This window comes from Bacteriovorax sp. HI3, from assembly GCF_059738875.1.
Genome location: NZ_AP026946.1, coordinates 3,814,306 through 3,858,964, shown reverse-complemented (window position 1 = coordinate 3,858,964; position 44,659 = coordinate 3,814,306). Strand labels below are relative to the sequence as shown.

Genomic DNA, 44,659 nt, shown 5'->3' with positions numbered 1-44,659 from the left:
TATTAACTCCGAAATACCGTGTGTGTGAAATGCGAGTCGATTTTGTAGCATGGCCCCAAAGTTGTCAGCAATAAAACATAATTTTACATTTTCTTACACGTGACGCGCGTTGTTTATTATTGACCTTTTGATAAAGAACATATATTCCTATCTCTCCATTTATTTATCAAGCATAGAAGAAGGATAGCTGTATGAGCAAAAGAACTTGGCAACCAAAGAAGTTAAAAAGATTAAGAGTACACGGGTTTCTTAAAAGAATGGCAAGCCCAGGTGGAAGAAGCGTACTAAATGCTCGTAGAGCAAAAGGTAGAGCTCGCCTAACGGTATCTTCAAGCACTAAGTAATATCTTGTGGCCGATAATAAGTTCGAAAAAAAATTTCGACTGCTATCGGCCAGTGATTTCGAAGAATTAAAGGTCGGCTCTTCTTCTTATAAAAAAGCCTCACTTATCATTTACTACAAAAAGAATTCTTTCAATTTATCAAGAATCGGTCTCTCTATTCCTAAAAAAATCGGCAAGTCTCACGATCGCAATCGCTTGAAGCGTTTGATTCGAGAATTTTATCGAACATCTCCTTATAAATTTTTAGGTTATGACATTTTATTTGTTGTTTCCTGGTCGAGAAATCTTCTTCCTGAATCTACCGAGACAAAAGAAGAAGTTTTACACAAGAATTTGCGCGAATTTTTTAGCTTTTTAGAAGATGAAAAACTAAGGAGCAACTGATGAAGTCTATTGCTATTGGTTTGATTCGTTTTTACCGCTATTTTATTTCACCACTACTTGGCCCTAAATGTCGCTTCTATCCAAGCTGTTCGGAATATTCAAAAGAATGTTTCGAGAAGTTTCCAATAGAGCGTGCAGTATGGTATTCAGTACGTCGAATTAGTAGATGTCATCCCTTCTGTGATGGCGGGCATGATCCCGTACCAGAGAAGTAGTACGTCTATCATTATTTTGGAGTTAATTTCATGTTCAACCAAGACCAAAAACGTGCGTTTATCGCTGTCCTTCTTTCGGGGATCGTCCTCTTTGGATGGCAGTATTATTTCGCTCAAAAAGCACCTGCTCCTGCAGCAGTAACGACTCAACCAGTAGCAACGACAACTGATTTAAAAGAGCAACCGAAGACAGAAAATCCGGCAACTCTATCAGCTGGAACAGCAGCGGCTACAACACCAGCTGCACCAATTACAATTCAACCATTCACTCTTAAGCGCGACCAATATGAGTTCACACTTACGAATGATTTAACAGTGACTGATATGAAAAACCCTAATTCGGTTTTTGATTTCAAATCACTTACAGATTCTCCAGCTCCTCTGAAACTTCAAGTGGTAACAGACTACGGAGCAACAGATCTTCTTTTTCAAATGGAACAGCAAGGTCCTAATAAAATCGTAGGAACAAACCAAAATTTTGGTGTAACTTTTGAAGCTTTCATTAAGGAAAACGGACGTGTTCACGTAAAACTTTCTTCACCGAAAGAGTTCAAATACCGCCTAATTTTCGATGCTCGTCCAATGAAATCTGACAGCGGACAAATCCGTCACTTTTCAGTGCTAACAAAAGATGTAAAAACAATTGAAGTTTCAAAAGATAAAGAAAACGACGGAAACGTAAACTGGTTAGGAACTGACTATAACTTCCACCTTTTTGCTTTCGTTTTCCCAAAAGAAACTCCAGCTCGTTATAAGACAACTGAGCAAGGGCAGATGTTAGTTGAAATCCCAAATGCTTCTAAAGAATTCTCAGGAGACCTGGTTTTCACTAAGAAGAACTATGATGAGCTAATCGCTCTAGGGGATAACCTTAAATTAGCAGTAGATTTTGGATTCTTCGCGATCCTTGCAGTGCCAATGTTAAGAGCACTTCAGTTCATTTACAAATTTATCCCGAACTACGGTCTAGCGATCATTCTTGTAACGATCCTTATCCGTCTAATCACTTTCCCTCTTCAGTACAAGTCGTTTAAGTCGATGAAAAAGATGCAAACGATCCAACCTGAACTGGCAAAGATCAAAGAAAAGTTCAAAGATGAACCGCAAAAAATGCAAAAAGAGACAATGGACCTGTTTAAGAAAGCCGGAGCTAACCCACTATCAGGGTGTCTTCCATTACTTCTTCAAATGCCGTTTTTCTTTGCTATTTACCGCGTTCTTTATAGTGCTGTAGAGCTTGTAGGCGCTCCATTCTACGGATGGATTCACGATCTAAGTTTACATGACCCATTCTACGTTCTTCCGCTTTTAATGGCCGGAGCAATGTTCGCACAACAAAAGATGACGCCAACAACGACTATGGACCCTACACAAGCTAAGATCATGCTTTTCATGCCTGTAATCTTCGCTTTCATTATGAAAGGGCTTCCAGCAGGTCTTGTGCTATACATTTTCGTATCGACGACTGTAGGTATTTTCCAACAGATGATCGTTTACAAGATGGCCGATTAGGTTTTCATAGTATATGAAGCCTTATGAATTTTTTTACCGATGATCAACCTATAATTGCTTGCAGTACTGGAACTAGTTCCAATACTGCAATTGCAGTTATCAGACTTACTGGTTTCAAAAAACTCCTCGATCTTCAAAAATTTTTCTCATTCTCCCTCGAAAAAGTTAAACCGCGCATGTCTCACCTGACGAACATCGAATTGGATGGAAAAGTCTACGACAATGGGCTTATGGTTTTTTTTCCAGAAGGGGGGAGTTACAACGGGGAAAACGTCCTGGAGTTATCGGTCCACGGAAACCAGCTCAATATTCAAAGAATTCTTGATCTTTTCATCAAAAATGGAGATTTCCGCGCGGCCCATCCGGGAGAATTCACTTACCGTGCTTTAAAAAATAGAAAATTGAGCCTCTCTCAAGTAGAAGGTTTGGATATGCTCCTGAATGCGAACTCAAGCCTGATGCTTTCGCAAGGTTTAGATATTCTGCAAGGTGATTTGCACGCCCAATACCTGGCCCTTTATGATGCCTTTTTAAAATTGAAGGCCGCAGTGGAAATTTCAATAGATTTCTCTGAGGATGTCGGGGCAGAGGAAACTCAAAAGTTATTTCAGGATTCATTCAGTAAATTCTTTAAATTGATTTCTGCACTGAAGACCCGTACAGAGGGAAATGTTTCTTCTCTTTTGGCTCCGGAAATTGTCTTAGTAGGGCAGACCAATGCTGGGAAAAGCTCCCTTTTTAATATTCTTCTAAAACACGACCGTTCTATTGTCTCAAATATCGCTGGGACCACTCGCGATTACGTTTCTGAAGTGATTCATATCGATGGGACCAATTTTAAGCTGGTAGATACGGCCGGAATTCGCGAATCGAGTGACGTGATCGAGAACATCGGAATTGATAGGGCCATGGGTATTTTGGCCCGCGCTTTTTACAAAATTTTGATCGTAAATCCTTACGAAACTAATCCTGAATATTTGAAGAAATTTACAGATGTTGATTTCGATTTTTTAATCGTTTCTCACTCTGATAGAAGTGATTTTTTCGAGAGAGTGAAGGGGATAGATTTCTCTCTTATTAAGACAAAAAATATTGCAAAAGCTACATTTGAAAATAGAGACTTTGGTTCTATAGAACCACTTACTATTTCTGGTCCTATGGGACCACTTTTGGCAAAAAACGGTCCTATAGAACCAGGCCCGATAGGGCCGCATCCCAACTTCGCACAGAGTGGTCCTATAGAACCAGTTTCGAAAAACGATGGTCCTATAGAACCAGTTTCGAAAAAGAATGGTCCTATAGAACCAGTTTCAAAAAATAATGGTCCTATAGAACCAGGCCTGACAGGGCCGCATCCCAACTTCGTAAAGAGTGGTCCTATAGAACCACTTTTGAAGGCCCACATTCATCAAAAATTTGAAAAAATGACGGCTAACAACCCGATATTACTTGAGAGACACCGTACGGTAATCAATAAAATTTATAGTAAATCTGTGGATTTTTCAAATAATATCAATGGGTTAGATGACGTCGCAATTCTCTCCTCAGAGGTTAATATCCTGGGGCATTCGCTTACGGAGCTCATTGGAATTGTCTCTCCGGATGATGTACTTAATTCAATCTTTGCGAATTTTTGTATTGGGAAGTAGGCGGAAAAAATACACGGTATTTTTATTTTCTTAATTTTAAGAGTTCCGCCTACACATTCCGCATCATTTGTATTAATAAAAAACACTAAAAAAAGTTCTACGTGGAACATTCAATATGAATAAGTCTTTCGATATTTTGATCATTGGTGGCGGTCACGCAGGTAGTGAAGCCGCATGGATTTCATCGCAGTTCGGACTAAAGGTCGGACTGATTTCTGGTCCCGGAGCAAGTCTTGCTTCGACTCCTTGTAACCCAGCCGTCGGTGGAGTGGGTAAGGGGCAAGTGGTTCGAGAGATCGATGCCCTTGGCGGAATGATGGGAATTGTCGCCGACAAAGCCGGCATTCAATATAGGACCTTGAACGAGTCGAAAGGCTTTGCCGTTCAATCGACAAGAGTCCAGGTTGATAAAGAGCTTTATACAAAATACGCCGAAGAGCTTCTTTCTTCGAGAGAAAATATTACGATCATTCGCCAGATGGTAAAGACCGTAACAAATGACGGCAGATTTATCATTACAACGGAAGAAGGAGAGACTTTTTCTTCTGCAAAAGTCGTTGTGACGACTGGCACTTTCCTCAATGGAAAACTCCATACGGGTGAAGAGCAAACTGCGGGTGGAAGAGTAGAGTGTAAGCAGTCGGTGGGATTAAATGACCTTTTCGCCGAGATCAAGACACTTCCAAATAGATTTAAAACGGGAACTCCACCAAGAATCGATAGAAAGACGATCGATTATTCTAAGCTGGAGCCACAAGAGAGTGATTCGGGGACAAGAAACTTTCACTCGATGAGTGAGCCATTCAATAGAAACTCTCAGCAGATTTCAATGTATCTAACGAGAACTAATTCGGAAACTTTGAGCATTATTCGTGCAAACAAAGAGAGATCTCCCATTTTTAACGGGCAAATTAAGGGAATTGGGCCTAGATATTGTCCTTCCATTGAAGATAAGGCCTTCCGTTACACTGAAAAAGACGTTCACCATGTCTTTGTTGAGCCAGAGGGATTGAATTTAGAGACAATTTATCCTAACGGAGTCTCAACTTCGCTACCAAAAGATGTCCAGGAAAGCTTTATTAGAACTATTTCTGGCCTAGAAGAAGCTAAAATTCTCGTTCACGGCTACGCCGTTGAGTACGATGTTGTCGATACGTCTGAACTTTCTCGCTTAATGGAGTACAAGTCTATTCCTGGATTGTACTTTGCTGGACAAGTTTGTGGGACTTCTGGGTATGAAGAGGCGGCAGGGCAGGGAATTATTGCTGGAATTAATGCTTCTTTGGCATTTTTAGGAAAAGAGCCGCTCATTTTAGATAGAAATGACTCTTATATTGGGGTCATGATCGAAGATCTAGTCACAAATAAAAGAGATGAACCATATAGACTCTTTACTGCGAGATCGGAAAACCGTCTTTACGTGAGAGAGGATAATACAATTCAAAGAATGAATAAATACAGAAAGGCGCTTGGCCTAGCTGGAAATTTAGATTTTTTCCAAGAAAGCATCCTTGATGAGGTGGAAATTCTAGAAAAACTTATCGATTCAACGATGTTTTATGCGACTTCGGAAGAAGACAAGGCTCACTTTGCAGAAAAAGGCTATGGATCTCTCGAATCAAACATCAGCTTTAAAGAACTTCTTCGTCGTCCGAACTTGAACCCGGTTTTCGTACTAGGGGATGAATCATTAAGAATGGGCGCTTCTTTTCACCCGGATGTTGTTCGTACTGTGGCAATCGCCGCGAAGTATGAAGGCTATATTGATAGAGCAGTAATCGAAAGTGAGAAGATTAACCGCATGAGCAAGAAGAAGATCAACTGGGAAGTCCTGGCTGACTCTAAAAATATTTCTTTTGAATGCAAACTCAGAATCAAACAAATTAGGCCGGAAACTTTCGGTCAATTGCAAAGAATTGAAGGAATCAGACCCGCTACCTTAGCATACGTGGCCGGAAACCTGGTTTAGGATAAAAAATGAAAGAATTCGCTAAAAAGTACCTCGATCTTTTAACGGGTGAGTTTGCCGGGATCAATTTAACAAGAATCGACTCGCCGGAAGAGTTTTACCAAAAACAGATTATCGACTCAGTCCTTCCAGAGACAGAGAGCAAGGTTTTTAAAAACTGCCTGGAAAAAACAAAAGTCCTGGTTGATGTCGGATTTGGGGGAGGGTTTCCCATCCTGCCTCTGGCCTTCACTAATCCAGATAAAAAATTCTTAGGATTTGATGCCCGCGCAAAAAAAGCACAGGTCGTTCAAAAAATTGCTGACACCCTTGGACTAAAGAACGCCCAGCTAAAACATCAACGCCTAGAGACTGTTGACTTTGATGTCGACACCATGATCACCTTCAAGGCCGTGGGAAAAGTGGCGGACTATCTTCCACTGATCCGCACAAGCAAAACGGTTTACGTATTTTTCTATAAGGGTCCAAACTTTTACGAGCTAGAAGATATCGAAGATCTTCTGGAAAAAGATTGGGAGATGATTGAAGAAAAATCATACGATGTGCCAGGAACAGAAGGACGCATCCTGTTAGGATTTAAGAATAGAAAAGTTCTACGTGGAACAATGACGACTGAAAAAATTATTAAACTTTCATCGTTACTTTAAGTGAAAAAAAAGATATAAATATCGTCTAAATAGTCAAAAAGGGGATCCATAAATGGCTAAAATTATTGCGATGATGAACCAAAAAGGTGGCGTAGGTAAGACAACTTCATCAGTTAATCTTGCGGCGTGTCTAGCAGTAGCTGAGAAAAGAACTCTACTAATCGACCTCGATCCACAAGGAAACGGAAGTCTTAGTATTGGTCTAGCAAAAGAAACATTTGCTGGAAAAAATATTTATCACGCTCTTATCGGACAAATTGATCTTAAAGAAGCAATTTACCACAGTGAACTTCCATATTTTGATATCTGTCCTTCTGATAACAACCTTTCAGGAGCAGAAATCGAATTAGTGAGCTTGTTTGCTCGCGAATCAAAATTAAAAACTGCATTTCAATCAGTAGATAAAGATTACGATTACATCATTATCGACTGTCCTCCTTCTCTAGGACTTTTAACAGTGAACGCACTAAACGCAGCTCACTCTTATATTGTTCCAATGCAAACTGAATATTTAGCAATGGAAGGTCTGGCACAGTTATTAAATACTGTTCGCTTAATTAGAACATCTCTAAATCCAAACCTGGAATTAGATGGAATTCTTCTTACTATGTTTGACTCGAGATCAGGTCTACATAAGCAAGTAGCAACAGAAATTAAAACTCACTTCGGTGATACAGTTTTCAAAACAATCATTCCAAGAAACGTAAAACTTGCTGAGTGTCCTTCATTCGGAAAACCAGTCATTCTTTACGATATTGAATCAAAGGGCAGTGAAGCCTACCTAGCATTGGCCAAGGAAATTATTCTTAAGGAGCGCACGAAGGGAACTTCAGCTCCAGTAAAAGAAAGTGGGTCAGAAAAACCAGCGGAAGATTTAATCATGAGTTCGATTCCGGACCTTGAAAAAATCAACTTCGATGAACCACCAGCTTTTGAACAATAAGGAATAATACAATGGCAAAAAAAATTGCATTAGGTAAAGGAATCGCTTCACTTCTTCAGGACGCAGCACCTGCTCCAGTAGTGAATAACACTTACAACGCACACTTTGGAAATGAAAATGCTCCAGCTGTGCCGGTGGAAAAAGAAATCGAAATCAGAGTAGAGAACACTCCTCTGTTAGTTGATATCGGAGCTATTAAAACTAACCCGAATCAGCCGAGAAAAATCTTCAAAGAAAAAGATCTGGAAGAGCTTGCAGAATCGATTAAAGAAAACGGAATCATTCAGCCGCTAATCGTTGCTGAATTAGAAAACGGTGAATATGAACTTGTGGCCGGAGAAAGAAGACTTCGCGCTTCGAAAAAAATTGGATTAGAACAAGTTCCAGTTGTAGTGAAGAGAGCTACTGACCGCGAGAAGATGATCATGTCGATCATTGAAAACGTTCAGCGTTCTGACCTTAACTGTGTTGAAGAAGCTCTTGCTTACTATCAACTGATGAACGAATACAAACTTACTCAAGAAGACGTAGCAAAAAAGTTGGGTAAAGAAAGATCAACAGTAGCGAACTTCCTTCGCGTACTAAATCTTCCAAGACCAGTTATTGATCTTCTTCAGAAAGAAGTTTTATCGTTTGGGCACGCTAAAATCCTGGCCTCTGTTAAAGAGCGCGAGGATGCCATTAGACTCGCTAACGAAGCTGTCGCTAAGTCATGGTCAGTCCGTGAATTAGAACAGGCCCTAAAGGCCAAAAAACCGCTTAAAGAGAAAGACTCTAGAAAAAATCCATTTTTCGATGAAAAACTTGAGCAATTTAGAAAGTCTCTTGAGCAAAAAACAGGATTCCATTACTCGCTTACGAGTGGGAAAAATGGATCGGGGACTATTTCGCTTAAATTCTCTAATGAGGCAGAATTTAACGATATTTATGAGTTCCTACTTTCAAAGTAGAATTGAATTACATGAACTAATGAAGTGGTCCTATGGGACCACTTTTTATTTGAGGAAGCATCGTTATGGAAAGACGTCGCGGAGAAGTTTCAGCAATTATCGAAGAAGGGTGTAAGTTTGAAGGAAATCTCTCTTTCAACGGCACGGCCAGAATTGCGGGGATCGTCAACGGTTCAGTTTTTTCTAACGACACAGTCGTCATTTCTGAAGGCGCTGTCATTAACGCAGATATTAACGCAAACATTATCATCATCGCCGGTTCCGTAAAAGGGAACATTAAAGCGAGCTCACGTGTTGAAATTCTTAAGCCTGCCCGTTTTGAAGGCATTATCACTACACCAAGTCTTATTGTGGAAGAGGGCGTTATTTTCCACGGAACGACTAAAATGCGCGATAAAAAAAACACTCAGACCTAGTGCGCGATAAAAGCGTATAACCTTTAAATTACCTTGACGAAAACCCGCTAAAACATTATCAATTAGTGGAAAAAATTATCAGTTCAATTCAATAAATATTTTATTGCTAAAAAGAAAACGGGGTTTTCATAACCATGAACACGATTGTCACTATTTTAAACTCACTTAAGATCGATGCTACTTTCCTTGTCCAATTTGCTTTATTCGTCGTTTTCTTCAACATCATTGCACCACTTCTGTTCAAGAAGCTTCAAGAGGTTTTAGATCTTCGCGAGAGCAAGACAACAAAGTTAGAATCACACGCTCACCACATCTACAAACAAGCAGAAGGCCTAGCTGAGCAATACAAAGGTTCAGTAGAAAAAACTCACCAAGATTCACAAGCAATCGCTTCAAAGAAAAAAGCTGAAATTCTTGCAAAAGAAAAAGAAATTCTTAACGGCGCTGAAGAGAAGATGAGCTCAGACTATGATGCTAAGAGATCAACTCTTCTAAAAGAAATTGCTGAGAAAAGAACTGCAGTTATGGCAGAAGCTGAAAAACTATCTAACAATCTCGTAGAAAAATTAACTAAGTAAGGAATTAAATGAAAGTTAAAGCTATTTATTCATTTATGTTCATCATCATGAGCAGCGTGGCTATGGCCGCTAGTGAAGGTGCTCATCACGAACCATCAATTAAAGACCTAATGTACCCAGCTATTAACTTCATCGTACTTGTTGGTTTCCTTGTGTGGAAATTAAAAGGGCCGATGAAAGATATGTTCGATAAAAAAGCAGCTGACATCCAAAGCCTAATGACGTCTGCAGCTCAAAAGAACAAAGACGCAGAAGAGAAACTAAAAACTCTTCAAGGTAAAATGGCCAACCTTCCAAGCGAACTTTCAAAAATTCAAAAAGACTATGAGAGTGATGTTGCTAATTTCATCACAACTCAATCGGAAGAAACTCAATCAGTGATTGCTCGTGCGAAAAGAGATTATGAAAATAAAATCGAAGGCGAGAAAAACGAACTTGTTGAAAAACTTAACGAAGATTTACTTAACAGCGTAATTGCTAAAACTCAGCAAACAATCAATGGATCTGGCGACATGAAAAAGAACGCTACATCTAAGATTGTTTCAGCATTAAGATAGGTAGCTAGCCAATGAAAGAACAAATCATCGCAAAAGCTTATGCTCAATCAATCGTTGAACTTGGCGAAGAGCTAAAGTTAGACCTGGTTGGTGAACTTACAAAGCTTACAGAAGCAATTAACAAGAGTAACGATCTTGAAACACTTCTTTTCCTTGAAGTGTTTACAGCAGAAGAAAAACTAGGTGTATTAAATGAAGTAATGAAGAGACTTGGTCTATCTCAGATCACAGTAAACTTCATGCAATTCCTTGTTCAAGAGCAAAGAATTGGTTTAATGCCAATGATCTTCAAAGATGCAATCGTTATCGACGATCATAAGAAAGGATTCCTAAGAGGAACAATCGAAGGATCTGAAGATTCAATTCCAGCTGAAGTTAAAGAGAAGCTAAAAGCTTATCTACAGCAAAAACTTGGAAGAGAAGCAATCCTTGAATATAAAAAATCAGGGAACGTAACAGCGGGATACAGAGTAACTGTAGAAGATCTTCAGTTAGATGCATCTCTAGAAAACCAACTAGAACAATTTAAAGACAGTGTTTTAAATTCATAATAGCCCAATAAAAAGGACTAAGAGGTAGAAAATGGCAATGAATCCAGAAGAGATTACAAGTATTATCAAAGAAAGAATCTCAAACTTTCAAACTAGACTTCAAGTAGATGAAGTAGGAACTGTACTAACTGTTGGGGACGGGATCGCGAGAGCATTCGGTCTTAAAAACGTAATGAACGGTGAGCTTGTTGAGTTCGAATCGGGCACAACAGGAATGGTTCTTAACTTAGAAACTAATAACGTAGGTATCGCCATTCTTGGGGAAGACACTCAGATTAAAGAAGGGTCTTCTGTAAAGAGAACTGAAAGAATCGTAGAGGTAAAGGTTGGGGACGCTCTTCTAGGAAGAGTTGTAAACGCAATCGGAGAGCCAATCGACGGTTTAGGTGAAATCAAGACAAAAGAAACTCGCGTAGTTGAACTTAAGGCTCCTGGGATCATCGCTCGTAAATCAGTTCACGAACCACTTCAAACTGGTCTTAAAGCTATCGATTCTATGATTCCAATCGGACGTGGTCAGCGCGAGCTTATCATTGGTGACCGTAAGACTGGTAAAACAGCAATCGCTATCGATACAATCATCAACCAAAAAGGTAAAAACGTAGTTTGTGTTTACGTAGCAATTGGACAAAAACAATCTACAGTAAGACAAGTACAACAAAAGCTAAAAGATGCTGGTGCTCTTGAGTACACAATCATCGTTTCAGCTACTGCTTCTTCTTCTGCTCCAATGCAGTTCCTTGCTCCATACACTGGTTGTACAATGGGTGAGTACTACAGAGACAGCGGCCGTCACGCAGTTATCATTTATGACGATTTAACAAAACAAGCACAAGCTTACCGTCAAATGTCACTTCTTCTTCGTCGTCCACCAGGACGTGAAGCGTTCCCAGGGGACGTATTCTTCCTTCACTCAAGACTTCTTGAGCGTGGATGTAAACTTAACGACGAACTAGGAGCTGGTTCATTAACAGCACTTCCAGTTATTGAAACTCAGGAAGGTGACGTTTCTGCATACATTCCTACAAACGTAATTTCGATTACTGATGGTCAGATCTTCCTAGAGTCGGATCTTTTCAACTCTGGTATCCGTCCAGCTGTAAACGTTGGTCTTTCAGTTTCACGCGTAGGTGGATCTGCTCAAATTAAAGCTATGAAAAAAGTAGCTGGTACACTTCGTCTGGACCTTGCTCAGTACCGTGAACTTGCAGCTTTCGCTGCTTTCGGATCTGACCTTGATGAAGCGACTAAGAGACAGCTAAACAGAGGTGAGAGACTAGTTGAACTTCTAAAACAAGATCAATACGCTCCAGCTGACGTTATCGACCAAGCAGTTGCAATTCTTGTAGCTACAAAAGGTCTATTCGACGTTGTTCCAACTCCAAAAGTTAGAGTTGCTGAAAAAGACGTTCTAGAGTTCCTACACTCAAGACATGGCGATACGATGAAAGAAATTTCTGCTGCAAAAGAAATCAAAGCTGATCAAGAAGCAAAAATTCTTGAAGCGGTTAAAGGCTTCCTAGCAACTAAGAAATACTAAAAAACTAATTTTAGGAATTATTAACAATGGCGAATATTAAAGAGCTTAAAAAGAAGATTAAGGGTACCAAAAGTACTTCTAAAATCACGCAAGCGATGAAGCTCGTTTCGGCCGCAAAATTAGCGAAAGCTCAAAACAACATTTTGAACTCTCGTCCATACGCTCGCGAACTTGAAGAAACAATTAAAACGGTTTCTGCTCTTGTTCAAAGCTATGACAATGAGTTTTTAAATGAAAAGAAAGACAACAATAAGGCCATCCTTCTTGTTATCTCTTCTGATAAAGGTCTTTGCGGTTCGTACAACTCACAACTTGCTAAGAAAGTTAGAAGATTTCTTGATGAAACAAATCAAGATGTAAAAATTTACTTCATTGGGAAAAAGGTTAGAGATCTTCTGGCAGCGACATACAACAAGGGAAAGACTTATACATTCAACAAGTCTGAACCTACTTTCATTGAAATGGAACAAGTTGGTGTTGAGCTTTCAGAGATGTTTAAATCGGCTGAAGTGGGCCACGTTTACGTAGCTTACAACGTTTTCCAATCAGCTATCGCATTTGATCCAACGGTAAAACAACTTTTACCAATGACATTAGATGTGGCTGAGAAAGAACAGTTAAAAGAGAAGTTTCCATTCGATTTCAAGTACGATCCAAATCCTACAGAAATCCTGGACACTCTTATTCCTCAAACGTATATCAGCACGCTATACACTGCTCTTTTAGATGCAGTAGCAGCTGAGCACGGATCGAGAATGAGCGCAATGGACTCGGCTTCTTCGAACTGTAAAAAAGCAATTAAAACGTTATCAATTAAGATGAATAAACTGAGACAAGCAGCGATTACGACAGAGTTATCTGAAGTAGTGTCTGGTGCTGAGTCTCTGAAAGGTTAAGGGGTCACCAATGTCTGAAAATTACGGTGTTGTAAAGCAAGTAATGGGACCGGTACTAGACGTTGAATTTTCTAACGGGAAAATTCCAGCGATCTACAACGCTCTCAAGTTAACAAACAAGACGATCTCGAAAGATGAATGGAACCTAACTGTTGAAGTATCTCAACACTTAGGGGACAACATGGTTCGTTGTATCGCGATGGATTCTACAGAGGGTCTATCAAGAGGACTAAAAGTTCTTGATACAGGAAAAGCGATTCAAGCTCCTGTTGGAAGAGAGTGTTTAGGAAGAATTATTAACGTAATCGGGGAGCCAGTTGATGAAGCAGGTCCGATCGGCGCTAAGAAAACTTACGACATTCACAGACCAGCTCCTGGATTCGATAAGCAATCTACAAAACTAGAGCAGTTCTATACAGGGATCAAAGTTATTGACCTTCTAGCTCCATACGTTCGCGGTGGAAAGATCGGTCTTTTCGGTGGTGCCGGTGTAGGTAAGACGGTTCTTATTCAAGAGTTAATTAACAACATCGCTACTCAACACGGTGGATACTCAGTATTCGCAGGTGTAGGTGAGCGTACTCGTGAGGGGAACGACCTTTTCCACGAAATGACAGAGTCTGGTGTAATTGCAAAAACTGCACTGGTATTCGGTCAAATGAATGAGCCACCTGGAGCTCGTGCACGTGTTGCTTTAACTGGTCTTTCAATGGCGGAATATTTCCGTGATGAAGAAAACCAAGACGTACTTTTCTTCGTTGATAACATCTTCCGCTTTACTCAAGCTGGATCTGAAGTATCAGCGCTACTAGGACGTATTCCATCTGCCGTAGGTTACCAACCAACACTTGGTACAGAGATGGGAGCTATGCAAGAGCGTATTACATCGACTGTTAATGGTTCGATTACATCTATCCAGGCCGTTTACGTTCCTGCGGATGACTATACCGATCCAGCTCCAGCTACGACGTTTGCCCACTTGGATGCAACAACAGAACTTTCAAGACAGATTGCTGAGCTTGGAATTTACCCAGCGGTAGATCCACTTTCATCTTCTTCTTCGATCTTAACTCCAGCTATCGTTGGGGAAGAGCACTATAACGTTGCTCGCGGTGTTCAGAAGATTCTTCAAAAGTATAAAGAACTTCAAGACATCATCGCGATCCTTGGTATGGATGAACTTTCTGAAGAAGATAAGCTAATCGTTGGACGTGCTAGAAAGGTACAAAAATTCCTTTCTCAGCCATTCTTCGTAGCTGAGCAGTTCACGGGTCTGAAAGGTAAGTTCGTTGAAATCAACGATACGATTAAAGCTTTCAAAGCTATCCTTAACGGTGAAGTAGATGATCTACCAGAACAAGCATTCTACCTAGTTGGTGGTCTTGATATGGTTTACGAAAAAGCTGCTCAAATTAAGGCTGGAAAATAATTTTAAGTAGGAAGGAACATGAAATACTACACAGTTGATATTCTTACGCCTTCTAAAATTATTGCGAAAAGCATTCCCGCAGAATCGTTGCTAATCCCAACGGTTCGCGGGCAGATCAACGTTCTTGAAAACCACACGCACATCGTGACGAAACTATCGACTGGTGTGCTTACTGTTTTTGGTGGACCTGATTACGCTGATAGAAACTTCCTTGTTTCTAACGGTGTTTGTAAAATTTTAGAAAACAAGATTACCGTTCTTGCAAATACTGCAGAAGAAAGCACGGACGTTAATGTTGAGAGAGCGAAACTTTCTCTTCAAAACGCGGAAGAGAAACTTAAAAATACGGAAGGTCTATCTCTTGAAGAGGTTGACGAGTACGTACAGAAGGCTGAGAGAGCGAGACTTCGTATCCAGCTTGCTGAATTTACCAGACCACGCTAATCCATTATTTGAGTACTCATGAGCTTTTTGGCCTGTGAGTACTCAATATTTTACTGAAATCACTAGGCAAAACGCGCACTTTTCTTGCAACCCCTCTGAATCAATTTAAAATTTAACAAATAACTATGACGAAAAAATCAGTTTTTGTTAAATCGTGCACGGCCCTTATTGCGACTACTTTTGTAGTCGGTGCTTACACGTATTCACAAGAGCGTTTTGAGCCTAAAAAAGTCGATTTCACGGCTTTTAAAAATGCCGCCAATAACATTGCCTACCTTTCAGAAAAAACAGAATTAAAGGCCGCTGCACCGGTTGCAGATGTGACTGGCAATATCGTTCAAACAATCGAAAAAGAAGTGAAGGGAAAAATCCTTCGTTCTCGTTACGCTCTAAAAGCAGAAAAAGTTAAATATCAAATGATCGCGAAGAACTGGAATGATATCAAACCAGAATTTGCGGCCGTCGATATGAGGTTGGATGAAGTTCTTTTAAAGAGCATCACATCGACAGATTCTGTGGGTGATTTTGAAATCAATAATAAAGAGCTGATCAAGCTTTATGGCTTTTCATCAGAGTCTCTAAGATATGAAACTTTTGCGGGCTCAGAATTAGCAAGCTATGAAGCCTCAGAAATCGTAAATGACGAAGTCAAAACGGCCCAGGCTTCAACCGCAACACAAGTTTTAGATGAAGTTATTAAAGATGAAGTCAGCGATGCTGTGAGTACTCAAAATGCTGAACCAATGATGGCCGAAGCAGAAACACCAGCAACTGGAAACGATGAGCTGGTGATGTTTGACTACTCAGAAAAAGAGGCAGCTCCAGCAGAAGTCGCAAAAGTTCCTGAATATAAAGAAGGATTTAAAAAGACTTTTGATGCTCCGATTTCTAACTCGGTAAAAGAGGCCATTGAAAGAGCAGTTCACAAGAGTCCAGCGGTTGCTTTCAATGTGAATACTCAAAAGAAAAAAACTTTTGAAACAACCACAAATACAGACGAGCTTGAAAAAGCAATGAACAACGAAGACAATCTGGTCTTTGATTACTCAAAGCAAGCACAAGCAGCACTTTCAAAACCAGTGACTACTAACGATGAAGGCTCACAAGCTTCAGCGTTCACGGCAAGCAATAATGACGTGACTACTCAAGCAGAGTTCATCATTAAGGCCCGCGAGATCAACCTGAATACTCAAAAATCACGTCAAGCCTTTGGATACGAATTTGTTCCAGACTATGACAGAAGTGAAAGAGCTGATGACCAGGCAACTGGAGAAATCAAACTTGGATACTCACTTTCTGGAGATGTGAATACTCAGACCGGTGTAGTTCAGTCACACGGACTGATTCCAACAAGAGTTGAAATTAATCTTCTTAATAAAGGTATGAATATTCCACTTATGAATGAAGCGGGTATTCAAGCTTTCCTACAAAAGAAAAAGGCAGACGTCGTTGGAAATCTCCTAATGGTTGCGGTTGACCCAAGTATTTCTGATGTAGAAATTGATTCTGATTATCAATACAAGTTGTTCTTTTCGCAAAACTTCAAGATGCTTGAATCTAAAGAACAAGCTTCTTATGTACTTTTCCTGGGCGTAAAAACAGGAAATATTCTTCTGAGATATTTACTTGATAATAAAGAAACAGCTCAGAAAATCGTTTATGTGGGCGATGGTGAGATGTTCTTTGAAGACGTTGATTTCGTAAATACAAAAAGAGAGCTTTATACATTTACGACAAGAAGTCTTCTTGGAAGAAAAGTAAAAGAGCTAAACATTAATGGATCAGATGTTTCTTTCTACGGAACAAAAACGACGGCTAAGAAAAAGGCCTTGAACGCTTACGAAATCAAAGTCCCTGAGCTTGTGAATAACTCGAGAAAATATTTAGAGTTTAAACACCTTGGCAACAGCCTTTTTGTGGGAACTGAAAGTGCCACAGAAATTGAAATTCCAGGGAAAGACTTTATTGGAAAAGTTTTAGAGGCTAACGACCTAAGTGAACTTGGCGAGCGCTGTCTGGTTCAAGTAAACCTTACAAAAGACCTTCGCGATATTAAAGCTAACGGTAAAAATAAAAGCGGTGAAATGTTTGTGGAAACAAGCTTTCTGGATCGCGATGGAAACTTCTCAAGAGATAACTCTGAATTATCTGAAAAAGTGTTTATTTCAGGTGATATGGAGGGGATCTTCAACGTTCGTCTGGATTACACAGATGGTTCTAGCGACTTCTTAAAGACTTTCTGTTCAGAAGGTTCGTACTTAATCGAACAACTTTAATTTCTAATCTAAATTTTTAAAAACTTCGAGCGTCTTCTTATAGCCCGCTGTCATAATGTATTTTGCTTTCTGCGGATCAAGAGAAAACGAGTTAGTGAAGAAAAGCTTGTAGTGTGAGTGATCTGGATAGATATCGATAAACTTAACGTTTGGGTTGTAGTTTAGTTTTCTCTCTAAAATCGAAGTGATCTTAGCTTTATCCTTTACGCTGAAATTTTGTGAAGACATATAGTCGTTAACAGTATCAATAATATCTTTTGCTAAAACCTTTTGTCCGCGAGAAGAAACAATTTTCTTTTGGATCATCAGGTAAATAGCCTGCATACAGATGGCCGGAAGACCGAAGTTAATCAGAGATCCGATTTCATCGTGATAGTGGTATGGGGTGTGAGTCCATGAGCTAATGATGTAGTCACACTTATTATCAACAGCAACGTGGTTAGAGAGAGTCTCTCTAATTTCTCCGTCGATATAATAATCAACTTGGGCCGTACGTGGGTTTTTTATGGGAAAAGGTGCATAGAAAGGTGGCACACTCATGCTGGCAGAAACCGCTTGAGTGATATCTACACCAGTGTAGTATTCAGCAGTCGAGTCGTGAATTGGACTCGGATAATTGTATTTGCTAAAAATAACTTTTCGAGAGTGATCTAACTGAGTCGCAACGACAAACATGTCAGCCGCGTATTCTTCAAAATTTTGCGAGAGGATAACATGCTTTTGCATATACTGATTTAGGCCTTCTGTTGAAAAAAGTCCTGAAATCGAAAGCAATGGCTTTGACATTTGTTTTAAAAAGGCCGGAAATCCTTCGAGTGGATTATAAAAATCAAAATTAAATGGATTGCGCGAGGGCATCTTTCTCGAAAGCATATCAGTGTATGTAACCGGCTTAAGAGATGTCTGAGCATTCTTGCGGTTAATAGTCGCATCGATGACATCAATAGGCCTAAAACCTGAGGCAAAGTACAGGTTAATTAGTGAACCAGCACTTGAACCTACATAAGTTGAAATCTCATAATCAGCATCAAGTGGAGATTTGTTGTGTTTGAGTACAAATCCAAGCTCTTCAAGTGCCAGGGCCACGCCCAAATGCCATGAAGCGGCCTTAACAACACCACCGGAAAGAACCAGGGCGGTCTTTTTATTTTTGAATTGGCTAAGATCTACATCGTGATACATGAGATAAGGATAACACTTCTTACATCTGTTTTGAGATTTTTTTCAAAGTAGTGGAGTGCCTTCATCGGGTTTAAAAATATTCTAACTAATCTGAATCTAAGATAGAATATGAGTACTCACCAATGGAATGGAGATGTCTAATGAATCAAGAAGGAATCTGGTTATCGATACTCGATTACGCTAACGTAAAAAAAGTTTCAATTTCAACAATCAGACGCTCAATCAAATCAGGCCATATTAAGTATAAAGAAGAAAACGGAAAGTATTTTATCTGGACGAGAGAGATCACTGTTCAGAAAGAAGAGTTGGCCTTAAAACTTGAAGTGGAGTTCCTTAAAAAGAGAAACCGCGAGCTGGAAGAGGAGATTAACGATCTTAAGATGCTTCTTTCGGTTTATGAGCATAATGCCCAGGCTGAAACACTGCCGCCACTTCCAGAGATTGAACTATGAAAAAATTCTTACTATTAGGGGCCCTGCTTCTTTCAACAAACCTCATGGCCTCAGAATCGATGAGAAACTGTATGCTTCTTCCGGTGACGGATGGAGCGGACAATAAGATTGGGTTCAAGGTTTTTGAAGATGTTGAAAACTATATTAAAGATGGTTCATGGTGTACGTATAAATCGAACTCAGAGCTTATCAATATTCTTGGCCAATACTCTAAAAATCTTGAAAGTCATTTAAACAACAAAGATGTTTTAAAAGTCATTGCAGATAAAACAAAAGCGGGAACACTTATTCGCATCGTTTTAGCGGTGGGAGCAAACACGGCCGATGTTAAGGTTGAAGTTATCGGAGAAAACGGTGAAGATCGTTATTTCAAAGAGCAAACTCAACTTAAGACAACAGATTCAACAGTAATTTCTCAGACAGTAAAAAACTGGCTGGATATGTACGAAAAGACGATTCCCTACAGTGGACGAGTCAAAGGTGTTCTTGGAGATCAATTTACAATTGATATTGGAAGAAAATCGCAGATCTTCAACGGAAGCGAAATCGTTATTGAGAGACCTACTGCAAAAAGACAGCATCCATTATTAAAAGAAATCATTGATTACCAAACTGAAAAAATTGCAGACGCAAAAGTTTTTGATGTTGGTGAAACTCAAGCGCAAGCTAGGGTAACAGCTTATGAGGGAAATAAAAAACTTCGCATTGAAGACTGGGTAAAGGTTCGCTCGGTTGAATCAAGGAAAGTGATTGAGCAAGTAAAGTTTGGTGAAAAAGAAGACAATGAATTTGGAAAGCTGGGGTCAATTGGAATCTATTTAACAGCGGGAAGTGGCTCGGTGACAAAGTCGGGTGCTTCAGAGAATTCTATGGATGGGATGAGATTCGGAGGACACCTTGACCTGGAGCTTTGGGCGACTAGAAATTGGTGGGGTGGAATTGAGTTTGGAAAAAAATTTGGTAGCTATAAAAAGGACCAAGGAACTTTCACTCAAGATAGCAACTCCTCAGACAATACTGCAACACGTGTAAAGTTTGGATACAAATATTTACCAATGGGATTTTTCTACGGCCCACAAGTTGATCTTTATGGTGGATATGGAAGTTATATTTACGGTATGAATACGTCGCAGGCCGATGGCTTCACGGAATTTACTTTCTCTGGATTGTTATTGGGAGCGCGCGGTAGTATTCCTGTTTATCAAGCAATGAGAATGTACCTTTTAATTGATTTCCTTTTAACATCTTCTTACAAAGAGAAAGCGAAAATTTATGGCGCAGACGACTCGAGCTCAAACTACCGTTTAGAGATCGGTGGACAGTATGCTTATGAGACGAATATTTCACTTGTAGGGGGCATTGAAGTTCTTTCAAACAAAGCGACTTTCACAAAGGGAAATACAAAAGAACTGCAATTCAAAGATACTTCTGCTAAAGTAGGAGCGATTTTTACTTTTTAACCTCGGAGGGGTTAAGTGAGTCGCATCCAAAAACTTGAATCCGAAATTATTAAACATAAGGCGCTCTATTACCAAGGGCGCCCTGAAATATCTGACTACGATTACGACAAACTCGAAGACGAATTAAAAAAACTAGATCCAAAAAACCCAGTTCTCAATATTGTCGGTACGACAACATCGGCCAGTGACAAAATTAAGCACGATAAAAAAATGCTTTCCCTTGAAAAGACCTACGTCATTGAAGACTTAGTGGAATGGATGGGGAAAGAAGAAATCCTGAGCACGATGAAGCTCGATGGGATTAGCTGCTCACTTATTTATCAGGATGGCGATCTTCATCTGGCCAAAACCAGAGGAGATGGAACTTTTGGTGAGAATATCACTAAAAAAGTCATGTGGATTAATAACGTTCCAAAATTTATCAATAATAAACACAAAGTTGAAATTAGAGGTGAGCTTTTCTGTGATGAAGAGAGCTTTTTTAAACTTTCAAAAGAAATGACTGATATCGGTTTGGAAAAACCAACCAGTCAGAGAAATATTGTCGCCGGCTTAATGGGGCGAAAAGAAAACCTGGAGCTTTGCCGCTATATCAAGTTCATGGCCTTTGATTACATTAGCGATGAACCGATTAAAAAAGAAGAAAAGAAGTTTGAGCATTTAAAAGAGCACGGATTTCTTATTCCAGAAGTGGAAATTCATACATCAAAAAAATCTTTAGAAGATGTTATTGACCGCGCTCGCCATTTCATGTCAGAAGGTGACTACCAAATCGATGGCCTGGTGTTTACTTATAACAGCCTGGCCTTGCATGAGGAGTTGGGAGAAACATCCCATCACCCTCGCTACAAAATGGCCTTTAAGTTCCAAGGTGAATCAAAGACAACAACGCTTAAAGAAATCATCTGGTACGTTTCAAGAAATGGAATCTTAACTCCCGTTGGAGAAGTTGAGCCGGTAGAGCTTTCTGGTGCCATGATTTCAAATGTGACATTACACAATTACGGAATGGTTGCGGCCAATAACTTAAAGTCTGGAGATGAGATTGAAATTATCCGCTCTGGAGAGGTAATTCCAAAATTTCTTTCAGTCGTGAAATCATCAAAAGAGAAATTCGTTGTTCCTGATCATTGCCCAAGTTGTGAGTCAAAAGTTGAAATCGTCGATATCAGGATTTACTGCCGCAATGATAATTGCCCCGGTAAAAACAAAGAGATCATTTTAAATTTCATCCAGAAGATTGGCATTGAAAACCTAAGTGGTAAAAGGTTGGAAGAACTAATCAATGCAAAACTTGTAAAAACGATTCCGGATCTTTACCGCCTGGAAGCTTCTGACCTCATGAAGCTTGATAAGGTTAAAGATAAATTAAGCAACAAGCTTATCGAGTCGATTGAAAAAACGAAAACTGTCGATCTGATTACTTTCTTATCTGCACTGGGAATTAGTGGTGGGGCCTATAATAAGTGTGAGAAGGTAGTGCGAGCTGGATTTGATAGTATTAAGAAGATTAAAAACTTAAGTCTTGAACAGTTAATGAAAGTTGAATCATTTGCAGAAAAATCAGCGACGGAGTTTTTAACTTCAATTCGTGAAAAGTTTGATTTAATTGATGAACTGGTAGACCTGGGCTTTGAGTTCACAGTTGAAGAGACTCGCGAAACAGCAATTACAGGAATGAAGATTTGTATTACTGGAGCTCTTTCAGAAAAGAGGCCTGTGGTAGAAGATAAAATCCGCGAAGGCGGAGGGATTGTGGTGTCTTCGGTATCGAAGAACACAGATATTCTGGTAACGAATGAAACCGATCCTAGTTCAAGCAAATATAAAAAAGCGCTTGAGCTTAAAATCAAGATCATTACAGAAGCAGAACTTTTAAAAATGTTAAATTAGGATTGTCATGGCCAAGAAAACCTCAACATTTATTTGTCAGAGTTGTTCATACCAAACATCAAAGTGGATGGGGAAATGTCCAGAGTGTGGATCGTGGAACTCGTTTACTGAAGAGACCACTGTTGCCGCGAAAGATTTAAACCGTGCTCATAAAAGAACAGCTCTAGGTGGGGAAGCCCCAAAGCTGATTAATGATATCGTTTTAGAAAAGCAGTTTAGAGTCGTAACGGGAATGGGAGAATTTGACCGCGTCGTGGGCGGTGGAGTTGTTCCCGGTTCTTTAATTCTTATTGGTGGAGAGCCAGGAATTGGAAAGTCGACACTTTTAACAGCGATTATGGGGAGACTTTCTCAATCACACGCCGGGCAAACTGTTCTTTACGTAAGTGGAGAGGAGTCTGTTAACCAGGTGGCGGAACGATCAAAGAGAGTTGGTGTTAATGCTGACAATTTTTATATCTATAACGAAACAAACTGGCAGAAGATTTTAGAGCAAATCAATAAACTTCAGCCGCGCTTTTTAGTTATCGACTCAATTCAGACGACATCATCGTCTGAAATTGATTCAGCACCAGGAACGGTGTCTCAGATTCGCGAAGTGACTTATGAACTTATGAATCACGTGAAGGCCAATGGGATTACGTGCTTTGTTATTGGTCATATCACGAAAGAGGGATCAATCGCCGGGCCAAAAATCCTTGAGCACATGGTAGATACGGTTATTTATTTTGAAGGAGACCAGTTCGGTCACTACAGAATTCTTCGTGCGATGAAAAACCGCTTTGGGAATACCAACGAAGTCGGTATTTTTGAAATGAAGGAAAGTGGATTAGACGAAGTAAAAAATCCTTCTCAATACTTCCTTGATGATCAATTAAAAGAATCTTTCGGCCGCTCTTTAACTTGTATCATTGAAGGGTCGCGTTCTCTCTTTGTAGAGGTTCAGGCGCTGGTTGTTGATAATAAGTTTGGTAACGGGCGCAGGACAACTCACGGGATTGATAACAACCGCCTTTCAATGATGGTGGCCGTTATTGAAAAATATTTCGGATTGCCTCTGGGGTTTAACGATATTTACTTAAACGTTGTAGGGGGAATGAAACTTACGACAAGAGAGTCGGATCTTTCGATCATTGCTTCTCTTTTAAGTTCATACCGTTCAAAACCAATTGATTCGAGCACGATTTTTGTCGGAGAGGTTGGTTTAACGGGTGAAGTTCGCTCGATTCCTCAGATGGAAATGAGAATTAAAGAAATGGCCCAGCTCAATTACAAGCGAGTGGTCACTTCAGAAAAAACGGCCAGAGAGTTAAAAGGTAAATACGATATCGAGATCATTGGTCTTCGCCAAGCGAGAGACTTAGATCAATTTATCGGGAAATAAATTATGAAAGATCGAAATCTCTTAATTGCGACCATGATTCTCCTTCTAATTGGGATTGTAGCGGTCATTGCGAGGGATTTTGCGTCTATCCATTATTGTGTGGAATCAAAAGGGGTTTGGGACCCGAAAAAGAAAGTGTGCGAGATGGCGCCTCCTGCGGCCCAAAAACCACAGGAAGCAAAACCAGTTAAGTAAACATTTTACTGATTGTTTTATTCCAAAGCTCTCGCTTGTCTTTGATATAGCCTTCAAGGTTTGAATCAATCGGAAACTCGCGGTCTTTTTTCCATGTCGTCGAGAGTCTTTCAAAATCTGTTAGGCCAGCGCCAATAGCTGCGGCCATCGCCGCACCAAAAGCTGTTGTCTCGATAACTTTAGGTCTAACGATTGTCGTTTCTGAAATTGTCGCCTGAAGTTCCATTAAAAGTGTATTAGCGGCGGCTCCGCCGTCAACTTTAAGAGTTTTAATACTAAGCCCAGTGTCTTTTTTCATCGCCATTAAAAGATCATTAATCGCCATAGCAACGCCTTCAAGGCAAGCAAAGGCAATGTGAGAGCGACCTGAATCGCGGGTGAGTCCGGTGATGGCCCCTTTGGCCTCAGCGTTCCAGTAAGGAGAGCCTATTCCGGCAAAAAATGGGAAGAATTGAATGTGTTTTAGTTCTTCAAAGTTATGCACTTCGCGCGCTAGTGGCTCAACTTCAGAACTCTTTTTGATAATTTTTAAGTTATCGCGCAGCCATTGAACAGCAGCTCCGGCAATGTAGCTTGAGCCTTCAAGCGCATAAACGGCTTTTCCTTTGTAGCGGTATTCAACCGTCGTTAAAAGTCCTGACTTTGAGTAAATGAGCTCATCGCCAGTATTTAATAGAACGAAGGCACCAGTTCCGTAAGTGCATTTCATTTCGCCTTTATGAAAACCAGCTTGCCCAAAAAGAGCAGATTGCTGATCTCCGAGAATCCCAGTCACGGGAATGCCATCAGGTAAAAATGAAAGACCTTTTGTGACACCAAAATTTCCGAATGAATCTTCGATAGATGGAAGAGACTCTCTCTTAACACCGAAGACGTCGAGAAGTTCAGCGTCCCAGTCACATGTTTTTAAATTCATCAGCATTGTGCGAGAAGCATTTGAGGCATCTGTTTTGTGAGATACATGGCCAGTTAATTTGAAAAGGAGGAATGTATCGATTGTTCCAAAAAGCAGAGAGCCTTCTTTAGAGGCACTGGCCACGGCAGCATTATTTTTTAATAACCAATGCATTTTCGTAGCAGAAAAATAAGGATCGATAGGAAGACCTGTTTTTTCTTTAATCTTTTCCGAAAGATTTTTTCCTTTTAGTTCCTGACAAAAATCACTCGTGCGTCTGTCTTGCCAGACAATCGCGTTTGCCAGTGGAGTTCCCTTTTTATCAAAGGCACATGTTGTTTCACGTTGGTTGGTTATACCAATGGCCTTAATTTGATGGGGCTGAACATTATTGTTTTTTAAAACTTCTTTAGCTGTTGATTCAACTGTTGCCCAGATATCATTGAGGTTGTGTTCAACCCAAGATGGCCTAGGATAAATCTGAGGGTATTCTTTACTTGATTGACCGATGAGCGTAAAAGTTTCGGCATCAATCAGACAAGATCTCGTTCCTGTTGTTCCCTGGTCAATCGACAAGATGTAATTCATAGGCCCTCACTGAACTTATAAAAAAGAATGTTACTTACGGAATTGTAACTGTACTTGCATTAGGTCTGGCAATAATTTTTAGCATGATCTCCCAACGGGAACCAATATAGAAACTAAAGCCTCTCATGTAGGCAAAGGAGATGCTTATTAGCAGCATTAAAACGAAAATGAACTCCAAGAAAGTTTGACCTTTTTGGTTATTTAAACTCTTGGGTTTTAGTTTCAGTCTGGTTTTAAACATAGTATAATTTTAGAACGATTAGGGGCTCATGCAATGAAGAAATTTTTACCATTTATTATATTTATCGTGGTGTTTGGCGTAGTGCTTGCCGGGCAAATTGGATTCAAGTTCTTCGCAAAAAATGAAGAAGTGATCAAGCAGTCGCAAGAATATCTGGAGTACGAGAATCTCTTCCTTCACGGAAACTATAAAACGCTGGCGGGTGAAGACCTGCCGATGACAAAAATCGACGCTCCGGTTGTGATTCTAAATTTCTGGGCTTCATGGTGTATTCCATGTCTGGAAGAGATGCCGTCGATGATCGCTCTTAAAAATAAATTCAAACCAGAACAAGTTCAAATCGTGGCCATCAACACAGATGAGGATGATCAGGTTGCCAATATTCATAAGACAATGAAGAAGATCAATATGAAAGATGAATTCATCATTGTTCCAGATAAAAATTCAAAACTCGTCACTGACTACAAGGTCTCAGCGATTCCTGTTACGATTATTTTCCATAGAGGGAAAGTGGTTCATTTTAGCAATGGGCCGATGGATTTTAATGCTGAAGAGATTGTGGAAAAAATGAAAGAATGGACAGCGAATTAACTAGCGATTGCAATCGCTAAATTTAACGATTCTTTTCATAAAACCGTTTCTGATTGCAGCTTGAGCTTCACATTCATTGATATAAGTTTTGTTGTCATCACCACATACAGGACCGCTGTCGCTACAGTTACAGCTACCTTGAGCAAACTTATTGGCCTCATCACCATAATAGCATTTGGCCTGGCATAAATTATCGTATGTGACGTTGTTGTATCCGCACACTGGTGAATAGCTTGAGTTACAAGCGCACTGTCCACCAGTTAAAGAGTTTGATCCAGATGAAGTTCCTTGCATTTTATCGGCCCCGCACGATGCTAAAACAAGCAACGTCGCCAGACTAAATAAACGCAGGAATGTAACAAACCTTTTCATAGAAGGCTTATCGGACAATTCTTATCAAAACTAAATCTTATTGGGCCCTAAAAGTGCTAAATAGCTAAATTCTTGCCCCAATTATAGGTAATACGATCAATTGAGTCGGTATTAAAGACGCTAAAGCGAGGTTTAAGACCAGGGATTAAGGCCCCTTGGTTTTTGAGTCCTACGGCACAAGCGGCGTTGAAAGTGATAGCACACCAAAGTTCCGCCATATTCATCTTATAGATAGGAGCGGCCAGTGAAGCGATCATCACAAGATTATCACAGTGACATGATCCGGGGTTGTAATCAGAAGCGATAGCAACTTTAACTCCAGCATCTAAAAAGGCACGGCCATTGGCCTGGTTTTTCCCCAGGAAAAGTCCAGTACCAGGAAGAAGTGTAGCGACAGTGTTTGAATTTTTTAAGGCTTCAATTCCATCGGCCCCGGTTGCTAAAAGATGATCTGCCGAAAGCGCTTGGTATTTAGTCGCGAGAATAGCACCTTTGTTGTCGTTAAATTCATCGGCGTGCATTTTAACCGGGATGTTCCATCTTTTTGCACGCTCAAAAAGTGAGATGACATCTTCTTCAGAGAAATAATTTTGTTCGTGGAAGATATCAACGCAATCAAGGATTTGTTCTTCACCAAGCTTATCTAATAGAGGAAGAACCACATCTTTCATGTATTCATACGAGCTCGAGTAGTCTTTAGGAACAGCGTGAGCGGCCATGAAGGTGTTAATGATTTGGACATCAGGACGAACGATATTTTTTAGGTCGTGGATAATGCGGGAAATTTCATATTCTTTTTCAAAGTTTAAGCCGTAACCAGATTTCACCTCGATTGTTCCCACACCATAAGAGCGAATGTTTTTAATTCTTTGCTGGGCAAGTTTTAAAAGTTCGCTGCGTGAAAGGGCATTGGTTCCTTTCATTGAATTTAAAATACCACCGCCAGCTTTGGCGATCTCTTCATAGGTCGCACCGTTAAGTCTCATGCTGTATTCATGAGCTCGGTCTCCACCAAAGACAACGTGCGTGTGTGAGTCGACAATTTCCGGCACACAAGTCTTTCCGCTGGCATCAATAAAATCCATGTGCTGATAATCTTCTGGAAGCTGATTATCAGGGCCAACCCAAATGATCTCATCTTGATTGTAGACAATAGAAGCATCCTTAATTAATCCAAGGTCAGAAGGAGAAAGTTTTCTTCCATCTTTTTTGTAGGCATTTTCTAGTGTTGCGATTTCAGAGAAGTGGCGAAAAATTTTAACTGTCATAGATCTTGTTTAACTCACTTAGTGGTTGGAGAAAGCAGTATAGAACGAAAGCGGGCATTCCAGAAGAGGTAAAAGTTTAAAAGTGCACTACCTGATTGCTTTACTCAGGTTAAGTCTTCCTCCCTTAAAACCTAAGTGAAATGTGTTAGAATTTTTGTGAGGTTTTTTGCTTATGAAAATTGCATTTTTGACTATGTTTCTCACGCTTTCGGCCACTGCTCTCGCACAAAATTGTGGAGAGATGCAAAATGGTGAGATTATTCGCGTTGATGAAGGCAATAAGAGTTTGGCGAACTTTCGTGTTCAAGATCAAGATGGTCTGGGAAGTTGTTATGCCAATGCAGCCAGCCTTTTGCTTCAATCAGTCCTTCCTAATAATCCAGAAGTTTCTTATTTGCATTTGGCGACTTTGTATAAGACAGAGGGTTTAAAAAACCAAAGGTCGGAAGCAAAAAATAATGGGAATTTTAATATCTATGTCAAAGAAGAGAAAAACACCCAGAAGGCCATTAATGGCAGCGGTGGCGCAATGGATTGGGACCTGGCCTTGGATGGAGGAAACACGTGCGGTGTAATCACCACTGTTAAAAATATGCAGGAGAATGAAAAAAAACCAATTCTTTGCACGCGCACAGACCTTAATCTTGAAAAGATTCTCACGTCTGGAGACATTGAACACAAGCAATTTAAAACCTTTCTGGAATCATCTCTCTACATGAATCAATTCCAAAAAATTTTTGGTGATATTAACGAGAAGCCAGGTCTCTTTAATAAAAAGAAAGTACAGGCAGCACAAGAGAAATACCAAAATTTTAAAACCAGCTTTCAGGATTTAATTCAAAAGAAAATTAAAAAGATTGAAGAGAAAGATTGCAACCGAATCAATGCAGATAATATCGACATGCTCCTGGGCCCGCTCACTCAACAGGCCCTAAGCTACAAATTCTGTTTTAAACCAGAGTTTGCATCAAGCAATGAGTATTGGTGTAAGGTTGTAAAGGGATTGGCTTACAATGCGAAAGTCAACCAAGATGGCTCTGTCGAAGTTAATGGAATAGACCCTAATTGGAAAAAGCGCCTAGAGGCCAAAATTGAGCAGAGAAAAAGTGGCTTCTCTGTTGAGAGTTTAAGCGATGATATAACAGACAGCTTTATGGAAAATCTCAACATGCTGGCATCGGAAAAAATGATTGCGCGAAAATTCATGAAAGATAAGATGGTGGGTGCCTCAAGCATTTTGAGCAACAGTCTAAAAGACTTAAGTGATGAGTATAATGAAGTTGCAAATTCAGGTTTTTCAAAAGCATGCGTGAAAAGAAATACCTATGGCTATTTTCAAACTAAAGACTTTGAAGAAGATTGGCGAAGTAATGTCAGTCTGTGCTCTTATGCTGAGCTGATGAAGCAAGCTACCAACGTTATTGTGAAATATAAAGAATCTGGGCTTGATGACCTCGAGACTGCAATGGATTTCTTAACAACAAATGCAGGAAACAATTACGACCAGGCCATGATGTCGCTTTATGCTAGCGATTGCAATGACAGCACAAAGATCCAAATCCCTCAGAATGTATCTTGCAACACGATTCAAAGCAGCTGGAAGAACAAAGATGATATCGACAAGATGATCATAAAAAAATTAAAGAACAATCAGCCTTTGACAGCATCTTTGTGTGCGCAAATCTTGAAAAAACCCAAAGCGCAGTTCAAAGATAATGAATGCGGCCATCATGCTTTGGGAATTGTGGGAATCCAATGCTCTGAAGGAAAATATAAGTATTTAATTCAGAACTCATGGGGGGCCAATAACCGTGCCACTGCAGAATCTGGAATTGAAAATGTAGATGGGAAGGGGGCTTATTGGTTTAATGAGCAAAACTTTTTCGACAGCGTCTATGGCGTTGATTACTTAAATTAAGAGTCATTATGAAACAACTTCTTCTCCTGTTAATAATTCAACCTCTTTGGGCCGCAGAACCAGTGGCGAGTGTTGATGTATGGTCAAGCGGTAGTCTTTATTATTCGTTTGTAAAAGACAAAGAAACTGGAGCTCTTGTCTCTGAGAATTGCCAGGCGCAAAGGGAAAAATGTGAGGCGATTAAGGCCGTTTTAAACAAAGATAAAGTGAAAGTTAGCGAAGCTGAAAGAAGTGGCGGGAAAAATCCGGGTGCAGTGGTTTGCAAAAAAGATTATTCTGGAGAGATCCTGATTCTTAAAAACAACGCTGGCGCCGAGAGTGCCTTTTGTAAATTCAAAGACAACACCCAGGCCAGCGCCTCAGATCTTTATTAAGAGTTAATTTTTAACGATGGAAGCTTTAGCGAGCTTTTTCTTGCTGTCTCGCGAGCTAGTTCATAACCAGCGTCTGCGTGGCGAGCAACTCCCATTCCTGGGTCAGAGTTTAAAACGCGCTTAAGTCTCTCATCCATATCTTTTGATCCGTCAGCACAGATAACCATCCCAGAGTGTTGAGAGTACCCGATACCAACTCCACCGCCGTGGTGGAATGATGTCCATGAAGCTCCGTTCATTGTGTTGATCATAAGGTTTAGAAGAGACCAGTCAGAAACAGCGTCTGTTCCATCCATCATGCCTTCAGTTTCTCTGTTAGGACTTGTTACTGAACCTGTATCAAGGTGATCGCGACCAATAACGATTGGCGCTTTTACTTTTCCTTCGCGAACAAGTTGGTTGAACATAAGACCAGCTTTTTCACGCTCACCGTAGTTTAACCAACAGATACGTGCTGGAAGACCTTGGAAAGCTACCATCTCTTGAGCCTTATCTAACCAATTGTGCAGTTTTTTATTTTCCGGGAAAAGTTTTTTCATTGCTTCGTCTGTTACACGGATATCATCTGGATCACCTGATAGAGCGACCCATCTAAATGGCCCAGACCCTTTACAGAAAAGAGGTCTGATGTAAGCAGGAACGAATCCTGGGAAGTCGTAGGCGTTTGTTACACCAACTTGCTTTGCACCTTCACGTAGGTTGTTTCCGTAGTCGAAAACATGCGCGCCAGCTTTTTGGAAAGCAAGCATCGCTTTTACGTGTTCACCCATAGTAAGTTTTGAAAGCTCAACGTATTTAGCTGGATTGCTTGTTCTTAAAGCAAGTGCTTCAGCGACAGTCATTTTATGGGGAACATATCCATTTAGTGGATCGTGAGCAGATGTTTGGTCTGTCACTAGGTCTGGTCTGATTCCTTTATCGTAAACATACTTGAAGAAATCAGCAGCGTTTCCAACAACACCAATAGAGATTGCTTTTTTCTCTTTAACAGATTTCAAAGCAAGATCGATAGCTTCATCAAAAGACTTACAAAGTACATCTAGGTATCTTGTTTTTAATCTCTTCTCAATTCTCCATTCTTCAACGTCACAAGCTAAACACACACCGTTTGCCATTTTTACAGCAAGAGGCTGAGCTCCACCCATACCACCGATACCTGCAGTTAAAACAAGTTTTCCAGTTAGGTCTGAACCATCACCGTAGTGCTTTTCAGCAGCGGCCATGAACGTTTCGTATGTTCCTTGAAGAATCCCTTGAGTTCCGATGTAGATCCATGATCCAGCAGTCATTTGACCGTACATCATCAGACCTTCGTCTTTAAGTTTGTTGAAGTGCTCCCACGTTGCCCAGTGAGGAACTAGGTTAGAGTTGGCAATTAAAACTCTTGGCCCGTGTTCGTGAGAAGGTAAGATCGCAACCGGCTTCCCTGATTGGATCATAAGTGTTTCATTGTTCTCTAAATTCTTTAGCGCGTGGATGATGTCGTTAAGAGCTTGATGATTTCTTGCTGCTTGTCCGTTTCCACCGTAAACAATGAGGTTTTCTCTGTCTTCAGCAACTTCAGGGTGAAGGTTGTTAAGAAGGCATCTTAGTGCAGCTTCCTGGTGCCAGCCCTTAGTTGTTAATGTTGATCCTGTTGGAGGTAATGGAATATTATGTGTGCTCATTAGTTTAGCGCTCCAAGTTTTGATTCAGCAGCAGCAACGACTTCGCCACTGTTGATAACTTTAATAATATTGTTCATATCTTTGTAAAATATTCTGTCTTCTTCGATTGTCGGAACTGATTTTCTAATTAAAGCATAAACAGCTTCAAGTGGAGCAGATGTGACTTCTGGCCTTTGAAGGTCTAGTGCTTGAGTGTTACATAGAAGTTCGATCGCCAGAACTGACTTCGCATTTTCTATAACTTCGTGAAGTTTTCTTCCCGCCGTTACACCCATCGAAACGTGATCTTCTTTGTCTGTTGAAGTTGGAACTGAATCCACACTTGCTGGATGACAAAGGTATTTATTTTCACTTACAAGAGCTGCCGCAGTTACGTGAGCAATCATAAGCCCTGAGTTTAATCCAGAGTTTCTTGTTAAGAACGCTGGAAGCTCAGAGAAAGTAGGGTTCATCATTTTTTCAATTCTGCGCTCAGAGATGTTGCAGATTTCAGCAACACCCATGGCCAGGTAATCCATTACTAAAGCGAGAGCTTCACCGTGGAAGTTACCACCAGAAATAACTTCTCCGCTCTCAACGAAGATAAGTGGGTTGTCTGTGACAGCGTTTAGTTCTAATCCAATTACTTGTTCAGCGTGGATAAGAGTTTGTCTGCAAGCTCCGTGAACTTGAGGCACACAACGAAGTGAATAAGGGTCTTGAACTTTGTGACAGTCTGGGTGAGAGTCTTTTAGTTTTGACCCAGCAACTAGCTTGTTTAAGTTTTCCATACAGGCAATTTGACCTGGATGTGGCTTGAGCATTGTGATTTTTGGATTGTAAGCTTTATCTGTTCCTTTAACTCCATCCATTGTTAACGTCGCACAGATATCGGCAAGCTTCATGATTTGGCGAGCTTCAAAGACAGCAAGGGCCCCAAGAGCGGCCATACATGCAGTTCCGTTAATAAGAGCAAGGCCATCTTTTGGTCCAAGAACAGCAGGTTTTTTCCCAAGAGATTTAATCGCTACATCTGAGTTTACGATTTTTCCTTGAAATTCAACTTCGCCTTCACCAATTAAAGCAAGAGCGATGTGAGAAAGAGGAGCAAGGTCACCACTGGCACCAACAGATCCTTTTTCAGGAACAACTGGAGTGATGTCGTTATTTAAAAAATCTAAAAGTAATTCAACAGTGCTTGGCTCTACACCAGAGAATCCTGAAGTGAGGCAGTTCGCACGAAGAAGCATGATCGCTCTCGTCACTTCACGAGAAAAAGGTTTGCCCACACCTGTACAGTGAGAGCGGATTAAATTGACTTGAAGTGTGGCCAGGTCTTTTTCAGCGATGTGCATGCTTGAAAGAGCACCAAAGCCCGTATTGATTCCGTAAACCGGAGCCCCTTTTTTTACGATGTCAAAAACAAAAGCGCGTGACGCTTTCATTTTATCCATAGCTTTTGAATCGATAGATAGTTTTACTGCACCACCTTTCGCATGAGCGACTTGATGGACTTGATCAATAGTTAAAGACTGGCCGTTTAGACTGATATTCATGTGTACTCTCAAGGGTTAAAAAAACGCCTTGATCCTACAATGAAAAAGCTCAAAATGTAATGGTGTTTTGCTTCAATTTAGGCAGCTATCGCACTGTTTTCTTTAGGGTATTTTTTAATAAGCTGAATGACGACCATGTGGGCTTTTGTATTGTTATAATGGCCGCACCAGTAGAGGAGAGAGCGCTTCTTGTGACAGAGGTAAAGTAGCCCTGGATTGCTCTCAATGGCCTCAGTCAGCGACTGCAAGTGATTCATCTGGATAAACAAAATAATCTGCTCGAGCTCCTTGTTCTCGGGCTTCTTAAAGCTCAGGGTTTTTAGAATATTTCTCAATTGCATATCTGGGGAGTTTAAGTGCTAAGGGAGCCTAAACCAAATGACGACTTAAGTACCTGATTTCTTCAACAGCTCCCTAGGGGATAAACAAAAAAATCCCCTCAAAAAGAAGGCACAAGTAAAAAATTCAAGAGACCTACCGGGTTTTTATAGGCCTGCTATGATGGGGGCAACCATCAATAGGAGCTCTTATGAAAACAACTCTTGCAGTCTTTGCATTGGCACTTACTCTTTCAACTTCAGCATTTGCTGGCGACCGTCTGGTTTATACAGTCAAAGGTCACGAAGTTTTAACTCTTAAAAAAATTTCAAAAACTCGTTTTACTAAAATTTCTCAAGTGGTGACTGGTCAAGCGTCTCTTGATTACATCACGGCAAAAGGAACAAAAAATTTAAGTTCACAAGAAATCAACGAAGCAAGTGAAGAATTGGTAAGCCTGGAAGTAACAGGAAAGAATGTTGTAAGACTTATCGACATCAAAGAAAACATCAACAAAGAAATCCCTGCGACGGTTAGCACAAGTCTTTTTGGCTCAGTGAAGGCCATCACTGTAAGTGCACAAACAATGGAAGGGCTTTACGCTGCCAGCATGAAAAAATCTGGTCTTGATACTCTAAGAAACCTAAGGCTTTTAGGTGGAGCAATTTCAAGTTCAATCGTTTCGACAGATATGAATTGTGCTGCTGATGGCGATCTACTTATTTGCCAACAGGATCAGACGTTAACACTTCTAGCTCAATAGTTAGAAGCTTCTCAGAGATTCGATTTTATTTTTGTAATTGTCTTTAGTCGTTTTAAAAACATAAGAGCCGGCAACTAAATTGTCGGCTCCTGCCTCAATTAGTTCCTTGGCGTTTTTGTCTGTCACACCACCATCAACTTGAATCTGAAAATGTGCTTTTAGGGATTCGCGTCTCTTTTTAAGCTCTTTGATTTTATCAAATGCACTTGGCATAAAAGACTGTCCACCAAAACCAGGTTCAACTGACATCACTAAAACCAGGTCAACTGCTTTTAGGATTTCATCACTCAGTTTATGAGTTGGAGTGTTTGGTTTGATTGAAATACCAACGCTCGGGTAATTCTTTTTTAATTCTTGGATGAGTGAAAGTGAATCCATGACAGCTTCAAGGTGAAACGTGAAGTTGTGGATACCGGCATTTTTTAAAGTTTCGCCGTGAAACTCTGGATTGGTCACCATGAAATGAGCATCGCATTTATGAGGAGACTTTTTAGTAATAAGTTCAATGATGGGGTGACCGAAAGTCAGGTTGGGAACAAAGTGTCCGTCCATGATATCGAGGTGAAACCACATATCTTTTACACCTGAAAACGCCATAAGTTCCGGCTCAATGTTGAGGAAATCACAGGCAAGAAGACTTGGTGAAATGATAGTCATAAACATTTACGGATTGAGGATGATCTCTCCGCCCTTATTTTTAAGTCCGTTTAATAATTCAGTGTCACTGCAAACTTTTTTACCCTCAAGCTGAATCTTGCTCAGTCTGATGGCCGATCCGTCATTTAAACCAATCGATAAAAGTCCATGGTCAATTGATGTTTCTCCAGGCTTAAGTGAGCGAGGAAGCTTTTCAATTTCAAAAACTTTAAGTCGTAGGTTATTTAAAAAGCAATAAGTCCCAGGCCATGGATCAAAGGCCTTGATTTGGTTTCTGATTTTCTTATAGTCAGATTCTTTGAAATTTAAGAATCCATCTTCTTTTTTAATTGTTGGAGCAAAACTCACACCAGCAGAATCTTGGGGAGTGTAAACCAGTTTATCTTCCAATACTTTTTCGATTAAAGCTTTTGTCGAGACAGCGGCCTTAAGTTTAAGTTTGTTGTAAAGACTTTCACCAGTTTCATCATCAGTGATTGCCACTTCATCAAAATGAACGAGGTCGCCAGCATCCATTTCTTTAACCATCTTTTGAATCGAAACACCCGTTGAAGTGTCGCCATTTAAAAGAGCGTATTGAATAGGGGCAGCTCCACGGTATTTTGGAAGAATAGACGTGTGAATGTTAAAACACCCCAGTCTTGGCATGTTGAGAATGCGTGAGCCTAAAAATTGAGCAAAAGCTAAAACCAGGATGAAATCCAGGTTTAGTTTTTCCAGTGCTTCAAGAACTTCTGGTTCGCGGTTGATATTTTCAACCTGATAAAGAGGGATGTTGTGAGTTTTAGCAAACTCAGCAACAGGAGGAGCTTTTAATTCCTGTCCTCTTCCGGCCGGGCGGTCAGGCATAGTGATAACGCCAACAAGATTGATAGACGGATTATTGTATAGCTCTTCGAGTGTAGGAACTGAAAAATCAGGAGTCCCACAGAAAACGACATTTAATTTTTTAGTCATTATTTTTTCTTTTGTTTCTTTAGGAACTTTTTCTCAATTAACTGCTTCTTTAAAAAACTTAGACGATCGATGAAAACAATTCCATCGAGGTGATCGTTTTCGTGTTGAAGACAAACTGAAAGTAGTTCATCTGCATCAAGCGACAAATGATTGCCGTACATATCTTGATACTCAACCGTTACAAACTCAGCACGTTTAACGTCTTCGTATACACCGGGAACACTTAAACATCCTTCTTCATGGATAATTTCGCCGGTTTTGTTTTTAAAAACAGGATTGATGAAAACCATTGGTTTAAAATCTGACAAGCGCCATTCTTCTGTACCATCGGCCAAAGTGACTTTGTCTCTTTCAAACCAGATATCTAAAACAAAAAAGCGCAAACTCACACCAACTTGTGGTGCGGCCAGACCAATACCAGGAGCGTGGTACATAGTGAAAAGCATGTCTTTAACCAATGCTCTTAACTCATCGTTAAATTCTGTGACAGGGGCAGCGACCTTTTTTAAAACAGGGGCTGGGTATGTGAAGATGGGAAGCTTGGCTCCCTCTAATTTGTAGTTCTCTAAAAAGTTATCTTTCATTTCTATTAAATACCATAAATTAGCGCAATTTGCGATGGTAAATAAAATAGCCTGCTAAGTAGAGAACAAAGACTGAAGGAACCCCGAAAGTAGCGGCTATCGCTGGGATTTTACTGGTTTGTCCAAGAGTCATGAAATAAGAGTAAATAAACCAATAGAGGAAAGTGAAGGTGAGAACGAAGGCGATATTCATACCAAAAGAGCTGTTTCGTCGGTTGGGATTAAAGAGTGCGACAGAGGCTAAAATCGCCAAAACCAGACAGGTAAAGCCTGAGGAAAATTTATCGAGGAACGTGACATAATATTCACTGTCGTTGATTCCATTCGTTCTTAGAACAAGAATGTAATCATAAAGACGCCAAATATTTAATGTAGAAATGTCGGCGTTAATCTTTTTAAAATCAGAGACCGTTTCATTTAAATCAAATTTTTTATCATGGAAGAAACTAGGAGCTGGAAACGTTTTGTTTTCCAGGTTGGTTACATGAACACCTTTTTCCAGCTGCCATGTTTTTCCTTCAACAAATTTCGCCGTTCCGGCACTTACTTGTTCGGCCAGTTTGAAGTTTCTATCGTAGAAATATAAGTCCAAATCATAAATTGTATTTGTGACGCCATCAAAAGAGCTATATGAAAAGAAATAGTCTTGTCCTTTGAACCAAATTTTACCAGATTTAAGAGCGTTGATTGAAACGGTACTTGTCTTTGCTTTATTGGCAATGCGTGGATGTGAGTCACTTAAAAGAGATTGCTGATGTTTTGTATAGGGAACAAGATACCCGTTAATAAGAAAAAGAATTAGACCAATCATTGCACCGATAGTTCCTACACACAAAACAAATTGTCTGCGGGAAAAACCACTGGCAAAAATGGCCGTCAATTCGTTGCGGCTTTTAAGTTTATTGATAGAAAAGAGCGAGGCAACCAGGCAAGAGACTGGAAAAATTTTAATAAGAAACGTCGGCATTTCCAGAGCTAAATCCAGCAGAATTGAGCGCAGTTCGTTTGTTGCCTTTAAAAGACCCGTCAGGATATGTCCAAGGGACAAGACCATTGCCAGGATAAAAACAGCGCCTAAGAAAAATGTCAGCCATTCTTTAAGAATGAGTTTTCTGATTGTAAACATGAGGTCTAATTAAAAACACAAAAGTTGATAACAAGGGACGCGCGATAAAAGTATTAAAAGCAAACTTTAGGACCGGTTTCTGACTTAGAAAATCCACCAATCGAGGTGAATGTGCGTAATAAAAATCGATAAAATCCAACCCAAGCTCATGCCTGGCGATCTTCAACTTGAAGTGCCTTAAGACTTCAGTCTTTTCATGCTCAAATCCAAAACACATAGTGGCCACATAACATCTCTTCGCACTGATTTGAATTTTGTGGTAAGCGGCTTCAAAGGCCTTGGGGTTGTGGGCCTGTTTTTTATTGTTAAACTTGCGGATGATTTGAGCGTTTACGTGTTGGTATTTAAAACCAATTGAGAACTTCATAAATTGCTCTAAGCAACGCAGACAATCTCTTTGCAGATTGGGGCTACGATCGTAGGCCTTGGCCAAATCCCAATAGGCGTGGCTGATTAAAAGCAGCTCCGTCATATCCTTTTCCGCATCAAAGAGCGAAGGAGTTAAACGGTCTTCGGTTGTATCGAAATAAAGAGCGAGAATACCGAGGTATTTGTTATAAGAATCCACGGCTTGGGCCATGCGGTCTTCTTTGACAAAAACTTGAGCGCGCTTGAGGTGAGTCAGTCGTGTGCGATAAAGCTCCACAACCTGCTCGCGCTTTTTCTCGTCCTTGAGGTCTTTTGCGTCAGCTTTTTTCTTTGCCAAGTTACACCTATTTTAGAATCTTAAAGATGCTGCGAAAGACATCTCTTTTACTTTAGATTCTGTTCTGTTGATAGTTGTGTCTGCGTCTTGTGTAGTATTCTTCAGAGCGAACTCAAGAGCAAGCCTTGGTTGAATCCATGCCAACCCAAAACCATTTCCTTTTTCGTCGTGTTCTTTGTCTTTGAAAGCACCAAAACGTAGATAAAAATCATCTAGCACGCGCACCTGAACACTTCCACGGTAAAGAAGTGACTCAGAGATTTCTTCGGCCGTGTAGTTTGCACCGAAATCAAGACCGATAGTGATGTAGTCAACAAAAACATGTTGTGCACCAACGATGGCCTTTGTCGCCTGGCCTTTCGATTTGAAAGCATCGTAGACAACAATACCAACAGAGCTTTGTGTGTCTATAGAGTGAGTCACACCAAAAACAGATTGGTAGTAATCAATTTTTTTATTTGTGAGAGTGTTTTCATCTTTGGTTTTTCTCATGCTCAAACCAAAAGCTGAACCTGGGCTTAGTGGTGCGCTGGCACTAGCTCCCCAGCGGCTTCTTTTTATTGCGCCTTCTTCCTGGTGAACGTAGCTGACTGTCCCACTTAGAGAAGCATTGCCGTCTGCTAAAACAACACCAGTCGATTTTGGCTTTTGAACAATATTTCCTTTGTCATCTTTCAATTGCAGCATGTCTCTTTGAAAATAAACGCTGCCGTTATTGAAGAAAGATAAACTAGCAGGGTTTAAGAATGCCGCTTCTTCGGCAAGAATGCTGGAAACACCGGTACCTGCAGTTGATTTTAGATGTGTCGTCTCAAATTCATGTATTCTTGCATGCGCAAAATTTGACATGAGTAGTGTGCTGACGAGGAAAAAAGATTTTGTGATTTGATTGCGAATATTAGTAAATCCTTTTAAAATTAATAACAGCTTTCAAAAGGAAATTATAATGAAGATTAGACGTGCCGTCATCCCTGTTGCCGGAAAAGGGACAAGATTTTTACCAGCCACTAAAGAAGTTCCAAAGGAAATGATTCCAATCATCAACCTTCCAATGATTCACTACGTAGTAGAAGAAGCGATTTTGTCAGGTATTGAGCAGGTCGTTTTCATTACTTCATCAGGTAAAAATGCGATTGAGGATTATTTCGACCGCAAGTTTGAGCTGGAAGATTTTCTCATCAAAAATGGAAAACTAAAAGAGCTGGAACTCGTTCAGCAAATTGGAAAAATGGTTGAAGTGACTTCAATCCGTCAGAAAGAGCAATTGGGATTAGGTCACGCTGTTCTTTGTGCAAAAGATATTGTTGGAAATGAGCCATTCGCAGTTATTCTTGGTGATGAGATTGTTCGCGGGCCAAACCCGGTTACAAAACAATTGATCGATGTTTCGACAAAAAATAATAATGCCAATGTCATTGGAGTTATGGAAATCGATCCTCAGGAAACTTATAAATACGGTATTGTTAAAGGGAATTTTACAGACGCTCAGAAAAAAACAATGCGTATGACGACGATGGTGGAAAAACCAAAGCCGGCCGATGCGCCTTCAAACCTGGCAACCCCGGGACGATATGTTTTTAGACCGGAAATCTTCGATGCATTAAAAGTGATCCCAAAAGGAGTTGGTGGAGAATACCAACTAACAGATGCGATTAATTTATTGGCAAAAGAAGGTGAAGTTTACGCGCACATTTTTGAGGGCGCGAGATTTGATACAGGAAATATCGAAGGGTACTTAAACGCAACGATTGAATTCGCTCTAATGAACAAAGATTCAGAAGAGATGATGAGACGTCTTATTAAAGAAAAAGTACAAAAATACAACATCAGATAGGATTAACGATGAAGAGATTATTTCAGGCCTTAATGATTCTTTCGTTTGCTTTCACCGTGCAAGCTTCTGTTCCAACAGAAGAAGGATTGTTAAAGAACTTAAACAATGCCGACCTGCCAGGACAGTATGTAACCGTCAAGATGATGGTTCAGTCACTTAATGAGCCGGATAAAATGGACTACGTTAAGTTGCAATTGTCTCTGGATAATCCCAACACTATCGGCATGCTTCAGACTGTTTATTCAAACGGGCAGATGCTTAATTCGCAAATTAAGAGCGTGAAGTATGTCCCAGATCTTTTAACACAAATTAGAAGAGAGAAGGCTCCAGAAAAAAGTATGTTCTACGGTGTGCTAATGATGTTAGCGACAAACCGCTCTCAAGGGGTTGAAGCTTTTCTGGAAAAAAATGGAGTGAGTGTTGTAAAAAATAAAACTCTTTTAAATGAAGACAAGATGAAACTTCTTCGCGCTTACCGTACTCACCTGGTTAACAGCAAGGGAAGAGGTGATGCCGGTTCGCCATTAAATCCAGAAGATCCAAAAGCCAAAGAAAAAGTCCTGGAGCTTTTCAGGTCAAATACTTTTAAGCGCGCCCGCAATATTGAACTGGTTAAAAAAGATAACGAGTTTATGTGGAAAGTGGACTGGAAGTCGGCCCAGGGTTATTTCTCAAACGAAGAAAGACAATTTAGAGCAATGGATTACGGGACAGCTGACGCTCAAATTAAATTAGAAGCAAGCAACTACCTCCTTTTTAACGGAACAAATGAACTTCCTAAATTTATGAACATGAAAGACAGCACTGGTGGATTATATAAAATCCAAACGCTAGGTCTTGATGTTAAAAAAGCTGATAAGCACCTGGCCGATAGCTATGAAGAAATGAAAAAAGCTCCGGGACAATCAGACCCTGGCTATTCATTTCTATTTTAAGAATGGAAAAAACTCTCTTTCTTGTTGCGGTTAACACGCCTTTTAATGGCTCTATGCTGACGTATAGTGCAGGGGCAGAGCTCGCTCAAAAAATCACTAAAGGAACCTTAGTTAAAGTTCCGTTGGGAAAAGGCAAGAGATCTGTTGATGGCTGCGTTTGGCAGCAAGTCTCAGAACAAAACCTGGACCTGGAAAAAATTAAAGACATCACTGAAGCAAGCGATGAGTTAACTCTTTCTAAAGAAGAGTGTGATCTCTTTCAATGGATGGCAAGTTATTATCACTATCCTTTAGGACAGCTGATCTTTGATGTTTTACCGCCTTTTTTAAAGCGACCACGCAAACTTAACTATGACCAGGGAAAGGGAGTAGAGTCTCCATTTGTGTTAAACCCAGATCAACAAAACGTTGTTGATAAAATCGCAGAAGCAGGCTTTGATAAATTCACAAAGTCTTTAGTTCATGGGGTAACTGGGGCCGGAAAGACTTTGATCTATCTGGAGCTGATTCAAAAGATCATCAAAGAAAAAAAGTCAGTTCTTTTTCTTCTTCCAGAAATTAACCTGACCCCGCAATTTTTAAAAACATTTGAAACCTATTTAAATGTACCGATCTATTCGTACAACAGTGCCATTAGCAATTCAGATAAATTTGGGTTGTGGAAGCTTCTTCAGGAAGACTCTTCACCCAAATTAATTCTCGGAGTTCGCAGCAGTGTCTTTTTACCGATTAAAAACCTGGGTCTGATCATTGTCGATGAAGAGCACGATCAATCTTTTAAACAAGATGACCGCTGTACATATAACGCCCGAGATATTGCGATTAAAAGAGCTTCTCTCCTAAAGATTCCGGTTATTCTTGGTTCAGCAACACCGATGGTGGAAACCTATAAGGCCTTTGTCGGAACAACTCATTACTTTCCACTGACTAAAAGAGCGCAGGAAGCAAAACTTCCTGATATAGAATTAGTTGATATGCGTGGAAGAGCGCGTGTTGAAGCTGAAAAGATGCTTTGGCCTTATAGCAGTGAAAGTGTGTTTAAGATAAGAAAGGCACTTGAAAAAGGTGAGCAGGTTCTCGTCTTCATCAACCGCCTGGGTTACGCCAGCTATTTGCAATGCAATTCTTGTGGTCATCAATTTGCCTGTCCTAATTGCAGCACCAATTTAAAATACTTCAAAAAACGCAGCGAGCTTGTTTGCCAGACTTGTGAGTATAAGTCACCTGCCCCAGAAATGTGCCCAGAGTGTATGAACATTCAACTGACTCCTAAAGGGTTTGGAACGGAAAAGGCCCACGACACTTTACAGGAACTTTTTCCCGATAGAGTCATCGAGCGTTTTGACCGTGATGAAATTAAAACATTTGGAAAACTAGAAGAGACATTGGATCTGTTTCACCAAAAGAAAATTGATATTTTGGTTGGAACTCAGATGCTTTCAAAGGGACATAATTTTGAAAACGTAAACCTGGTGATTATCCTGGGAATTGACTCTCAATTAAATTTCCCCGACTTCAGAAGTAATGAAAGAGTTTATCAAACGCTCACTCAGGTAAGCGGTAGGGCCGGACGCTTTGGAAAAAAGGCCGAGGTTCTTGTTCACACCCTGGCCCCGGAAAATAAAATTTTTTCTTATTTAAAGAATCATTCCTTTGATGACTTCTATAAGGATGAGATTCCGATGAGGGAAATGTGCTCATCGCCTCCGGTAAAGAAGATCATTCTCCTTTATATTAATGGAAAACATCAGGCCGAAGTTATAAAGGAAAGTAGTACTCAGGCCGAGAGATTGTCTGAGCTTGCGCACACTCACTTTAATAAGGTAGACGTTTTGGGGCCGAGACCTTCAATGATAGAGAAGAAAGTGAACAAATTTACTTGGTCTTTACTCCTTAGAAGTGATGATATCAATCAACTCCATAACTTATTGAATACTTTCCTGAAAAACTACCGCCCTCCTCATACTATCTCGTTGAAAATAGACGTAGATCCTTATTATTTTGATTAAGTATTAAAGAAAATCTCAATTTGCTCCGTAAAGACGATGAGAACTTGATATAGGCCCATCTTCCTAAAAGGAATTGCGTATGAAATTGAACAAAAAAATCTTGGCGATTAACTTGTTGGCAAGCCTTCTGTTTACGGAAAGTGCTTTCGCAAGAATTCAAGGGGTGAGAACACCAAGTACTGGTGAATCGAAGCCTTCTAATGGAGCAGCGACAAGAAATTCTTCATCTAATACGGTGAAAAAATCAGAGGCCACAAAAGAAGAAGTCATTACTACTCAGGCCAATTCAATGGCTTCATGTGATGGGGATCAGGATAAAGAAAAGTATTATCCATTAGAGTTGTTCCAACAACTGACACGCGATGGGGACAGCATCAATATTGAACAAAGAGCTGGCAATAAAATTGTCGTGAGAATTCCTCCGATTATTAACGTCTGCGGTAATTTCCTTCCAGAGCTTAGACAGGACAAAGACTCAAAGAACGTTACAGTTCTAATGAGACTTGTAAAAAGAGATGAGAGTGGAAAAGATGTCGATCAGACATATGCACAATTTGAAGAGTGTCTTTCTAGTTATAAACTAAAAGGAAAAGACGGAGTTGAGTCGCCAATTCTGGTTGATGGTCAGCTTAAGCATGATGATATTCCTGGAAAGCTATATTCAGAAAACATCTACTCGATGGACTATGAATTCGATAAAAAAGCAGATGTTAAAAAATCAGTAACTCTAACTTTTGGTTACCCAAAAGCATACAATGATCCAAGAAACGGGTACAAGCCACTTTTTGGAATTGAAGACAGAGTTAAAGGAAGCGTGCCTGGTGAGTCATGTATGCTTGCTGAAAAAATTGCAGATGACTCTACGTTCATCAACAAAGGACAAGATGTATTGATTGAAGAAATCAATGCTATTTGTAAGTCTGGTGATGCTCAAAAAATCGCAGAAGCAAGAAGATCTCTTGGTAATGCTGATGCACTTAAGGATATCGCCGATAAAATCAAAGCAGAAATGGATGCCGGATACCTGAATGCAGTTAAGGCAGACGTTGCAAGAATTGATGGCGAGTTAAAGAAAATCGAAGAAAAGCTTAATAAGCAAAGAGATACAATGGATGAAGCGACAGCAAAAAAAGAAATTGCTAAGTACGCTGACCTGGTAAAAGAACTTGATAATAAGTTCCTTAACCCGGCCATCTACCGTGTTGATACTCTAATGCAAAAGCGTGCAAATCTTGAAGATGGTGCACCAGAAATGAAAGCGATTGATGATGAAATCAAAAAATTAAACGAAGAAATTGGACAATTCTCTAAGAGAAACCCAACATCGTTTGCAAGTGTATACTCTGTAATGGAAAAGTACGCGATCAACGACGCTGCTAAAACGGTTGAAGATATTCGTCTTAAGTCATACCTATACTCAAAAGTATACGCAGGGCCAACAGATGAGAAACGTGG

Annotated in this window: 44 protein-coding genes (1 of these 44 cut by a window edge); 31 read left to right on the top strand and 13 right to left on the bottom strand. The window is 40.1% G+C overall.

Annotated elements, in window-relative coordinates:
* Window positions 1-191 precede the first annotated feature (191 nt).
* The 18 genes from rpmH (at window position 192) to AC6JA8_RS19140 (ending at window position 17,300) form a co-directional block, all read left to right on the top strand.
* Window positions 192-344 carry a 50S ribosomal protein L34 gene (rpmH, locus tag AC6JA8_RS19225; protein ID WP_102245429.1) on the top strand — a complete coding sequence of 51 codons (153 nt, stop codon included), beginning with the start codon at window positions 192-194 and terminating at the stop codon, window positions 342-344.
* Window positions 345-350: 6 nt separating this feature from the next.
* A complete protein-coding gene (gene rnpA, locus AC6JA8_RS19220) occupies window positions 351-728 on the top strand; it encodes a ribonuclease P protein component (protein WP_102245428.1) in 378 nt (125 codons plus the stop codon).
* Window positions 728-943 (top strand): membrane protein insertion efficiency factor YidD, encoded by a 216-nt coding sequence (gene yidD, locus AC6JA8_RS19215; RefSeq protein WP_497975211.1) that lies wholly within the window; start codon window positions 728-730, stop codon window positions 941-943. Before rnpA ends, yidD begins: the two co-directional genes overlap by 1 nt.
* Window positions 944-973: 30 nt before the next feature.
* Window positions 974-2,455: a membrane protein insertase YidC gene (yidC, locus tag AC6JA8_RS19210; RefSeq protein WP_497975210.1), complete on the top strand. Its 1,482-nt coding sequence runs from the start codon at window positions 974-976 to the stop codon at window positions 2,453-2,455.
* A gap of 23 nt (window positions 2,456-2,478) precedes the next feature.
* Window positions 2,479-4,104 (top strand): tRNA modification GTPase, encoded by a 1,626-nt coding sequence (locus AC6JA8_RS19205; protein WP_497975209.1) that lies wholly within the window; start codon window positions 2,479-2,481, stop codon window positions 4,102-4,104.
* Between the two features lie 115 nt (window positions 4,105-4,219).
* The gene (gene mnmG / locus AC6JA8_RS19200) at window positions 4,220-6,073 is read left to right on the top strand and encodes a tRNA uridine-5-carboxymethylaminomethyl(34) synthesis enzyme MnmG (protein WP_497975208.1); all 1,854 of its coding nucleotides are present in this window, start codon (window positions 4,220-4,222) and stop codon (window positions 6,071-6,073) included.
* An 8-nt stretch (window positions 6,074-6,081) separates the two neighbouring features.
* The gene (locus tag AC6JA8_RS19195; RefSeq protein ID WP_497975207.1) at window positions 6,082-6,720 is read left to right on the top strand and encodes a 16S rRNA (guanine(527)-N(7))-methyltransferase RsmG; all 639 of its coding nucleotides are present in this window, start codon (window positions 6,082-6,084) and stop codon (window positions 6,718-6,720) included.
* Between the two features lie 52 nt (window positions 6,721-6,772).
* Entirely contained in the window at window positions 6,773-7,663 is an 891-nt protein-coding gene (locus tag AC6JA8_RS19190) for a ParA family protein (protein WP_497975206.1), read from the top strand.
* 11 nt (window positions 7,664-7,674) lie between these two features.
* Entirely contained in the window at window positions 7,675-8,613 is a 939-nt protein-coding gene (locus tag AC6JA8_RS19185; RefSeq protein ID WP_497975205.1) for a ParB/RepB/Spo0J family partition protein, read from the top strand.
* Between the two features lie 65 nt (window positions 8,614-8,678).
* Window positions 8,679-9,029 carry a bactofilin family protein gene (locus AC6JA8_RS19180; RefSeq protein WP_102245420.1) on the top strand — a complete coding sequence of 117 codons (351 nt, stop codon included), beginning with the start codon at window positions 8,679-8,681 and terminating at the stop codon, window positions 9,027-9,029.
* Window positions 9,030-9,163: 134 nt separating this feature from the next.
* A complete protein-coding gene (locus AC6JA8_RS19175) occupies window positions 9,164-9,607 on the top strand; it encodes a F0F1 ATP synthase subunit B family protein (RefSeq protein ID WP_497975204.1) in 444 nt (147 codons plus the stop codon).
* Window positions 9,608-9,615: 8 nt separating this feature from the next.
* Window positions 9,616-10,164 (top strand): F0F1 ATP synthase subunit B, encoded by a 549-nt coding sequence (locus tag AC6JA8_RS19170; RefSeq protein WP_497975203.1) that lies wholly within the window; start codon window positions 9,616-9,618, stop codon window positions 10,162-10,164.
* An 11-nt stretch (window positions 10,165-10,175) separates the two neighbouring features.
* A complete protein-coding gene (locus AC6JA8_RS19165) occupies window positions 10,176-10,715 on the top strand; it encodes a F0F1 ATP synthase subunit delta (RefSeq protein WP_497975202.1) in 540 nt (179 codons plus the stop codon).
* A 31-nt stretch (window positions 10,716-10,746) separates the two neighbouring features.
* Window positions 10,747-12,255 (top strand): F0F1 ATP synthase subunit alpha, encoded by a 1,509-nt coding sequence (gene atpA, locus AC6JA8_RS19160; RefSeq protein ID WP_497975201.1) that lies wholly within the window; start codon window positions 10,747-10,749, stop codon window positions 12,253-12,255.
* 26 nt (window positions 12,256-12,281) lie between these two features.
* Window positions 12,282-13,151, top strand: coding sequence for an ATP synthase F1 subunit gamma (gene atpG / locus AC6JA8_RS19155; protein WP_102245415.1), 870 nt, complete (start codon window positions 12,282-12,284; stop codon window positions 13,149-13,151).
* 10 nt (window positions 13,152-13,161) lie between these two features.
* Complete coding sequence (gene atpD, locus AC6JA8_RS19150) at window positions 13,162-14,580, top strand: F0F1 ATP synthase subunit beta (RefSeq protein WP_497975200.1); 1,419 nt, start codon at window positions 13,162-13,164, stop codon at window positions 14,578-14,580.
* Window positions 14,581-14,598: 18 nt separating this feature from the next.
* Complete coding sequence (gene atpC, locus AC6JA8_RS19145) at window positions 14,599-15,024, top strand: ATP synthase F1 subunit epsilon (RefSeq protein ID WP_497975199.1); 426 nt, start codon at window positions 14,599-14,601, stop codon at window positions 15,022-15,024.
* A 125-nt stretch (window positions 15,025-15,149) separates the two neighbouring features.
* On the top strand, window positions 15,150-17,300 hold the full coding sequence (locus AC6JA8_RS19140) for a hypothetical protein (protein ID WP_497975198.1): 2,151 nt from the start codon (window positions 15,150-15,152) through the stop codon (window positions 17,298-17,300).
* 3 nt (window positions 17,301-17,303) lie between these two features.
* Here AC6JA8_RS19140 and AC6JA8_RS19135 read toward each other — a convergent pair whose 3' ends face one another.
* The gene (locus AC6JA8_RS19135) at window positions 17,304-18,482 is read right to left on the bottom strand and encodes a patatin-like phospholipase family protein (RefSeq protein WP_497975197.1); all 1,179 of its coding nucleotides are present in this window, start codon (window positions 18,480-18,482) and stop codon (window positions 17,304-17,306) included.
* A gap of 140 nt (window positions 18,483-18,622) precedes the next feature.
* On the opposite strand from AC6JA8_RS19135, the gene AC6JA8_RS19130 reads away from it, so the two are divergent.
* From AC6JA8_RS19130 to AC6JA8_RS19110, 5 genes are read left to right on the top strand one after another with little or no spacing between them, the layout of a single operon-like run.
* Entirely contained in the window at window positions 18,623-18,934 is a 312-nt protein-coding gene (locus AC6JA8_RS19130) for a coiled-coil domain-containing protein (RefSeq protein ID WP_102245410.1), read from the top strand.
* Complete coding sequence (locus tag AC6JA8_RS19125) at window positions 18,931-20,394, top strand: hypothetical protein (RefSeq protein WP_497975196.1); 1,464 nt, start codon at window positions 18,931-18,933, stop codon at window positions 20,392-20,394. Before AC6JA8_RS19130 ends, AC6JA8_RS19125 begins: the two co-directional genes overlap by 4 nt.
* A gap of 15 nt (window positions 20,395-20,409) precedes the next feature.
* Entirely contained in the window at window positions 20,410-22,287 is a 1,878-nt protein-coding gene (ligA, locus tag AC6JA8_RS19120; RefSeq protein WP_497975195.1) for an NAD-dependent DNA ligase LigA, read from the top strand.
* Window positions 22,288-22,294: 7 nt separating this feature from the next.
* Window positions 22,295-23,671 carry a DNA repair protein RadA gene (gene radA / locus AC6JA8_RS19115; RefSeq protein ID WP_497975194.1) on the top strand — a complete coding sequence of 459 codons (1,377 nt, stop codon included), beginning with the start codon at window positions 22,295-22,297 and terminating at the stop codon, window positions 23,669-23,671.
* A gap of 3 nt (window positions 23,672-23,674) precedes the next feature.
* Window positions 23,675-23,866 (top strand): hypothetical protein, encoded by a 192-nt coding sequence (locus AC6JA8_RS19110; RefSeq protein ID WP_497975193.1) that lies wholly within the window; start codon window positions 23,675-23,677, stop codon window positions 23,864-23,866.
* Here the strand turns inward: AC6JA8_RS19110 and glpK are convergent.
* Window positions 23,859-25,349 carry a glycerol kinase GlpK gene (gene glpK / locus AC6JA8_RS19105; RefSeq protein ID WP_497975192.1) on the bottom strand — a complete coding sequence of 497 codons (1,491 nt, stop codon included), beginning with the start codon at window positions 25,347-25,349 and terminating at the stop codon, window positions 23,859-23,861. The two genes, AC6JA8_RS19110 and glpK, sit on opposite strands and share 8 nt — an antisense overlap.
* Before the next feature lie 274 nt (window positions 25,350-25,623).
* On the opposite strand from glpK, the gene AC6JA8_RS19100 reads away from it, so the two are divergent.
* A complete protein-coding gene (locus tag AC6JA8_RS19100) occupies window positions 25,624-26,181 on the top strand; it encodes a TlpA disulfide reductase family protein (protein WP_497975191.1) in 558 nt (185 codons plus the stop codon).
* Here AC6JA8_RS19100 and AC6JA8_RS19095 read toward each other — a convergent pair whose 3' ends face one another.
* On the bottom strand, window positions 26,182-26,553 hold the full coding sequence (locus AC6JA8_RS19095; protein ID WP_497975190.1) for a Kazal-type serine protease inhibitor family protein: 372 nt from the start codon (window positions 26,551-26,553) through the stop codon (window positions 26,182-26,184).
* 56 nt (window positions 26,554-26,609) lie between these two features.
* On the bottom strand, window positions 26,610-27,821 hold the full coding sequence (gene hutI / locus AC6JA8_RS19090; protein ID WP_497975189.1) for an imidazolonepropionase: 1,212 nt from the start codon (window positions 27,819-27,821) through the stop codon (window positions 26,610-26,612).
* A gap of 172 nt (window positions 27,822-27,993) precedes the next feature.
* On the opposite strand from hutI, the gene AC6JA8_RS19085 reads away from it, so the two are divergent.
* Both AC6JA8_RS19085 and AC6JA8_RS19080 read left to right on the top strand, forming a co-directional pair.
* Complete coding sequence (locus tag AC6JA8_RS19085; protein WP_497975188.1) at window positions 27,994-29,739, top strand: C1 family peptidase; 1,746 nt, start codon at window positions 27,994-27,996, stop codon at window positions 29,737-29,739.
* Window positions 29,740-29,747: 8 nt separating this feature from the next.
* Window positions 29,748-30,113, top strand: a complete 366-nt coding sequence (locus AC6JA8_RS19080) for a hypothetical protein (protein WP_497975187.1) — start codon at window positions 29,748-29,750, stop codon at window positions 30,111-30,113.
* Here AC6JA8_RS19080 and hutU read toward each other — a convergent pair.
* From hutU to AC6JA8_RS19065, 3 genes are all read right to left on the bottom strand, one after another.
* On the bottom strand, window positions 30,110-31,780 hold the full coding sequence (gene hutU / locus AC6JA8_RS19075) for a urocanate hydratase (protein ID WP_497975186.1): 1,671 nt from the start codon (window positions 31,778-31,780) through the stop codon (window positions 30,110-30,112). The two genes, AC6JA8_RS19080 and hutU, sit on opposite strands and share 4 nt — an antisense overlap.
* Window positions 31,780-33,315: a histidine ammonia-lyase gene (hutH, locus tag AC6JA8_RS19070; protein ID WP_497975185.1), complete on the bottom strand. Its 1,536-nt coding sequence runs from the start codon at window positions 33,313-33,315 to the stop codon at window positions 31,780-31,782. Before hutH ends, hutU begins: the two co-directional genes overlap by 1 nt.
* A gap of 77 nt (window positions 33,316-33,392) precedes the next feature.
* On the bottom strand, window positions 33,393-33,656 hold the full coding sequence (locus AC6JA8_RS19065; protein WP_497975184.1) for a hypothetical protein: 264 nt from the start codon (window positions 33,654-33,656) through the stop codon (window positions 33,393-33,395).
* A gap of 188 nt (window positions 33,657-33,844) precedes the next feature.
* Here AC6JA8_RS19065 and AC6JA8_RS19060 point away from each other — a divergent pair, with 188 nt between their 5' ends.
* A complete protein-coding gene (locus tag AC6JA8_RS19060; protein ID WP_497975183.1) occupies window positions 33,845-34,396 on the top strand; it encodes a hypothetical protein in 552 nt (183 codons plus the stop codon).
* On the opposite strand, the gene rpe is transcribed toward AC6JA8_RS19060, so the two are convergent.
* Genes rpe through AC6JA8_RS19030 form a run of 6 tightly spaced genes read right to left on the bottom strand, consistent with a single transcriptional unit; the run spans window position 34,397 to window position 39,275 of the window.
* Entirely contained in the window at window positions 34,397-35,059 is a 663-nt protein-coding gene (rpe, locus tag AC6JA8_RS19055; RefSeq protein WP_497975182.1) for a ribulose-phosphate 3-epimerase, read from the bottom strand.
* Window positions 35,060-36,010 carry a methionyl-tRNA formyltransferase gene (gene fmt, locus AC6JA8_RS19050; protein ID WP_497975181.1) on the bottom strand — a complete coding sequence of 317 codons (951 nt, stop codon included), beginning with the start codon at window positions 36,008-36,010 and terminating at the stop codon, window positions 35,060-35,062. It abuts the gene before it with no gap.
* Window positions 36,010-36,594 carry a peptide deformylase gene (gene def / locus AC6JA8_RS19045; protein WP_497975180.1) on the bottom strand — a complete coding sequence of 195 codons (585 nt, stop codon included), beginning with the start codon at window positions 36,592-36,594 and terminating at the stop codon, window positions 36,010-36,012. The genes fmt and def overlap by 1 nt, the downstream gene beginning before the upstream one ends.
* Before the next feature lie 19 nt (window positions 36,595-36,613).
* On the bottom strand, window positions 36,614-37,720 hold the full coding sequence (locus AC6JA8_RS19040; RefSeq protein WP_497975179.1) for an LptF/LptG family permease: 1,107 nt from the start codon (window positions 37,718-37,720) through the stop codon (window positions 36,614-36,616).
* On the bottom strand, window positions 37,692-38,426 hold the full coding sequence (locus tag AC6JA8_RS19035) for a CFI-box-CTERM domain-containing protein (protein ID WP_497975178.1): 735 nt from the start codon (window positions 38,424-38,426) through the stop codon (window positions 37,692-37,694). Before AC6JA8_RS19035 ends, AC6JA8_RS19040 begins: the two co-directional genes overlap by 29 nt.
* A gap of 12 nt (window positions 38,427-38,438) precedes the next feature.
* Window positions 38,439-39,275 (bottom strand): hypothetical protein, encoded by an 837-nt coding sequence (locus tag AC6JA8_RS19030; RefSeq protein WP_497975177.1) that lies wholly within the window; start codon window positions 39,273-39,275, stop codon window positions 38,439-38,441.
* A gap of 97 nt (window positions 39,276-39,372) precedes the next feature.
* On the opposite strand from AC6JA8_RS19030, the gene galU reads away from it, so the two are divergent.
* From galU to AC6JA8_RS19010, 4 genes are all read left to right on the top strand, one after another.
* On the top strand, window positions 39,373-40,260 hold the full coding sequence (gene galU, locus AC6JA8_RS19025) for a UTP--glucose-1-phosphate uridylyltransferase GalU (protein WP_102245388.1): 888 nt from the start codon (window positions 39,373-39,375) through the stop codon (window positions 40,258-40,260).
* A gap of 8 nt (window positions 40,261-40,268) precedes the next feature.
* Window positions 40,269-41,195 (top strand): hypothetical protein, encoded by a 927-nt coding sequence (locus AC6JA8_RS19020; protein ID WP_497975176.1) that lies wholly within the window; start codon window positions 40,269-40,271, stop codon window positions 41,193-41,195.
* A 2-nt stretch (window positions 41,196-41,197) separates the two neighbouring features.
* Window positions 41,198-43,204, top strand: coding sequence for a replication restart helicase PriA (gene priA, locus AC6JA8_RS19015; protein ID WP_497975175.1), 2,007 nt, complete (start codon window positions 41,198-41,200; stop codon window positions 43,202-43,204).
* A 79-nt stretch (window positions 43,205-43,283) separates the two neighbouring features.
* Window positions 43,284-44,659 carry the 5' portion of an OmpH family outer membrane protein gene (locus tag AC6JA8_RS19010; protein WP_497975174.1) on the top strand. The gene runs 709 nt beyond the window's last position, so the window shows 1,376 of its 2,085 coding nt (coding positions 1-1,376); the start codon lies at window positions 43,284-43,286; the stop codon falls past the right edge of the window.

What these genes read in the sequence shown, in the direction of transcription:
- priA (WP_497975175.1), top strand. Translation starts at nt 41,198, where the DNA reads ATGGAAAAAACTCTCTTTCTTGTTGCGGTTAACACGCCTTTTAATGGC.
- atpD (WP_497975200.1), top strand. Translation starts at nt 13,162, where the DNA reads ATGTCTGAAAATTACGGTGTTGTAAAGCAAGTAATGGGACCGGTACTA.
- mnmG (WP_497975208.1), top strand. Translation starts at nt 4,220, where the DNA reads ATGAATAAGTCTTTCGATATTTTGATCATTGGTGGCGGTCACGCAGGT.
- galU (WP_102245388.1), top strand. Translation starts at nt 39,373, where the DNA reads ATGAAGATTAGACGTGCCGTCATCCCTGTTGCCGGAAAAGGGACAAGA.
- hutU (WP_497975186.1), bottom strand. Translation starts at nt 31,780, where the DNA reads ATGAGCACACATAATATTCCATTACCTCCAACAGGATCAACATTAACA.
- def (WP_497975180.1), bottom strand. Translation starts at nt 36,594, where the DNA reads ATGAAAGATAACTTTTTAGAGAACTACAAATTAGAGGGAGCCAAGCTT.
- AC6JA8_RS19190 (WP_497975206.1), top strand. Translation starts at nt 6,773, where the DNA reads ATGGCTAAAATTATTGCGATGATGAACCAAAAAGGTGGCGTAGGTAAG.
- fmt (WP_497975181.1), bottom strand. Translation starts at nt 36,010, where the DNA reads ATGACTAAAAAATTAAATGTCGTTTTCTGTGGGACTCCTGATTTTTCA.
- AC6JA8_RS19135 (WP_497975197.1), bottom strand. Translation starts at nt 18,482, where the DNA reads ATGTATCACGATGTAGATCTTAGCCAATTCAAAAATAAAAAGACCGCC.
- AC6JA8_RS19100 (WP_497975191.1), top strand. Translation starts at nt 25,624, where the DNA reads ATGAAGAAATTTTTACCATTTATTATATTTATCGTGGTGTTTGGCGTA.
- hutH (WP_497975185.1), bottom strand. Translation starts at nt 33,315, where the DNA reads ATGAATATCAGTCTAAACGGCCAGTCTTTAACTATTGATCAAGTCCAT.
- AC6JA8_RS19080 (WP_497975187.1), top strand. Translation starts at nt 29,748, where the DNA reads ATGAAACAACTTCTTCTCCTGTTAATAATTCAACCTCTTTGGGCCGCA.
- AC6JA8_RS19065 (WP_497975184.1), bottom strand. Translation starts at nt 33,656, where the DNA reads ATGCAATTGAGAAATATTCTAAAAACCCTGAGCTTTAAGAAGCCCGAG.
- AC6JA8_RS19125 (WP_497975196.1), top strand. Translation starts at nt 18,931, where the DNA reads ATGAAAAAATTCTTACTATTAGGGGCCCTGCTTCTTTCAACAAACCTC.
- AC6JA8_RS19130 (WP_102245410.1), top strand. Translation starts at nt 18,623, where the DNA reads ATGAATCAAGAAGGAATCTGGTTATCGATACTCGATTACGCTAACGTA.
- AC6JA8_RS19110 (WP_497975193.1), top strand. Translation starts at nt 23,675, where the DNA reads ATGAAAGATCGAAATCTCTTAATTGCGACCATGATTCTCCTTCTAATT.
- atpA (WP_497975201.1), top strand. Translation starts at nt 10,747, where the DNA reads ATGGCAATGAATCCAGAAGAGATTACAAGTATTATCAAAGAAAGAATC.
- AC6JA8_RS19085 (WP_497975188.1), top strand. Translation starts at nt 27,994, where the DNA reads ATGAAAATTGCATTTTTGACTATGTTTCTCACGCTTTCGGCCACTGCT.
- yidD (WP_497975211.1), top strand. Translation starts at nt 728, where the DNA reads ATGAAGTCTATTGCTATTGGTTTGATTCGTTTTTACCGCTATTTTATT.
- AC6JA8_RS19095 (WP_497975190.1), bottom strand. Translation starts at nt 26,553, where the DNA reads ATGAAAAGGTTTGTTACATTCCTGCGTTTATTTAGTCTGGCGACGTTG.
- AC6JA8_RS19060 (WP_497975183.1), top strand. Translation starts at nt 33,845, where the DNA reads ATGAAAACAACTCTTGCAGTCTTTGCATTGGCACTTACTCTTTCAACT.
- radA (WP_497975194.1), top strand. Translation starts at nt 22,295, where the DNA reads ATGGCCAAGAAAACCTCAACATTTATTTGTCAGAGTTGTTCATACCAA.
- AC6JA8_RS19040 (WP_497975179.1), bottom strand. Translation starts at nt 37,720, where the DNA reads ATGTTTACAATCAGAAAACTCATTCTTAAAGAATGGCTGACATTTTTC.
- AC6JA8_RS19180 (WP_102245420.1), top strand. Translation starts at nt 8,679, where the DNA reads ATGGAAAGACGTCGCGGAGAAGTTTCAGCAATTATCGAAGAAGGGTGT.
- AC6JA8_RS19205 (WP_497975209.1), top strand. Translation starts at nt 2,479, where the DNA reads ATGAATTTTTTTACCGATGATCAACCTATAATTGCTTGCAGTACTGGA.
- atpC (WP_497975199.1), top strand. Translation starts at nt 14,599, where the DNA reads ATGAAATACTACACAGTTGATATTCTTACGCCTTCTAAAATTATTGCG.
- yidC (WP_497975210.1), top strand. Translation starts at nt 974, where the DNA reads ATGTTCAACCAAGACCAAAAACGTGCGTTTATCGCTGTCCTTCTTTCG.
- AC6JA8_RS19175 (WP_497975204.1), top strand. Translation starts at nt 9,164, where the DNA reads ATGAACACGATTGTCACTATTTTAAACTCACTTAAGATCGATGCTACT.
- AC6JA8_RS19030 (WP_497975177.1), bottom strand. Translation starts at nt 39,275, where the DNA reads ATGTCAAATTTTGCGCATGCAAGAATACATGAATTTGAGACGACACAT.
- AC6JA8_RS19165 (WP_497975202.1), top strand. Translation starts at nt 10,176, where the DNA reads ATGAAAGAACAAATCATCGCAAAAGCTTATGCTCAATCAATCGTTGAA.
- glpK (WP_497975192.1), bottom strand. Translation starts at nt 25,349, where the DNA reads ATGAATTACATCTTGTCGATTGACCAGGGAACAACAGGAACGAGATCT.
- AC6JA8_RS19185 (WP_497975205.1), top strand. Translation starts at nt 7,675, where the DNA reads ATGGCAAAAAAAATTGCATTAGGTAAAGGAATCGCTTCACTTCTTCAG.
- AC6JA8_RS19170 (WP_497975203.1), top strand. Translation starts at nt 9,616, where the DNA reads ATGAAAGTTAAAGCTATTTATTCATTTATGTTCATCATCATGAGCAGC.
- hutI (WP_497975189.1), bottom strand. Translation starts at nt 27,821, where the DNA reads ATGACAGTTAAAATTTTTCGCCACTTCTCTGAAATCGCAACACTAGAA.
- AC6JA8_RS19020 (WP_497975176.1), top strand. Translation starts at nt 40,269, where the DNA reads ATGAAGAGATTATTTCAGGCCTTAATGATTCTTTCGTTTGCTTTCACC.
- AC6JA8_RS19140 (WP_497975198.1), top strand. Translation starts at nt 15,150, where the DNA reads ATGACGAAAAAATCAGTTTTTGTTAAATCGTGCACGGCCCTTATTGCG.
- rpmH (WP_102245429.1), top strand. Translation starts at nt 192, where the DNA reads ATGAGCAAAAGAACTTGGCAACCAAAGAAGTTAAAAAGATTAAGAGTA.
- AC6JA8_RS19195 (WP_497975207.1), top strand. Translation starts at nt 6,082, where the DNA reads ATGAAAGAATTCGCTAAAAAGTACCTCGATCTTTTAACGGGTGAGTTT.
- rpe (WP_497975182.1), bottom strand. Translation starts at nt 35,059, where the DNA reads ATGTTTATGACTATCATTTCACCAAGTCTTCTTGCCTGTGATTTCCTC.
- atpG (WP_102245415.1), top strand. Translation starts at nt 12,282, where the DNA reads ATGGCGAATATTAAAGAGCTTAAAAAGAAGATTAAGGGTACCAAAAGT.